The sequence below is a fragment of the Hahella ganghwensis DSM 17046 genome (assembly GCF_000376785.1).
Lineage (GTDB): Bacteria > Pseudomonadota > Gammaproteobacteria > Pseudomonadales > Oleiphilaceae > Hahella > Hahella ganghwensis.
The window spans coordinates 1-57,671 of record NZ_AQXX01000123.1 but is presented as its reverse complement, the minus strand read 5'-3'; the positions used below and the strand labels follow the sequence as shown (position 1 = coordinate 57,671).

The following is a 57,671-nucleotide window of genomic DNA, read 5'->3' as shown; positions in this document are numbered from 1 at the left end:
CACTCTGGACTATGTTGAGCATATCTTTGATGATTTCGACGAGCTCCATGGTGACCGTAAGTATGCTGATGACAAAGCCATTGTTGGCGGGCTGGCCCGACTGGAAGGGCAGTCGGTGATGGTGATCGGACATCAGAAAGGGCGTGAAATCAAAGAGAAGGTTCGCCGGAACTTTGGTATGCCCCGTCCTGAGGGATATCGCAAGGCTCTGCGCCTGATGGAGTTGGCCGAGCGATTTAATGTTCCCATACTGACATTTATCGATACACCGGGAGCTTATCCGGGCATCGGCGCTGAAGAGCGCGGCCAGAGTGAAGCGATCGCATTCAATCTGGCAGTGATGTCCCGTCTGAAAACGCCCATTATTTCCACCGTGATAGGAGAAGGCGGATCGGGTGGTGCTTTGGCTATCGGTGTCTGTGACCGGTTGATGATGCTTCAGTACTCAACCTATTCAGTCATTTCCCCTGAGGGATGCGCCTCGATATTGTGGAAAAGTGCTGACTATGCCTCTGAAGCTGCCAAGGCAATGGGAATTACAGCAAAGCGTCTTAAAGAACTCGGTCTGACGGATTATGTTCTGGAAGAACCATTAGGAGGCGCACATCGTAATCCTGAGTTAATGGCTTCCACCATCAAGAGTGCTTTGCTGGCCAGGTTGGAAGAACTTAATCAACTGAGTAAGGAAGAATTGGTCAAACAACGTTATGAGCGTTTGACTTCATACGAGCGCTTCCTCGATTAAGGTGTCATCTGGATAAAACAGCTATTCAAATTGAACAGCGTTTGCGTGAAACCATCCAATCCCTTCCAAGCGATAGGGATTGGATGGTCGCCTTCAGCGGCGGCCTTGATTCCACTTTGCTGCTGCACGCCTGCCAACGTTATTCCCCCGCGTCTCTGCTATCTCTAAAAGCGGTTCATATACATCATGGTCTCAGTCATAACGCTGATCATTGGGCTCAGCATTGTTTAGAGCAATGCCGGAACCTCGATATTGAGCTGATTGTAGAAAAGGTCAGTGTCCTGTCTGCAGGGAATGGAATTGAAGCTTCAGCGCGCACTGAACGCTATCGGGTGTTCGAGAAGTACCTGCCTCCCCGCGGAATGCTATTACAGGGACATCACCTGGATGACCAGGCTGAAACAATTATTTATCGGATGATTCTGGGGCATGGGGTCCGTGGACTGGGAGGGATTCCCGCTATACGCACTCTTGCCGAAGGAGAAATCCGGCGCCCATTCATGAGTTTTAACCGTCGTGAACTGGAGGTGGTTGCCCGGCATTGGCAGTTAAGCTGGATCGAAGATGAGAGCAATAGTGACGCTGAGTTCTCCCGCAATTACATCCGGCATAATATCTTCCCTCAAATAGTTACCCGCTGGCCAAAAGCGGCAGAGCGTATCGCTAACTCCGGGCATTGGTGTCGTGAAGCGGCAGATATGCTGGCTGATCTTGCGGAGATTGATCTTGCAGCCTGTCGAGTCCAAAAAGACGGGCGGGAGGATGACATCCGCCTCAGTATTTCCGGCCTAAGGCGACTTTCCACTCCTAGGCAATTCAATCTATTACGTTATTGGTTGCAGTGTGCGAATATCGATCTGAACGAGTCCAAAACCCGGTCTCTGGTCGACTTTATTTTTGGTCGGTCATCGGAAGGATTGTTTCAGTTGAATGCCAACAAAAGAGTTGGGATTCATCGGGGTAGTGTCTGTCTTGTGACAATTGTGGATGTTGCAGATTATGACTTGGTCTGGGAATTTCCAAACAAACTGCAAACGCCGTCAGGCTTACTTTACGCAGATTTACTGACGCAAAGTGATGTAGGAGGAGGGATGTTGAAGCCTCCTCTTGAAAGCCAGCGGGTAGTTGTAAGAAATCGTCGCGGTGGAGAGAAATTCCATCCCGAGGGTAGGCAAGGCGGGTGCACTCTGAAGAAATGGTTAAACGAGCAGCGGATACCCGAATGGGAACGTAAATCCATTCCTCTGGTCTTTTACGATGATGTCCTGGTCGCTGTTGGTGATCTGGTGTTGGACAAGAATTTTGCCTCAAAAAAGGATGGATACAAAATAATGTGGAGGAGGTGACGGGATAGTTAGTCAGTTTTCGCTTTAATGTCAGAAACTTGGAACAGGAAAGTAGTTTTATATGGAAAAGGAGGAGCGTACCAAGCGCCTTTAACAATTTGCAAAGCTTTGCAAATTGTCAGCATGGATAGAATGTCTGTTGTGACCATAGCTATTACAATGGCAGCACAAAAATTACATTTGGTTACTTACTGCGTCAGCAGTGCGTCATTTTTCAATGCATGAATAGGTATTTATATGAATAACATCGGAATGATGTTTTTAATTATTGTCAGCTCCATGATGTTGGGCTGCGGCGGCGGCGGCAGCAGTGGATCTGGCGGCTCCAGTCCTGATCTGGGAGGAGCAGTTATAACGCCAATCGACACCGATCTCACCCTGGATGAAGATGATATTGATAATGTGAACAATAGTGGTGGCGCTATTGTTGGCGAGGCGCATGAATGTCTTGATGAAGCCTATGGAGAACTGGGCGGATGCTGGAGTGCTACTACTGGTTCAGAAGGTTGTTCGGTCTCTCAGGGCGAAGGTGATTTCTGGTTGAGTGTCAACATAGACTTTGAGGAATCTACCGCAGAGGAAGAGAAGGTTCTCGATATTGCCGGTTATTTTTACGATAACGACACATGCAGCGGTGATCCAAGAATCGTGAAGCGATTCAGCAATCTTTCATTGTTCTATATAGTTGGCGAAGACTTGGGCGAAGACTTGTCGGGTTTTGGTGCTATCAGTCCAAAATATGGGCTTACAGTCAGGTCTGAACTAAATGACAAACCGTTCAGCGAAGCTGGAAGTGCCTTTGTGGTGGTGTCAAACGGTGGAACGGAAGAAATCTGTTTCTCTCCGAGCTTTAAGATCACTGATACCGGCTTCTCTTTAGCAGCGGAAGACTCCACTGAAATTGATTTTGACAACTGTCTGGTTCGATTCACACACTAGGAAGATCTTTCCAGTAGATTCAGAACCACTGATCAGGCAAGGATGCCTGAAACATTACATCCTCCCGCTAAACTACTCCTTCATGAATATCTGTCATCGACTTCCTTGCAAGTAATTCTCCGTGGTTCCCGGATTTTACCGGGGGACATGCAGTCAATATCAGTTACAACGTATGTATCATGCTTCTTTGATTGAGCTGCTCTCAGGTTTCTGTTATTCTGGCGTCCCATCTTGAGATGAATATCTCCCTCCATATCGACTAACATCTTTACGCCAAACGGGTTCTGCATGACGCGCTATATATTCGTCACAGGTGGGGTTGTTTCTTCCTTAGGGAAGGGCATCGCGTCCGCCTCCTTGGCCGCTATTCTCGAAGCACGCGGGCTAAAAGTCACCATTCTCAAACTTGATCCTTATATCAATGTTGATCCTGGAACCATGAGTCCATTTCAACATGGAGAGGTGTTCGTGACCGAAGACGGTGCGGAGACTGATCTTGATCTTGGGCATTACGAGCGTTTTATTCGTACGCCGATGACCAAACGAAATAATTTCACTACTGGCCGCGTTTATGAAACGGTACTGCGCAAAGAGCGCCGTGGTGATTACCTGGGGGGGACCGTACAGGTAATCCCTCACATCACTGATGAAATCAAACGTCGCATTGTCGAAGGTGCCGGTGAAGCTGATGTGGCGCTGGTGGAAATCGGCGGAACGGTTGGTGATATCGAATCTCTGCCATTTCTTGAAGCAACCCGTCAGTTGAAAGTGGAAGTCGGTTCAAGACGCGCACTGTTCATGCATCTCACACTGGTGCCTTATATTGCCACCGCTGGTGAGGTTAAAACCAAGCCAACGCAGCACTCGGTGAAAGAGATGCGTTCAATTGGTTTGCAACCGGATATTCTGGTGTGCCGTTCTGAGCACAGTATTGATCAGTCATCCCGCCGCAAGATTGCTCTGTTCACCAACGTGGAAGAGAAAGCAGTTATTGCGCTAGAGGATGCTGACAGTATTTACAAGATCCCCCGCATGCTGCATGCACAGGGACTTGATGAGATCATTGTTGAGCGTTTCGGCCTGGAGTGCGGTGCTGCGGATCTCAGTGAGTGGCAGGCCGTGGTGGACGCAGAATCCGGCATGAAAGACGGTGTGACTATCGCGATGGTCGGCAAGTACATGGATCTGCTGGATGCCTACAAGTCATTGAATGAAGCATTGAAGCATGCAGGGATTCGCACTGGTCATAAGGTGAAAATCAAGTACATTGACTCCGAGCAGGTCCATCAAAAAGGGACTGAATTGCTGCAGGGAGTGGATGCGATTCTGGTGCCCGGTGGCTTTGGTGAGCGCGGAGTGGAAGGAAAAATCAAAACGGTGCAGTATGCCCGGGAAAATAAGATTCCCTATTTGGGAATTTGTCTCGGAATGCAGGTTGCCGTGATCGAATATGCACGCCACGTGGCAGGAATGGAAGCGGCTCACAGTACAGAGTTCGATACTCAATCGCCGTTCCCGGTGGTTGGTTTGATAACCGAATGGCAGGATGCCAGTGGCGCGACGGAAACCCGTTCAGAGCAATCGGACCTCGGTGGTACTATGCGCTTGGGTGCACAGGAGTGTCGGCTCGAAGAAGATTCCAAGGCTTACGATGCCTATGGCAAGAAAATTATCGCAGAGCGTCACCGCCATCGGTATGAGGTGAACAACAATCTGCTGCCCAAGCTCCAGGAGGCTGGTCTGAAAGTGTCTGGCTGGTCAGGAGATGGGTCCCTCGTAGAAGTGGTGGAAGTGCCTGAGCACCCTTGGTTTGTGGCTTGTCAGTTCCATCCGGAATTCCGGTCCACACCAAGAGACGGGCATCCGCTGTTTGAAGGATTTGTAAACGCCGCGTTGATCTACGCAGGGAAAAAGTCATAAGTCGCCTATCATTGCTTGTTGACCTCGGCGGATTTGCCTCGCCTGTGGTCGACTAATGTAGAGGACAGTCCGGGGCCACATTTGTTAGAATGTTGGCCCTTTTTATTTTCAGTACTGTTTATTTTTCACAGTGCTGTTTAATTTTTTTCAGTAATAAGGGGTTGCTGTCCTCTGGCTGTATGCGTCCTGGTACAGGGGCGTGTGCGGTAACGGCTGACCGGCAGTGACTCTCACGGGAAACTGATAAGCTCATGGCTCAAAAAACTATCAAAGTTGGCAACATTGAGATTGCCAACGATCGTCCCATGGTACTTTTTGGCGGGATGAATGTCCTGGAATCCAGAGATCTGGCAATGGAAGTTGCCGAAACTTACGTCAAAGTGACGGAAAAGCTGGGAATTCCCTACGTCTTTAAAGCTTCATTTGATAAGGCAAACCGTTCTTCCGTACATTCATTCCGTGGACCGGGAATGGAAGAAGGCCTGAAAATCTTTGAAGAAGTCAAACGCACCTTCAATGTTCCTGTTATCACCGATGTTCACGAACCGCACCAGGCTGCGCCAGTGGCGGAAGTGGCTGATATCATTCAGCTCCCGGCGTTTCTCTCCAGGCAGACCGATCTGGTTGTAGCGATGGCCAAAACCAACCGGGTGATTAACATCAAGAAAGCTCAGTTCCTGGCTCCTCAGGAAATGAAGCACATTCTGACTAAATGCCAGGAAGCCGGAAACGATCAGTTGATCCTTTGTGAGCGTGGCTCATCATTTGGCTACAACAATCTGGTCGTGGATATGTTGGGCTTCGGCATTATGAAGGCGATGGAATACCCGGTGTTCTTCGATGTTACCCATTCCCTGCAGATGCCCGGTGGACTGGCGTCTGCTGCGGGCGGACGCCGGGAACAGGTGACTTCTCTTGCGCGTTCGGGAATTGCCACCGGGATTGCAGGGCTATTTCTGGAGGCTCATCCTGATCCGGACAAGGCAAAGTGTGACGGTCCCTGTGCTTTGAGGCTGTCGCAACTTGAGCCGTTCCTGTCCCAGCTCAAATCACTGGATGATTTGGTGAAAGGGTTTGCGGAACTAGACACTGCCTGAGCAAATATTGAATAGCCTGGTCTTCTATCTAGCGGAAGATCAGGGAGGTTAGAGGGTCAGCCTGGTCGTTAAACAAATATGCGATATAAGCCAATAATGACAGCATCGAGGCTATTTGTAGGCAAGGCGAATAATAACAATTTGTCGACCTGTTTGGTCATTCAGTTACGGTATCTAAATCTTTAGGAGATAAAACATGGCGGAAATCGTCGATATCAAAGGTCGCGAAGTACTTGATTCGCGTGGTAACCCTACTGTCGAAGCTGACGTTATTCTTAAGTCTGGTGTCATTGGCACAGCCTGTGCCCCCTCTGGAGCTTCCACGGGTTCTCGCGAAGCGCTTGAGCTTCGTGACAAGGACCCCAGTCGTTATTTAGGGAAAGGTGTATTGAAAGCTGTTGCCGCTGTTAACGAAGAAATTCGTGCTGCGCTAATCGGTAAAGATGCGGCAGATCAGCGTGCCATTGATCAGGTTATGCTGGAGCTGGATGGCACTGAAAACAAGTCCAAGCTGGGCGCTAATGCGATTCTGGCAGTCTCTCTGGCTGCGGCAAAAGCTGCGGCAGCTGAAAAAGGCATGCCATTGTATGCTCATATTGCTGAGGTGAATGGTACCGCAGGACAGTTCTCTATGCCTGTCCCCATGATGAATATTCTCAACGGCGGTGAGCACGCCGACAACAATGTGGATATTCAGGAATTCATGGTCCAGCCAGTGAGCGCGACCAGCTTCCGCGAAGCGCTGCGTATGGGGGCTGAAATCTTCCATGCTTTGAAAAAAGTATTGCAGGAAAAGGGTCTGAATACCGCTGTGGGTGATGAGGGTGGTTTCGCTCCTAACCTGCCGTCCAATGAAGCGGCGCTGGCAGCAATTGAAGAAGCTGTAAGTAATGCCGGCTACAAGTTAGGAACAGATGTGACTCTGGCTCTGGATTGTGCTTCCTCTGAGTTTTATAAAGATGGTCAGTACAATCTTTCTGGTGAAGGCAAGACTTTCAGCTCTGAGCAGTTTGCCGACTATCTGGCGGACCTGAGTGCTCGCTACCCAATCGTATCTATCGAAGACGGTATGGACGAGAGTGACTGGGATGGTTGGGCTGTATTGACCCAGAAGCTGGGAGATAAGGTGCAACTGGTGGGCGATGATCTGTTTGTGACCAATACCAAAATCCTCAAGCAGGGGATTGAGAAGGGGGTCGGTAACTCCATTCTGATCAAGTTCAATCAGATCGGAAGTCTGACCGAAACTCTGGATGCCATCAAAATGGCGAAGGATGCAGGCTATACCGCTGTCATTTCTCATCGTTCCGGCGAAACCGAAGATACGACCATTGCCGATCTGGCAGTGGCGACCAGTGCCGGTCAGATCAAAACCGGTTCGCTGTGTCGTTCCGACCGCGTAGCCAAGTACAACCAATTGCTGCGGATTGAGGAGCAATTGGGGGATAAGGCGCTATATAGAGGTCTCAAGGAAATTAAAGGCCAGGGCTGAGAAATCAGTTTCCTGAAATGAAAAAGGGCCGTATGGCCCTTTTTTTGTATTACAGGTAATAAAAAATTGATGACCCTTTATGGTCGCATACAAAAAATCTTAATTTTTATGCATTTATAGGCCAAACTTACTGGAAATTATTAACAGTCATCGACTATATATTTAATAAGCTCTAGAATTGTCGGTTCCTTGTTCAAAAATAACGTTTGAACACGTAAGTGGGTAGTTACTCGCTGTAATGGCGATCAGTCGCGGTATTGTTAAGCAGTTAAGCTAAGTAGAAAATGGGTAAGGGTGTGAAAGCGATTTGGGTGCTTATGGCAACTTTAACGGTGTTGCTACAATTTCGCCTCTGGATGGGCGAAGGCTCCTATGCGCAGGCCTATACCCTCTATCAACAGATTCAGGAGCAGGAGTCTGAGAACCAAACTCTGCACGAGCGTAATATGAGGCTGGATGCTGAGGTTATGGAACTCAAGCTGGCGCAGAGTGCAATTGAGGAGCGTGCCAGAAATCAGCTTGGTATGATTTATCCTGACGAACAGTTCTATCTGCTGATTGAGTCAAACTCCGTCAATTGATCTCCTGGCTCAGGCTCTCAGTGCCTGGTCTTTTCTAGAATATCTGATCCCAGTTTTATCCGTTTTTGCCAAAAAAGTCGGGCAAAGGCGTTCGTCAACGGTTACCATACTTTTATTAAATCCATCGTCTGGATTGTTGGCGCCTTTAGCATGACTCTTGCCATTGTCCGCGACCTGAACATTTCAGGCGGGGGACTGAGACGAGTGAAAGGCAAAGTAGTTATAACCACTCCTAGTCAGAGTCTTTCGTACTTTTTCAGAATCAGATGTCATCAGAATTTCCTTCTCAGTCTCAGTCTCAGAATGCCAATGCCAGAATCTGGGTGATTGTACCTGCTGCCGGAATTGGGCGTAGGTTCGGCGGGCTGGTTCCTAAGCAATATCTGACCTTGAACGGAAAATCTGTGCTTGAGCACACTCTGGATCAGTTGTTGCGTGTGCCACAAATTGAGTGCATATGGTTACCGGTCAGTGATTCGGATTCCGTATGGCCGACCATCGCACCGCGATATCAAAATAGAGTGATCTCGGTTGCTGGCGGAGCTGAACGCGCAGACAGTGTACTAAACGCCATGCGGGCGATCAGTGGCGAGGCCAGGGATGATGACTGGGTACTGGTACATGATGTGGCGAGACCTTGTATCAGATTACAGGACATAGAGAAGTTAATTTCCTCGGTCGCTAATAGTGATGTAGGAGGACTGCTTGCTGTGCCAGTCGCCGATACACTGAAAATGGCCGAGAATGATGGAAGGGTTAAGAGCACGATTCCACGGGAAAACCTGTGGCGTGCATATACGCCGCAAATGTTCCGTTTCGGTTTGTTATGGCGTGGTATGCAGGAAGCACTTAATGGCGAAATCTCAGTGACAGACGAGGCGTCAGCTCTTGAGTTGTTGGGTTATAAGCCTTTATTGGTGGAAGGGCATAGTGACAATATCAAGATTACCCATCCACAGGATCTGGCGTTGGCAGAGTTGTTTCTGGATCGCATAAGGCAGGCAGAGCTCTAGCGCCTGATATCAGTTGATTCAGAAGTTCGGTTTTTTGAAAGTTGTAGTAGGAGGATTCAATGGCACCATTTAGAGTCGGGCAGGGCTATGATGTTCACGCATTTGCCGACCACGGTGATCATATCATGATCGGTGGCCAGAAAATTCCCCATAACTTTGGTTTGCTCGCCCATTCGGATGGTGATGTATTGCTTCATGCCATCTGTGATGCATTATTGGGAGCGGCCGCTTTGGGGGATATTGGTCATCACTTCCCGGATACTGATCTGGAATACCAGGGAGCCGACAGTCGTAAACTGTTGCGTGCTGTTACCCGACTGCTGGAAGAAAGCGGTTATCGTATCGGGAATATTGACAGCACCGTGGTCGCGCAGGCGCCCAAAATGGCCCCTCATATTGAAGCGATGAGAGTCGCGGTAGCAGACGACTGTGCCATTGACCTGGACTCTGTAAGCGTCAAAGCCACGACTACTGAAAAGTTGGGGTTTACCGGTAGAAAAGAGGGGATAGCCTGTTACGCTTCCGTCCTGATTTACCATGCGGATGGCGTGGAGGGATTGAAGTAATGGATATTTCAGTACGCCGACTCTGGCCCCAACCTGCCACAGGTAAATGGAAACTATCACCCGAAGACTTTTATGTTGAGGAGCTATGGGAGCCTGTAAACCCCGGTCAGGGGGAGCATGTCTTGCTGCACCTGGAGAAAATCGGTCAGAACAGTGATTGGGTGGCCCGTCAGATAGCCCGGTTCGCAGGTGTCAGAGATTTTGATGTGGGATTGCATGGCCTGAAAGACCGTCATGCTGTAACCCGGCAATGGATGAGTGTTTATCTGGGAAAAAGGCCTGAACCGGACTGGGACAAACTTCAAATTGAAGGTACCCAGTTACTGCAGGTAAGCCGTACGACGAAAAAAATTCGACGTGGTGAGCACAGAGGAAACCGCTTCAGAATTATCGTCAGGGATGTGCAGGGTGACAGGGCTCGTATCGACGAGCAACTGAACGAAATCGCAGCCAACGGATTTCCCAACTATTTCGGTCCACAACGGTTTGGACATGATGGCTATAACCTCGGGCAGGCTGGTCGCTGGTTCCGGGGAGAGGGAAAGCCTAAGAAAAAAGCACAGAGAGGTTTGTTTCTATCGGCCGCCCGATCCCACTTGTTTAATCGGGTATTGGATATTCGCATGGAGCAAGGCACCTGGAACTGTCTAATTGAAGGCGATTTCCCGGTAACCAAAGTTACCTCGAATCCCCTAGTGGAAGATAAGGTGCCCTCGGGACCGATGCTTGGCGGAGCGGAATTCCTGGAAGGCCTGGCCGGTGATATTGAGCAACAGGCAGTCAGTGACTTTGCTGACTGGTTGACTGGACTGCATGCTGAGGGCGTGCGTACTGATCGGCGGGCGATGGTCGCTGAAGCCGACAACCTGGCCTGGAGCTGGGATGACGATAGCCTGGAATTGTCCTTCGATCTCGGGTCGGGATGCTTTGCATCAGTATTGCTGGATCAGTGTTTTGAATTAAACTGAGATACTGGAATGTATTCAGTACCTGATTTGCGGGCCGAATCAGGTAAAGCTGATTCTCTATAGTTAATAGTCGGAACATATCTACAGAAAGGGCCAATAGGGCACTTGGGTAAAGTTCAGGTATGATCCGGCACGGCATAACATTGATAGCTACGGAAATAAAAATTGTGAAGTTGTTACTGTCCAACGATGATGGCGTTCATGCTCCGGGGCTGGCTGCTTTAGCTGATGAACTCCGCATGATTGCTGATATCAAAGTCATTGCTCCTGATCGTGATCACAGTGGGGCCAGTAATTCCCTGACACTGACTCGCCCGCTTTTCCTGCAACCTACATCAGAAGGCTTTTATGCTGTGGATGGTACGCCTACGGACTGTGTTCATCTGGGTTTGAGTGAAAGGTTTGGTTTCGCAGCTGAGCGTGTTGTTTCAGGCATAAACTCTCATGCAAACCTGGGCGACGACGTACTTTATTCCGGTACGGTGGCTGCTGCGATGGAGGGGCGTTTCCTGAATCATCCTGCCATTGCCGTTTCACTGGTCAACCAAGGTAACAATCACTTTGAAACCGCAGCAAAAGTGGTTGGAAGGTTATTACAGAATGACCTGTTACACCCTTTAGCACCACGGACAGTACTGAATATCAATGTGCCTGATATCCCCTATGAAGAGATTAAGGGGGTTAAGGTGACTCGCCTGGGCCACCGGTCCAGAGGTGGAGAGCCTGTGGAGTATGTTGATCCCCGTGGACGCACAAGATACTGGATTGCCGCTGCCGGGGCAGGGGATGATGCCGGAGAAGGGACAGACTTCCATGCAATCGAACAGCACTATGTTTCCATAACGCCGATTCATGTGGACATGACCCGTTACGATGCGATTGAGCATTTGAACCGTTGGGTGGGAGACCTGTCGTGAAATTCGACTTGCAGGGGATCGGTATGACTTCCCGGCGCACTCGTATGCGCCTGATTGAACGCCTCCGTCAGGAGGGAATTGTGAATGAGGAAGTCCTTGGTGTCATGGCTGAAGTGCCAAGACATATCTTTGTCGATGAGGCGCTGGCACACAGGGCATACGAAAACACGGCGTTACCCATTGGTCATAGTCAGACGATTTCCCAGCCTTATATTGTTGCCAGGATGACAGAGCTGCTATGTGGTGGTAATGCTCTGGAATCAGTTTTGGAAGTCGGGACTGGTTCTGGCTACCAGGGAGCCATTCTGGCTCACCTTGCCAAACAGGTATATACCGTTGAACGAATCGATCCATTGCTAGACCGAGCCCGCAAACGATACGCGGCACTTAAGTTGAATAATATCCACACCAAATTAGCTGATGGACATTGGGGATGGCCGGAAAAGGGTCCATTTGATGCCATCATGGTGACAGCAGCACCGGACAAACTGCCAGAGGAGCTGTTGGGGCAGTTAAAGGAAGGTGGGAGACTTGTCATTCCGATTGGCGAAGATGGAAAGCAGTATTTATCTGTTATTACCCGTCGAGGGAATGAGTGTGAGGAGGAACTGGTGGAAGCCGTTCGGTTTGTCCCTCTTTTGGGAGGTGTTGTTCGCTGATGTGGAGTAACTTTTTCAAGGGAATGGCGATGGGGGCTGCTGATATAGTTCCCGGAGTATCTGGCGGTACGATAGCTTTTATCTCAGGTATATATGAACGCCTCATCGGAGCATTGGCACAAATTTCACCGGAGCTATGGTCTGTGTTTCGACAGCAGGGAATTCGGGGAGTATGGGGCCAGATCGATGGAACCTTTCTGGTGGTACTGTTTGCAGGTATATTAACCAGCGTGTTCTCGCTCTCCAAAATGATCAGCTACCTGCTTGTGCATCACTCTGCCTTGCTATGGGCGTTCTTCTTTGGCTTGATTCTTGGCTCGGTCTGGTTTGTTGGAAAGGCAATCAAGCAACGCTCGATCATTACCTCTTTTTTATTGGTGGCCGGAGCGGTTTGCGCCTATATTCTAACCTCGTTCGTTCCAACCAGCCTGGAGCCGACCTACCTTAATATTTTCATTGCCGGGGCCATTGCCATATGTGCCATGATCCTACCCGGGGTGTCTGGTAGCTTCTTGTTGCTGTTGTTAGGGATGTATGGTCCGATCCTGGCGGCAGTGAAAGGTTTTGATGTGGCGATCCTGGCAATATTTGCTTCAGGGTGTCTGCTGGGGCTGATTTCCTTTACCCATTTTCTGAATTGGGTACTGAAACGTTTTCATGATGCGACGATGGCTGTCCTGACTGGGTTCATGATCGGGGCGCTTAACAAGGTCTGGCCGTGGAAATATACCCTGGAATACAGGATAGATTCTCATGGAGATACACAGCCATTGGTACAGATGAATGTCTCGCCTGTTCGATATGAGTCAATTACCGGTGAGCCTTCCCATCTGGTCGGGGTGATTTTGTTGGCCGTCACTGGTGTGGCATTGATATTGGTGATGGAAAAATTGAGAACCAGTTATCAAAAGTAACATTCTGGAAAGTGTTACCGAATTGCCGCGCAAGTGTTACCTGGGGTAGCGGATGTGTCCGGATAGGGAGAATAAGGTTATCTATAACTATTGAGAATAACTTTGTTTTTTAATTAGTTAGCAATGATATCTAGAAATGAATGTAAAAAATAAGAATAAAGTAGATTTATTTAATTCCGAAATGTTTTAAAAATGGCGTAAATGTGCGGCAGCAAAGAGTCAAAAACACAGCCTTATGTAACAGACTGTATACCAAAACTGGCGTCATTTATGCTTTTAAATATGTATGGCTGGCTTTCGCCATTTTTTTGACTTCCTGTACCTCCCCCGACATCTACCAAGACCCTGATTTTAACCCTCCCGTTTACTGGGGAAATCATAAGGTTTCCAAGGGGGATACCTTGTATTCCATAGCTTGGAGGTATGGCCGGGATTACAAGGAGTTGGCAGAGATCAACAATATTCCGCCGCCTTATACCATTCAAATTGGGCAGAGAATCAGTCTGGTTGTCCCGGAAGATTATGTGTTTCGTACTGCCAGAGCGAAAGCCAAACCGCAGAAAAGTTCAAAAAGTACACTAAAGCCTGTCCCCCAGGTTGCCTCCCCAAAGCCCGTTTACAAAAAGAAACAAAAGCCGTCTGCCACTAGTAACAAACCTAAACCTCAATTTAGATCCGGATGGGGGTGGCCTCACCCTGGCCCGATTATTGATACATATTCCATTACCGGTGAAATAAATAAGGGAGTTGATATAGCCGGTAAAATCGGTGATCCGGTGGTAGCCGCAGCCAGTGGCGAAGTGGTTTATGCAGGCAGTGGGTTACTGGGGTACGGAAAGCTGGTGATTGTTAATCACAGTGAAACGTATCTAAGTGCTTACGCTCATAATCGCAAGATACTGGTAAAAGAAGGAGACTACGTAAAACTGGGGCAGCAAATCGCCGAGCTGGGGCAGACAGGGGCAAAAAGGCCAATGTTACATTTTGAGATACGAAGAAACGGAAAGCCTGTAGACCCGCTGACCTATTTACCAAAAAAATAAGCCTAATAAAGCACAAGGCACGAAGAAGAAAAGCCCGCATTTTGCGGGATAACAAATCATCATACTCCCAAGGGAGTCCACGAGAGCAGGGCTTTTATCATGGCAGCAGAACGCGAAGCATATGCAGAAGACATTTCGTTCGAAAATGATATCGATATCTCCGAGATGGAAGAAATCAATGAGCTTGATAATGACGACGAAGTAGTTGTAGCAATAGAGCAAACACGCAGCAGTGGTCGCTTTAGTCTTGGAGAAGGCCAGTCCTACCGGAACCTGGACGCCACACAAATTTACCTCAATGAAATCGGCTTTTCGCCACTATTAACTCCCGAAGAAGAAGTTTATTTCGCACGTCTCGCCCGCAAAGGTGATGAAAAGGGACGTAAGCGGATGATCGAAAGTAATTTGCGTCTGGTGGTTAAAATCGCCCGGCGTTACGTTAATCGCGGACTCTCCCTGCTGGACCTGATCGAAGAAGGTAATTTGGGCTTGATTCGTGCGGTTGAAAAGTTTGATCCTGAACGTGGTTTCCGTTTTTCGACTTATGCCACCTGGTGGATTCGCCAGACGATCGAACGGGCCATTATGAACCAGACCCGTACCATTCGTTTGCCTATCCATGTTGTCAAAGAATTGAATGTGTACCTGCGTGCAGCTCGTGAGCTGACCCAAAAGCTTGATCATGAGCCTAGTGCTGAAGAAATCGCTGAGCTTCTTGAGAAGCCTGTGAAAGACGTCAAGCGTATGCTGGGTCTGAACGAACGCATCACCTCGATTGATTCTCCAATTAGTGGAAATTCTGAAAAATCCCTGTTGGAAACTGTTGCCGACGAAGCAAGCAATGACCCTGCTGAGATGCTGCAGGATTCCGACCTGAAAGGGTGCCTTGATCGTTGGTTGGACCAGTTATCTGATAAACAGCAGGAAGTCATCGCGCGCCGGTTTGGGTTGCGTGGATACCCTATGAGCACACTGGAAGAAGTGGGCCAGGAAATTGGTCTGACTCGTGAACGTGTTCGTCAGATTCAGGTGGAAGCATTGAAGCGCATGCGCGAGCTGCTGGAAAAAGAAGGGTTAACTGGAGAAACTCTGTTCAAGTAATCTTTCGCGCCGTATTTGTCAAAAAAGCCGCTCTTTTCAGAGCGGCTTTTTTGTTTGTTCTGTATTGAAAGTTATTCCTGCTAATCAAAACAGAGTCACCCAGGGATTGCTAACCAGCTCACATTACGAACCAGTTATCCACCAGGCTACTACCTTTGTAAAAGTACTGATGCCTATAATGACGTCGCCAATCATTGATCTCCCGGTGTTGTCCGGGAAGTGACGTGGAAAAGGAAAGCAAACCCTGGTCATTGGTGACATTTCTGGTATTGCATATGCCTGAGCGTTCCCTATTCACAAAAAAATAGCATCACAATAAAAACAAACAGTTGAACACAACCAAGCAATTAGGGATGGAATATGAAAAAGTTACTCACAACCTTAGTACTTTCTCTTGCTCTCTCTCCGCTGGCGAACGCGGCCACTGTGGCGGATATCGAAATTCCTGACACCCTTGAGGCGTCAGGTTCTGACCTTAAGCTAAATGGTGCCGGAGTGCGCTCCAAGTGGTTTATTGATGTCTATGTTGGCGGTTTGTATCTGCCCGAAGCCAGCCAGGATGCAGGCCAGATTGTAGATTCTGACCAACCCATGGCTATCAAGTTACATATGGTTTCAGGTTTAGTCACCAGCGAAAAGATGCAGAAGACGACGATGGAAGGGTTTGAAAACGCCACCGGCGGTAATATGGCTCCCATCCAGTCTCAAGTCGACCAATTCATGTCTGCCTTTGACGAAGAGATTCTGGAAAACGATGTATTCGATCTGGTTTATGTTCCCGGTAAAGGTGTTGAGATATACAAGAACGAAGAATTGGTTGATACCGTTAGTAGTGGGATTGATTTCAAACAGGCCCTTTTCGGAATCTGGTTGTCAGATACGCCAGCTCAGGAAAGTCTGAAGAAGGCGATGCTTGGCGATAGCTGATTGTCTTGTTTTTTGACATTCTGTAGAAAAAGTCAGTGATCAAAAGACCCCGAATACACGGGGTCTTTTGTTTTTCATATATGCTGGGTGGGACTAATATTTTGTGCCGACCAAGTGATGAATGTTCTGATATTGCTGTGCGTGTTGCCGCAGCAGTCTGCTGATTCTTGCCAATAATGGGGTTGGGAAGTCATGCCCCATTCCCTGAATGAGTTCATAACTGGCCCCACGTATGCGTTGGGCGACTTCTCTTCCTTGTGCAGCCCGTATTAATTGATCTTCATCGCCGTGCAGGACCTGGGTAGGGCAGAAAATTTTATTCTGAAATCGATCCAGTCTGCCGGTTACCATCATCGCAGTGGTTTGTCTGCGTGTTCCCGGAGCGTCGTTGTCACATCTCTCAATAACCCTGGATAATCTTGACAGTAGTTCTGCTTCCGGTGCGGGATAGGAGGTGCTGCCAATGGCTCTGATCAATTTGATTTTGTGTTGGTACAGCAGATCCCGGTTCTGGAAGGTTTGTTTGCGGATCAGACTGAGCGCCAGTCTGGGACTAAACGTCGGCATGGCTGAAAAGCCGCTGGAGGTCATGATCAGGGAAAGGCTGATCACCCGTTCAGGATGGTTGGCAGCCAGCACCTGGGCAATCATTCCTCCCATGGAAGCACCTGCAATATGTGCCCGCTTGATATTCAGATGGTCGAGCAGTTCGGCGGCGTCCTGGGCCATGTCTTCCAGATTGTAGGGGGCGGACAAAGCCAGTCCGAACTTTTTGCGAATCAGGTTCAGAGTCAGGTTGGTATTGATTCCGTCGATCTTGGAGGACAGGCCGATATCCCGATTATCAAACCTGACCACATGAAAGCCTTGAGAGGCAAGGTGTCTGCAAAGTGCATCCGGCCATACCAGCATCTGTGCCCCCAGTCCCATAATTAATAGAAGAGTCGGGGCTGCAGGGTCGCCAAAGGTTTCATAGGCAATACGGACCCGGTTCAGGTGGGCGTATTTTACAGAAAGTCTACTGCAGGTAGTGGGTAAGGAGCATAAGGCCACGACGACAAAATTCCATGGTGAAATGAAAGTATCATCAAATTGTAATGGAAGAGGTGTAAAGAGGGCAGTGAGTTGGTGGTGAATTAATCAAAAGTTCATATGGTCTACATGTAAATGAAACAATTATGGGGGTAGGAGATGGTGAGGGGGATGGCGACCATGATGTCGCCATGGGAGTCAATCTATTACTTTCTGCTTGAATTCACACAGATCTTCAATGACGCAGGCTGCACACTTGGGCTTTCTGGCGGTGCAGATATACCGGCCATGCAGTATCAGCCAGTGGTGGGCATCCATCAAGTAGTCTTTTGGGACATGCTTCAGCAGTTTTTTCTCCACCTCCAGCACATTTTTACCCGGTGCAATGCCAGTCCTGTTGGAAACTCTGAATATATGGGTATCCACAGCCATGGTGGGTTGGCGGAATGCTGTATTCAATACCACATTGGCTGTTTTGCGTCCGACCCCCGGAAGGGCTTCCAGGGCTTCCCGGGTCTCAGGAACCTGAGAGTTGTGCTGATCTATCAGGATCTTGCATGCCTTGATGACATTTTCAGCTTTGGCATTATAGAGTCCTATGGTCTTGATATACTCCTTCAGGCCTTCAACGCCCAGCGTATATATTGCTTCTGGCGTGTTGGCAACAGGGTACAGCTTGCGGGTTGCTTTGTTCACGCCCACATCTGTCGACTGTGCCGACAGGATGACGGCAATCAGCAATTCGAAGGCCGAGCCGTATTCAAGCTCAGTCGTAGGGTTTGGATTTTCTGCCTTGAGGCGGGCAAAAATCTCCCGCCGTTTATCTTTGTTCATGTTACTGCCAGGGACTTGTCGTTTAAGGTCAGGAAATACTGCCGGTTACCCGAACGCGTTTGCTTCCGGCGGCGACTTTGTCTTTCTTCATTTCCGCTGAACGCTTCATGCGGTTATCGATAATATTTTTCAGAGCAATAATGAATCCCATACCGACAAAGGCGCCGGGTGGGAGTACTGCAAACAGAAAGTTGGGGTAGTCCTGGATAACATTCAACTGCCAGTTTTTAGCGGTCTCGCCGAACAGAAGGTCCATGCCGGTAAACAGCGTACCCTGTCCGATGAGCTCCCGAATGCCTCCCAGCAGTATCAGTACCAGGGTAAAGCCCAGGCCCATCATGAATCCGTCCAGAGCGGAGGGAAGGATCGGGTTTTTGCTGGCAAAAGCATCAGCACGGCCAAGTATGGCGCAGTTGGTCACAATCAGCGGGATAAAAATACCCAGTATTTCGTAGAGCTCATAAGTGTACGCCTGCATCAGCAGTTCGGCACAGGTAACGAATGAGGCGATGATCATCACGAAAGCTGGTAGACGCACTGACTCGGGAACGAAGTTACGGATCAGCGAGACAGCAATATTCGAGCCTGTTAAAACCAACATGGTGGCCATGCCCAGGCCGAGGGCATTGACGACAGTACCGGTCACCGCCAATAGGGGGCAGAGGCCCAAAAGTTGAACCAGGGCGGGGTTGTTTTTCCAGAGTCCGTCCTGGGTGATTTCCAGATAGGATTTAGCCATGACTGTTTTCCCGTTTGATCCGCCTGTTATCTTAAAATGCTGGTCATAATGAGTCAGCAATTAGGTCCTGGGACCCAGAAGTTTGGTCCGATTCTGCTTAAAGTAGATCAGCGCATTTTTGACGCTTCCCACGATAGCTCTCGGTGTAATGGTGGCACCGGTCAGTTGATCAAAATGTCCGCCATCTTTTTTTACTTTCCACTTATCCTCCGCCGGTGTACCAAGTGCTTTATTGGTAAATCCTTCAATCCAATCGGATTTCCTGATTTCGATTTTATCACCCAGCCCGGGAGTTTCTTTATGTGCCGTTACCCGAACTCCCTGAATGGTGCCGTCCGGACGGATACCCACGATGGCACTGATTTCCCCGGTATAGCCGTCAGCGGCGATGACCGGAAGAATTATGGCAACGGTCTGGCCTTTATTTGTGGCAATAAAGGCTTCTGTTTCTTCCCGAGTGCCCAGTAGAGGGCTTGGAGGTAGCAAAATCGCTGACTCCAGCAGATCGTTGTCGTGTTCATTTTCAGGCACGATTTCCAGTAAAGCTTTGGTTCGTGCCTGCTTCTGAGCCTTGGCGATACGTTCGGCGGTCGAAACTTGGGTTAGTGCAATCAGACCGGCTGTGATAATGGCAAACAGGCCAAGCCCGATACTTCCCCTGAATATGGCAGCGCCCAAACTTGTCATATACTTTGTTGGCCTCTTCTGTTTATCAGTCTGCTTTCTTGATGCCGCGATGGGCTTTACGGTGCCCATAGGTTCTAGGCTTGGTGTAATGGTCTAGAAACGGCGCGGCAAAATTCATCAACAGTACAGCGAAGGCCACAGCATCCGGGTATCCTCCCCAGGTACGAATGATGTACACGAGAATGCCGATTCCTGCACCGTAGTAAAGTTTGCCCAACCGACTGGTAGCAGCCGTGACAGGATCTGTGGCAATAAAAAATGCCCCTAGCATGGTTGCCCCTGATAGAAGATGAATGGAAACGGGCGTGTATTGGTCCGGATCCCATCCAATGATCAGCGAACAGGCTGTCAACGACAACAGCATGCTGACAGGGATATGCCAGGTAATGATTTTGCGCCAGAGCAGCGCCAGGCCTCCGGCTAGAAAGCCAAGATTTACCCATTCCCAACCCAAAGCGACGTGTTGCCCGAAAACCGGGAGTTGGGTGAGTTCTTCTCGGGTCAGAATATCGACTTGATGTTTGTAGGTGTCCAATGGCGTGGCCATAGTGACACCGTCGATGTTGACGCCGCCTCCGGTGAAAATGTAGGTCAGTGTCTGGAGGAAGTCTGGTTGCACTGCCAGTGTGGAGGGCGTGGCCCAGTGTGTTGTCATTTCAACAGGGAAAGACACCAGCAGCAATGCATAGCCGACCATGGCGGGATTGAAAGGATTGCTGCCCAATCCGCCGTAAAGTTGTTTGGAAATGACAATGGCGAATAGTACGCCAACAGCAGTTACCCACCAGGGCGTAAAAGGCGGAAGCGCCAGGCCCAGCAATACCGCAGTAACCAGGGCGCTGTAATCACTCAGGTAAAACATTACGGGGCGTTTTCTCAGGCGAAGGACGGTAGCTTCAGCACCGATAGCCAGTAGGACGGCCCAGGCGACATTTATCAGAACTCCCCACCCGAAGAACCAGATCAGTGCCACAAATCCGGGCAGCGTCGCCAACAACACCCACTGCATGACTGAAGCGGTGCGGTTTGTGCCCCGGAGGTGGGGTGAGGTGATCTGTAACAGTGCCATGAATTCGTTGCTCGAAATAGTATACGTTATTGAATTGAAGACTAATTAACGATGTCCACGCTTTCTCCTCCAGCATTCTGGTAGGCGGTTTCAGCGGCTTTGAGTCTTTCTTGGTTTTTCTCGACGGCTCGGGTCAGTTTGGCGATTTTGGATTCGTCTGTGGGAGATTCAGCCTGCGCTTCTTCCAGCATACCCTGCATCATGACGAGTTTGTCTCGGGCTTTGTCGATATTATTGCGCAGGGCTTCCAACTCTTCTGGAGAGGACTTTGCCTGTCCTGGTATTTGTTGGGCTTGCTGTTTTGCATTTTTCAGACTCTTTTCCGCTGCCGCCAGCCGTTCATGATTCTTTTCGACTGCGCGGGTCAGCTTGCTGACCTTTGCATCATCAACAGGGTCTTCTGCCTGGGCTTCTTCCAGCATGCCTTGCATCATGGCCAGTTTGTCTTTGGCTTTGTCTACCTGGCTTTGCAATTGTTCTAGGTCCGGGCCTGCTTGTTCCTCAGGTGTGTCGGGAGCAGTAGCGCCAAGTGCGGCTTTCAGCTCTGCCAGCCTGGCCAGACTCTTATCGAGAGTAGGTTGCAACTGATTTGCCCGATCTGGATCAGAATTTCGGGTGTCGTTAATTGCGTTCTGCAGCGTGGCGATTTTGTCTTCCTGGCGTTTTATGCTGCGTTGCAGCTGTTCGCTGTCCTGGGCTGGCAGAGAGGCGCTACTTGCTGTAGTAGAAGTATCTGAACTTTGCTTTCTGGCGTCCGCCAATGCCTGCTCGGCAAATGCCAGTCGATCACGGTTCTTGGCCACAGCGTTACGCAGTTTTTCTGCCATATCTGATTGTTCGGCCTCAGCCTGCTGCAGGGAGGCTTCAACCTTGGTCAGCTTGTCTTTTGCTTTCTGGACGTTGGATTCCAGCTCAGCGAGATCGACCTCGGGGGCTGCCTGCTGTTGACGTTTTGCCTGCGCCCGTTTTACGGCCTCAGCAACGGCGGCTTTTTTCGGATCTTCTGCGGCTTGTGCTTCTGCTGCTCGGGCTGCTTGCGCTTTAGCGGCAGCTTCGGCTCTGGCTTTGCGTTTGGCTTCTTTTTCTTCCTGTTCCCGTTGTAATCGTGTTTGCCTGAACTCAAATCGCTCACGAGCCTTGTCAGATTTCTCCTGATCGAGTCTGGCAATACGTATCTGGCTCTTGGAGTACCGGTAATACTGAACCAAGGGAATGCTGCTGGGACAAACATACGAACAGGCGCCGCACTCGATGCAATCGAAAAGGTTGTGCATTTCAGCCTTTTCGAATTCCTGGGCCTTGGCAAACCAGAACAATTGTTGGGGCAATAGTTCAGCGGGGCAGGCTTCAGCACACATTCCGCATCGGATGCAAGGTTGCTCCGGAGGTGGTTCAGGAAATTCTTTCTGAGTTGCCGCCAGCAAGCAGTTGGTGGTTTTCACGACCGGAATATCGGTGGAGGTCAGAGCAAAGCCCATCATTGGCCCCCCCATCAGTACGCGAGAGGCCTTGGCAGCGTTGAAGCCGGCCTGGTTCAGCAGAAAAGATAAGGGGGTTCCAAGCAGCGTTTCGAAGTTGGCTGGTTGTTCGACCGCCTCTCCGGTCACCGTCGTAATTCTGGAAACCAAAGGTTCTCCATGGCGAATGGCACGGTACACGGCGGCTGAAGTACCGACATTCTGGCACATGACACCGATATCTGCGGGGATGTGTCCGTTCGGTACCTCAAGGCCAGTGAGAATCTTGATCAGTTGTTTTTCGCCCCCGGAAGGGTATTTGGTGGGGATCACCACGATTTCAATCTGAGTATCTTTCGCCGCTTCCCGCAAGGCGGCCACGGCCTCCGGTTTATTGTCCTCGATGCCGATCAGGCACTCCTCTGGCTGGAGGATAAATGCCATAATCTCCAACCCGCCAATCACCTCATGGGCTCTTTCCCTCATCAACATGTCATCTGCTGTGATGTAGGGTTCGCATTCTGCGGCATTCAGAATCAGTGAATTGACTTTATCATTGCGGGGAGGGTGCAGCTTGATCGCTGTTGGGAATCCGGCACCGCCAAGTCCTGCAATACCTGCTTGCCTGACCCGCTCGAGGATCTCAGCCGGTTCCAACTCTTCATAATTCTCGCAGGGGATACATTCTTTCCATTCATCCAGGCCGTCTGTTTCTATGACAATGCAGGAATCGGTCAATCCAGAAGGATGAGGAACCTGGTGGTCCTCAATGGCGATAACGGTACCTGAAGTCGGGGCGTGAACTGGCACGCTGACAGGCCCGACAGCTTCGGCAATCATGTCGCCTTTTTTGACCTGTTGCCCAATTGCCACAACAGGAGCTGCCGGCTGACCAATATGCTGGCTCAGAGGCAGATACAGGTATTGTGGAATACCGGCCTTACGAATGCTCTGCTGGGTGGACTGCGTTTTATTTTCCGGCGGATGAATTCCACCATGGAAATCCCAGGTCTGTCTCACGCCGCCTCCTGGTCGTTGGGGTCGGTTCGCTGATCTGTTGTGATAATGCGGGTCGGGTCGATTGGTTCTGAGCCGGGTTTGTGCCACGACCAGTCGCGGATCGTCTGGCCAACCGGAACCATATCGATACAGTCAACGGGGCAGGGCTCGACACATAGGTCGCAACCGGTACATTCATCCACGATAACCGTGTGCATCTGTTTGGCTGCTCCAAGAATGGCATCGACTGGACAAGCCTGTATGCATTTGGTGCATCCGATACATTCGTCTTCCCGTATAAATGCGACCCGCTTACCCTGGGCCACTCCGTGTTCTTCATCCAGTGGAATGGGTTCTACATCCAGAAGATCTGCCAAAGCGGATATGGTGGTTTCACCACCTGGAGGACACTTGTTGATGGCATCACCACCAGCAATAGCTTCAGCGTAAGGGCGGCAACCCGGATAACCACATTGGCCACACTGGGTTTGTGGCAGAAGCCCGTCGATCTGGTCGACCAGCGGATTGCCTTCAACTTTGAAACGGACAGAGGCAAACCCGAGAATCGCCCCGAACGTGACTGCCAGGGCAAGAAGGGCCAATACCGCAACGATCACTATACTCATTCCGGATACCTCAGATATTTACCAGGCCGGTGAAGCCCAGAAACGCCAGAGACATCAGGCCAGCGGTAATCATACCAATTGCGCTGCCTTTGAAAGGCATTGGGACATCCGCTACAGCGATACGTTCCCGCATGGCGGAAAACAGTACCAAAACCAGTGAAAAGCCCACTGCGGCTCCAAATCCGTAGAGAATGGATTCCATAAAACCGTTCTGTTTTTTTATGTTCAGGAGTGCTACACCCAGAACGGCGCAGTTGGTGGTGATTAATGGGAGGAATATTCCCAGAACGCGATACAGTAATGGACTGGTCTTGTGGACGACCATCTCGGTGAACTGTACAACGACAGCGATCACCAGAATAAAAGTGATGGTTTTCAGGTACTCAAGCCCAAGAGGGGCCAGGAGGTATTCGAAAGCCAGATAGCTACAGAGAGATGAGAGTGTCAGTACAAAGGTAGTGGCCAGAGACATTCCCATGGCCGTTTCCAGTTTGTTGGAAACACCCATAAACGGGCATAGTCCAAGGAATTGGACGAGCACAAAGTTGTTTACCAGTATGGTGCTGACGAGAATGAGCAAATACTCAGTCATGGGTAAAATGGCTCTCGTGTTGGACCGCGTTTGTGATTAAGCGCTGCGCCAAAATAGCGCCCCAGTATTAACGGGGCGCGTATTATAGCCTAAATGTATCGGGTCTGTTGATAGGTAATAGAAGGTTTTGACAGGTTATGGGTGATACAGGTCAAATTGTGAGGACGGCCTGTCGCATATAGAGCAATAGGTAACCCTGCATTTAAGGTTTGGCGATTTTCAGTTCTAAGATCTTAGAGGGCCCTTATTTTACCGGGCCCTTAACGTGCGATGATCTTGAATTCTCACGGGAAAAGCTTCCCGTGAGTCGTGCTACATGACTCTCATGCCTGGTTGGGCGCCACTATCTGGCTGCAACAGCCAGATGTCTTTGCCGCCCGGGCCAGCTGCCAGAACCATGCCTTCTGACATGCCGAACTTCATCTTGCGTGGTTTGAGGTTGGCAACCATCACGGTCAGCCTGCCGATCAGATCTTCCGGCGCGTAAGCGGATTTGATTCCGGCGAACACCTGTTTTTCATTCTCACCGAGGCTCAGCGTCAGTTTAAGGAGCTTATCAGCGCCTTCTACATGTTCCGCGTTGACGATCTTGGCAATTCTCAGGTCTACCTTGGCAAAATCATCATATTCGATTTCAGAAGGCGTTTCCGGTTTGGGAGCCACTTTCTTGGCCTTCTCTTTCGTTGCCTTGGGAGCTTCTTTAGAGTCATCAATCATGGCGTTCACGGCCTTGGGATCGATCCGGGTCATCATGGCTTTGAATTTGTTGATGGCATGATCTTTCAATGGCGCCGGAGTCGACTGCCATTGCAGTTGGATGTTGAGAAAGGCTTCTGCTTTTTTGGCCATCTCTGGCACAACCGGCGTCAGATAGGTCATCAGGATGTAGAACATATTGATGCCCGTTGAGCAAACATCCACCACTTCCTGTTCTTTACCTTCCTCTTTGGCCAGTTTCCATGGCTCTTTTTCGGCAATATAGCCGTTGGCAATATCTGCTAGCGCCATGATGTCGCGAATCGCTCGGCCAAACTCGCGTTTCTCGTAAGCTTCGGCAATGGCATCAGACTTTTCAGTAAATTGGGACAGCAGTTCGGGTTCTGCGAGCTTGGCAGACAGCTTGCCGCCAGCTTTGTTAATAAACCCCGCGCAGCGGCTGGCAATGTTGACGAGTTTACCAACCAGATCGGCATTCACTCGCGCGGTAAAATCCTGCAGATTCAGATCCAGGTCGTCCACATTTGCATTCAGTTTGGCCGCATAGTAGTAACGCAGATACTCGGGATCCAAATGTTTCAGGTAGGTGCGTGCCATGATGAAGGTGCCGCGGGACTTGGACATCTTTTTGCCGTCAACGGTCACGTAACCGTGCGCCCAGACCGCTGAAGGTGTTCTGAAGTCAGAAGCACTCAGCATGGATGGCCAGAAAAGGGCGTGGAAGTTGATGATGTCTTTACCAATGAAGTGGTAAAGCTCTGCATCCGAGTTCGGCCTCCAGTATTCATCGAAATCCAGATCGTCACGACGGGCGCACAGATTTTTGAAGCTGGCCATGTAACCGATTGGTGCATCCAGCCAGACATAAAAGTATTTGCCGGGTGCATCCGGAATCTCAAAGCCAAAGTAAGGTGCGTCCCGGGAAATGTCCCATTCCTGTAGTTCAGCATCGAGCCACTCGGCCAGCTTATTGGCAACCTGGGGCTGCAAGGTTCCGCTGCGGGTCCATTCTTTCAGGAAATCCTGGAAATCCGGGAGTTTGAAAAAGAAGTGCTCGGATTCCTTGGTGATCGGGGTCGCGCCTGAGATCGCCGAACGGGGATTGATCAGTTCGGCCGGTGTGTACGTGGCGCTGCAGACTTCGCAGTTATCGCCGTATTGATCTTCGGCTTTACAGTTTGGGCAAGTGCCTTTGATAAAGCGGTCGGCCAGGAATAGTTCCTTCTCAGGATCATAGGCTTGCGTGATTTCACGTGTAGCAATATGGCCCTTATCCCTGAGTGCCTTGTAAATCAGTTCGGATAACTCCCGGTTTTCTTCGGAATGCGTTGAATAATAGTTGTCGAACTCGATCAGAAAATCTGCAAAATCCTTGCGATGGTCTTCATTGACCTGTTCGATCAGTTGCTCAGACGTCATACTCATCTGCTCAGCTTTCAGCATGATCGCGGTGCCGTGCGCGTCGTCGGCACAGACATACGTGCATTTATGCCCCCTGGCTTTCTGGAAACGCACCCAGATATCGGTCTGGATGTACTCCAACAGGTGGCCCAGGTGTATCGGGCCATTAGCGTAGGGAAGCGCGCTGGTGACAAGAATCTTTCTTTGCTGAGCGGACATATTACCTTTCCGTTAATAGAGTGGAATCGAGAAACGATGGTGTGCTGGCTCTCCACCCTTAGAGCCATCTATTTACCAAATTAACTGATTGCCGGGCTATTTGTTACCTGGCCAATTATTTACCAGGCGATTCTGCCAATTGGCAATCTAAATCGAATGGGGCGGTATGATAGCGCTATGAAGGTGAATTTTCATCCGTCTTCGGATTCGGTGGAATAGATTTGCTATCGGTGACAGTCGGTCGGATATGGGCAAGCCTGATCTGGAAATACCATACCGATTTAGTATAGTATTCGCCAAAACTGAGAATGATCATCCCGCCTTAATCATGTGTCCATGTTGCGACTACATGTGTCATGAAGAGGCCAATGTGGAGATACCAATGACTGCGATCAACAAAGCCGAAGTGGAAAATGCCATTCGGGGCTATCAGGATCCTTATTTGAAAGCGGATTTATTTTCGACGGGGGCGGTCAAGTCACTGGAAATCGAAAACAATAAGGTTTCCCTGTCACTGGAATTGGGCTATCCCGCCGCGGGAATTGCCGGGGGGCTCAGGCAGATTGTATCGACAGCGATTGAAAACTGTGACGGCGTTGAATCGGCTGAGGTTGAAGTGAGCTGGGCCATCGCCCCTCATCAGGCCCAGAAAAATCTGCCTGCAGTGGCGAATGTAAAAAATATTATCGCAGTGGCCTCCGGAAAAGGTGGTGTAGGGAAGTCAACGACAGCGGTGAATCTGGCTCTGGCTTTACAGAAAGAAGGTGCAAAAGTCGGAATTCTTGATGCTGATATCTATGGCCCGAGTCAGGGGATGATGTTGGGCGTCGCCGAAGGCACCCGGCCGGAAGTGAAAGATAACCAGTATTTTATTCCTGTTAGGGCGCATGGTATTCAGGTGATGTCCATGGCGTTTCTGGTAACGGACAAAACGCCGATGGTCTGGCGTGGCCCCATGGTCAGTGGTGCCTTGCAGCAATTGCTCACCCAAAGTCAGTGGGATGATCTGGATTACTTGATTGTCGATATGCCTCCTGGAACTGGTGATATTCAATTAACGCTTGCGCAGAAAGTTCCTGTGACCGGGGCGGTCATTGTCACCACGCCGCAGGACATCGCTTTGCTTGACTGCAAAAAAGGTATTGAAATGTTCCGCAAAGTGGAGATTCCGGTGCTGGGGGTTATTGAGAATATGAGTATTCATATCTGTAGTAACTGTGGTCATCACGAACCCCTGTTTGGCGCCGGCGGCGGAGAGAGAGTTTCAGAGGAATACGATACTGACCTGCTGGGACAGTTACCTCTGCACATGACGATTCGCGAACAGACAGACTCTGGTCAGCCCACCGTTGCTGCTGAACCGGACTCAGAGGTCGGTTTAATCTATCGGGATATTGCCCGCAAGTTGGGAGCGGGCCTGTCCTTACGAGCCAAGAATCAGGCGCAGATGTTTCCGGAAATCATTGTGAAAGCAGACTAGTACTGAGGGGATTCATCCCCCTGATTATGCTTGATGCAATTGGGGGGGAATGATTGTGGAAACCTGCACTTGGTCAATTTCCGCTGTTCCAGTATCATGCGCGCATATTGTGGCAGGTTTTCATCTGTCCTGTGATTGACATTATATTAATGTGACGGCCCCTGGGTTAGTTGCATCAAAATACGAGTAGCGACATGACGATAAAAGCAGACAAGTGGATTCGGAAAATGTCTCTGGAGCACGGCATGATAGAGCCGTTCCAGGATGGGCAGGTAAGGGCATCTGAAGAGAAAGGTAAACTGATTTCATACGGCAATTCCAGCTATGGCTATGATGTCCGCTGCAGCAATGAATTCAAGATCTTTACCAACGTACATTCCGCCACTGTTGATCCCAAAGCTTTTGATTCCAAGAGCTTTGTCGATTTTGTCGGCGATGTCTGCATAATTCCTCCCAACTCATTTGCTCTGGCCCGTACCGTGGAATACTTTAGAATTCCGCGTAATGTGCTGACCATTTGTCTGGGTAAATCCACTTATGCCCGATGCGGTATCATCGTCAATGTCACCCCTCTGGAGCCTGAGTGGGAAGGGCATGTCACTCTCGAATTTTCCAATACCACCAATCTGCCGGCTAAGATTTATGCCAATGAAGGGGTTGCCCAGATGCTGTTCTTTGAGTCTGACGAAACTTGTGAAGTCAGTTACAAGGATCGTGGTGGCAAATATCTTGGGCAGACTGGCGTCACATTGCCGAAGGCCTGATCTCAGAAGCTTCGATTATCTAAGATTGTTCAGCCTGACATTGTTGGTCATGGAGTGATCCGATGGAAACTGAAGGTGTCATTAAATTTGTTCTCGATCACCAGTGGCAGGCGTTACCCGATAATATTGATATTGCAGACCTTGAGGCTGCCCGTTCTCAGCTGAAGGAACGGGGATTGATAGGGCAGGATTCTGCCCGCTACGGTGGTCTGGGATTTGGAAACCTCAGTCAGCGCTATCATGACGATCAATTTATTGTTTCCGGAAGTCAGACCGGAGAGCTCCCCGGCCTTCTCAAGCGTGACTATGCGCTGGTTGTGAAGGCGGATCTTGCGACTAACCGGATCTGGTCTCAGGGAGAAATCAAACCCTCTTCTGAATCAACCACACATGCTCTTTTATATCAATTGAGTGGGGATATCGGAGCGGTGATTCATGTGCATTCACCTGAGATCTGGCACAGGTTTGAAGACCTGGACCTGCTTTATACGCCTGAAGATGCGCCTTATGGTAGTCAGCAGTTGGTGAAGTCTGTTACTGCCTTGTGGGAACAGAAGGACCTGAAGTCCCGGGGAGTGTTTGTCATGCGTGGTCATCAGGATGGTGTTATGGCCTTTTCCGGGACGGTAAAAGGTGCTTTGGCCAATATATTGGCACTCCATCAGAAATGTGGTTTCTAGTTCTAATACTTGTCTCGTTATTCAAATAGCTATGTCATAAGGGGGCCTGTGTGGCTTCAATCAAGCACTTTAAACAACTGGAGCAGTTAAAAGGCTGGCGCCAGCAGGTATTTCTTGCAGCGCTTGCCGAACGTGCAATGCCTAATCTGGTGTTTTTTACAGATTTGTTGCAGGTGGATTTGCCTGTTTTCCCTGATCGACTGATTGAAGCTATATGGCATAGCATTGATAGTCGCGAAACAATCAAAGTCCAACCACAGATCGAAGCCCTGGAAACTCTTGATGAGGTATTGGCTGGCCGAGAGGAATACGGAGCATTGCCGGCCAGGGATGCGGTTGAGCAAATACTGAATGCTTTGGAGTCATTGCTGATGCCGGCATCGGAGCTAGCGAGGAAGGCGGCGGAGTCGAGTTTACAAACAGTCGCTTCCTTTGTGGAATTCAGTGAGGGAGAAGGTCTGGAAGAGCATAACTTGGTCATGCTGCTGGAACGGCATCCGCTTACCCGCACAGAACTGGCGTTTCAGCGCGACCTTGTGGGAATGCTGAAGAAAGCGCCGGTGCCTAATGCATCATTATTAAGAGAGTTCCGCACGCTTGCAGCTCAGGATGGCGTTAGCAATATTGGGATTGCGCTGCAGGATGAAGAGGAATAGTTTGGGATTCAAAGGGCCATAAGTCCGAAATAGAGCGCGCGAAAGTGATCCTGATGCGCACATGATAATAAAGCACTGCACGAGTAAGAGAGGTAAATCATGCGACTTTCAGAGTTTGGGACCAAGTTTACCCAGGAAGCGGGAATAAACTCCCTAATGGAAGATCTTGGTAACGCCCTGGCTGATGGTAATATGATTATGATGGGTGGGGGGAATCCCGGCCTGGTGCCTGAAGTCCAGGAAGTGTTTCAGCAGGAGCTGCGTCGAATCACGGATAACCCGGATGAATTCCGCAAACTTACCGGCATTTATGACCCTCCTCAGGGTGAGAAGCAGTTTATTCAATCCCTTGCTGATTTATTTTCGCGGGAATATGGCTGGCCGATAGGTCCTGAGAATATTGCTCTCACCAATGGCAGTCAGTCGGCGTTCTTTATTCTGTTCAACCTGTTTGCTGGTAGGTATGGTGACGGCACCAGCAAAAAAGTACTGTTACCTATGACACCTGAGTACATAGGTTATGCGGACTCGGGGCTGACCCAGGATTTCTTTGTCTCCACTCGTCCCACGATTGAAATGCTGGACGAGCACCGGTTCAAATATCATGTGGACTTCGACAATCTTCAGATCGGAGATGATATTGGAGTCATGTGTGTGTCCAGGCCCACTAATCCTACCGGAAATGTGTTGACCGATGATGAGATGGCTCACCTCATTCAGCTTGCCAGGCAACATGATCTGCCGTTGATTGTCGATGGTGCCTATGGTTTGCCATTTCCTGATCTGGTATTTACCGATGTTAAGCCGGTTTGGGATGATCACCTTGTGCTCTGCCTGAGTCTGTCCAAGCTTGGATTGCCTGCGGTGCGTACCGGAATTGTCATTGCCAAGCCGGAGGTGATCAAGGCTGTCGCTGGAGTCAATGCGATCATTAATCTTGCTCCTGGAAGTTTTGGGGGGATGCTGGCCAATTCGATGGTGAGCAGCGGTGAAATCCTGCGTTTAAGTACGGAAGTGGTAAAACCTTTTTATCAGCAGAAGGCGCAGCGCGCATTTAATGTCCTGAGTCAGCACCTGGATGGCTTGCCGTTTGCGCTGCATGATCCTGAGGGTGCGATGTTTCTCTGGTTGTGGCTCCGGGACCTCCCTATCTCGAGTAAGGCGTTGTATCAGCGACTGAAGCAACGGGGCGTGTTAGTCGTGTCTGGTCATTACTTTTTTCCTGGTCTCGAAGACGACTGGGATCATACTCGACAGTGCCTGAGAATCACCTACTCGCAAGATGATGCTTTGGTGGAAAAAGGTCTGGTATTGATGGCTGATGAAATTCGTAAAGTATACGCGGGTGAGTAAAGTCGAAACCTGATGTCGTTTCAGGCGGGAGTGTTGTCAGGGAGGCAGGTTACTTGATCCTGGGTTCAAATATCTGGTCGCCAACCTGGGCTTTCTGCAACACAATCTGGTACTTTTCTCCATCAGGTTCAACTTGAGACATTTTTACCAATAGGTAGCCTTGTTGTTGGGCAAACCATAGCTTGGTTTGCCTTGAACTGTCCGGTTCGCGAATTTTTTCAACCACGACACAGGGAAAAGAGGAATTTTCTCCCTGAAGCGATTCTTCACCTGTCACCGCAAATACGAACTCCCTGAGTCTGCCTTTGTCTGCCACGGTGTAGTGCATTTCTTCTTTGCCACGTGCTAAATCAAGTCTTAGTTGTAACTGGTACCCTAGTCTGTCAAGTGTCAAAGGAGGGATAGAGATGGTCCTGCTGTCGTTATTGATGTCGTAGCGAACCTGTTTTGACTGCCAGTCAAAGCTGGCGTTGGATTGCTTGGATTTGACCCAGCCACTGCGTTCATAGTTGTATTTTATCGGTAGTAATTGAGAGTCATTCCATTGGAAATGGAGCGTCTCAGATATGTCCACAATGAATGAGCTCACATCAAATCGGTATTGCCAGTCACCATTTTCCAGTTTCTCAAGTGTTCTGATGGCGCTGCCTCGAATCGGTACTCCTTTCTTATAAGATGCCCGGTACTCTGCCCGGGTGGCAAGTAGAATGTGTTGTCCCTCGGAAGGTGGTGAGGGATGTGCACTATCCGTTGTTTCTGCCTGGGTGTGAAGTGACGTCAGGACAAGAGAGAAAAGAGCGGCAGGGAGAAGTCGCCAGCCGGTGAGGGGCGGTGCAGTTGTGCGAATTGAGCGCGATCCCATATAGTTTCTGGGTCTGACCTTTATCGTTATTTTTAATAACCATAGGCCTCCCCGGAGCTGACTGCAAGTCAGGAGGCTCCGGGATATGAGATCGACATTTTATAAAAAACCAGGTTTGAGCGCAGCTTAGGATTCTGCGTTGCTTATGACAATACCGGAAGAGGGTAATTTCTGGCCGTCAAGGAGTGCTGAGTTGTTCTCCATGGTCAGGCGCTCCTCGCAATACCAGCGCACCGCTTCAGGATAGATCAGGTGCTCTTGCAGCTGGACTCTTGTGGCCAGGGTCTCTGGAGTGTCACCGTGAAGCACTGGAACCTCTGCCTGCACGATATTCGGGCCTCCGTCCAGTTCCTCCGTAACGAAATGGACAGTAACACCGTGCTTTGTGTCGCCGGCTTCCAAAGCTCTTTTATGGGTATGCAGGCCCTGGTATTTGGGAAGCAGAGAGGGGTGAATGTTGAGCATTTTACCCTGGTAATGGCGTACGAACTCTGGTGTCAGAATACGCATGAAGCCTGCCAGCACCACCAGATCCGGTCGATAGGCATCAATACCTGCCTGAAGGGCCTGGTCAAAAGATTCTCTTGAATCGTATTCTTTGTGATCCAAGGTTATCGCGTCGATGCCGACCTTTTGGGCGCGCTCCAGGCCGAAGGCTCCCGGTCTGTTGCTGATGACAGCAACAATGTTGCCGGGAAATGTATTGCGGGCCTGGGCATCAATGAGTGCCTGCAGGTTGCTGCCGTTGCCGGATATCAGTACCACAATCCGGCGTGGTGAAGATTGCCTGTCAGTCATTACTGGGGCAGTCCCTTCAGCTCAACAAGTGGTTCATCGGATTGGTGTTCAGCAATGTAACCAATCTCGTAGACCTCTTCCCCGGCATTTTGCAGAATCTCAATGGCGCTGTCTTTACTCTCTGCTGGAACAACCAATGCCATACCGATACCGCAGTTGAAAGTACGGTACATTTCAGTCCAGTCCACATTGCCCTGTTGTTGCAGCCATTCAAAAAGCGGTGGCAGTGTATAGCTGTCAAGGTCGATCACGGCTTTGGCGTTCTTGGGGAGAACCCTTGGGATATTTTCCAGGAAGCCTCCGCCAGTGATGTGAGACAGGGCGTGAACCGGTGTCTGCCTGATCAGTTCCAGCAGTGGTTTGACATATATCCGGGTTGGCTTGAGCAGGGCTTCTCCGAGTGTGCCTCCCTCGAAAGTAGCTGTCAGGTCAGCATTGCTGACTTCTACAATCTTGCGTACCAGAGAATAACCGTTTGAGTGAACACCAGAGGAGCTTAAGCCGAGAATAACATCACCTGGTTTGACCAACTGCCCGTCGATGATTTTTGATTTTTCAACAATGCCGACACAGAATCCTGCCAGGTCATAATCCTCGCCTTCGTACATTCCCGGCATCTCTGCGGTTTCGCCGCCGATGAGTGAGCAACCGGCCTGAAGACAGCCTTGCCCAATGCCCTCGACAACAGTCGTGGCAATATCCACCGAAAGCTTGCCGGTTGCATAATAATCCAGGAAAAATAAAGGTTCAGCGCCTTGTACGATCAAGTCATTGACGCACATGGCAACTAGGTCAACCCCAATGGAATCATGCATGCCGAGTTGCATCGCCAGTCGCAGTTTGGTGCCAACGCCATCAGTACCGGAGACCAGAACAGGTTCCTGATAGCCTTTGGGGATTTCAAACAGGGCTCCAAATCCGCCCAGGCCCGCCAGAACTTCTGGGCGGCGGGTGGCTTGCGCCGCACCTTTAATACGCTCGACCAGTGCATTACCTGCATCAATATCAACGCCGGCATCACGGTAACTGAGGGAAGGTTTGTCTGTCGGTGCGGTCATGAGGATCAGTGCTCTCTGTAGGGGTTAACAAGAAGGTCGCGTATTTTAGCAACTGAAGCAGGGGAGTTCTATTACTGACAGTAACTATTTCCACGGGTTTCTGCCTGGTCCGATGGTCTGTGCCTATCTGTTGGGGATGTAAGAGGTCCGCTCAATCGGATTGCCGGCGGTCGGTCGGTGGCTCCATATCCGAAGATGTCGAAACTAAAACCGCTTTAATAGTGGCCCGGGGGGAAATAGTGTATGCTTCCCGGATTTGCATAGTTTCGGCGAGGAATAACTTTCAAATTCCGCAAGTTATGAAAAGTTGTCTCCTGAGTCGGTCGGCCGTATGAGTTTGTAATGTTGGAAGCAAAAGTGACTACCCTGTTTATTCAAAAGCTATCAACACCATTTTATAGCTGGTTATCCAGAGTAAGTATGTCCACCCGAAAAGCGTGGCGAGGTACCCTGGCGGTGTTATTGGTGGGTTGTCTATTTCAGACACATGCCTTTGCTGTTCCTGTGCGTGGTCTTTATGAAGCCCACATTCCTGTGGCCGATCAGTCTTCAGATGCGAGACAGGAAGCACTGAATGCAGCCCTTGAGCAAGTAGTTGATCGAGTAACCGGGACGCCTTACTGGAGAGATGTATACTCTCCGGCAGATCTGGTGTCGAACAGTCAGCGATTGCTGGAGCAATATAGTTATTCTCGCAATGACCGTCCGTCGGACGGTCTGCCGTGGATTTTTAATGCCAAGTTTTCAGGAAGCGCCCTGGCCCAATTACTCGCGAGACAGGGTTTACCTGTATGGGGGCAGAGCCGTCCACAGACATTGTTCTGGATTGCCTTGGATGAACGAGGTGTGCGTGATGTGGTTGCTGAACCTCAGGAAAGGCCGATGGTTGAATATCTCCAGTCGGCAGCAAGACACTGGGGGCTTCCCATCCTGCTTCCGTTAATGGATCTGGAAGATTCCGCCACATTGAACGTATCAGATTTGTGGGGCTTTTTTGCCGGCCCTGTTGAAGCAGCCTCGACACGATACAGCAGTGATGCTGTGGTCATGGCTCGTGTCTATCAGGATAATGCCGGTCGCTGGACTGGGCGATGGCAATTGCGGGTGAACGGCCAGTCGTTAAGTCAGGGGGAAATTGAAGCGCAGGGACAGGAAGAGTGGGCACAGACGCTCATGGCTGAAGTCGCCTCTGCACAGGCCAAAAAATATGCAATTACGCTGGATGAGAGTGCTGCGAATCTGGTCAAACTTGAAGTGACCAACGTTACCAGTTTCCGGGACTATGTAGACGTTTCCCGGATGTTACAGAAGTTGGCCCCGGTGAAAAGGGTAGAGCCGTTTTTTATGAGCCGCGATGTCGTCCGTTTCGAGCTTTCATTGAACTCTGTACCTGAGCAGCTTGAAGAGCATATTGCATTGCAGGAAAAGTTGCGTCCGGTATTGGGAGATGGGGGACAGGAGGAAATCGGCTATTGGCTCTACTATCAATGGGGTGGCAGCCAGTAGAGCGGTCAATGGAGAGGCAGCCGATAGAGCACTTAACTGGAGGCCGATAAAGAATTTGTGTCGAGCCTCTCTAATGTAGAGCTGAGTTTGTCAGTGATTGCCTGCCTGCTTGGCGCTACAATGCCTGTTGTATCATGATGAATATTGGTGTCACTGACGAACAGCGGCACTGAATTAATGCCGCTGGCCCAATTGCTCACAGGCAGGATTTTGCTTTGAGTCGGGTGGTGGCGTTGAATCGGTGTGCCTGGGGTCGATAAACGGAGCGGGATCTGTTGCATATACCCTGGAGGCAACTCCCTAATGCCATTACGCTACTGCGTATTTTACTGGTAGTGCCGATTGTTTACTGCCTGGCCAGGGAATGGTATCGGGATGCTTTGTGGTTGTTTTTAATTGCTGGTGTTTCGGATGGTTTGGATGGCTTTCTTGCCCGGACTTTCCATTGGAGTAGCCGCTTTGGGGCGATAACGGACCCTCTGGCCGATAAGGCCTTGCTGGTATCCGTGTTTGTAGTGCTGACCTTGAATGGGTTACTTCCGTGGTGGCTCATGGTGCTTGTATTTGTCCGGGATCTGATTATTGTGATCGGTGCTTTGGCGTATCATATGATGTTGGGGAGTTATTCAATACGTCCCAGTATTTGGGGGAAATTGAGTACTTTCACTCAGATCACCTATGTATTGGTAGTTGTTTTTTACTATGCAGGGCTGCCCATGCCGGCCCTCGCGGTGGAGTTGGGGGTCTGGGCAGTGGCTGCTGTGTGCTTGGTCAGCGGAAGTCATTATGTGACTAGTTGGGGGCGAAAATACTGCCTTGAACGCTCCAGGACGACTACCTGAGTTTATTTGGATTCAGTTGATAGACGCATGTCGAATAACTCTAATAATTCATCATTGACTCAGCTTGCGCTGAATCTCTCTTCCAACCCTTCAGCAGAGTTGGAAAATTATGTTGAGCCCGACGGAGGGCAGGTCGTCGCCACGGTCAGGAACTTTCTGGCTTCACCGGCGGAGACGATCTTGTTTATTTCTGGCGAAGGTGCGACCGGAAAAACTCATCTATTGCTGGCGGCAAGTCAGTTATATGAGACGGGAGAGGCGTTTTATCTGCCGTTCACCGAATTGATTTCAATGGATCCGGCCGTTTTGGAAGGGCTGGAGCATTGTCGGTTGTTGTGTCTTGATGATCTGGACAGGGTTGCCGGCCATCCTCAGTGGGAAGAGGCATTGTTCCATTTATTCAATCGTTGCCAGCAGCAACAGTCGCAGTGGATTGCCAGCGCCAACAAAACTCCCGGTAATTTAACCTGGCACCTGCCAGACCTGAAATCCAGGTTGGGCTGGGGGATTACTATCAAGCTCCCTGCTCTGGATGAAGTATTGCGTTTACAGGTGCTGGAGCAGCAGGCGCAACACTTTGGTTTTTTCCTGTCCGACGAGGTCAAACAGTTCATTATTAGAAGAGCACCCAGAGATCTTGGGTCGCTGACCAGCTTATTGAAGAAAATTGACCGGGCATCCCTGGAAGAGAAGAGAGCGATAACAGTCCCATTTGTTAAATCGATTACAGGGTGGTGACTCCGACGGTCAGTAGATGAGTTCTGCGGTACGCCTGGAAATATATCGGAAGATAGAGTACAACTTTTGGCTCATAATATATTTGTCTCATAATAAAGTTGTCTCAAAAAACGATACCACAAATGGCGACCTCCAATTTGCCGGTCGCTGGAGACGTGCCAATCAGGACATCCGGGGGATATATGCGCAGAGTGATATTCAATCAGAAAGGTGGAGTGGGCAAGTCCAGCATCACTTGCAACCTTGCTGCCATCAGTGCTGAACAGGGTTCCAAGACGTTAGTTGTTGATCTTGACCCGCAGGGAAATTCAAGTCTTTACCTATTAGGAAAACCGCCTGCCGAGTTGAAGGATACCGTTGCTGACTTTTTCGAGCAGTCTGTTGCCTTCAATATATTTAATAAGAAAACCGACGATTTTATCCATGCCACCCGTTTTCCGGGGCTTTTTGTGATGCCGGCAAGTCCAGAGCTAGACTATCTGGAACGTAAACTGGAAGCCAAGCATAAGATTTACAAATTGAGAGATGCGTTGATCAAGTTGGGGGAAAGCTTTGATCGTATCTTTATCGATACTGCCCCTGCATTGAATTTTTATACCCGGTCAGCCCTTATCGCGGCGCAACGCTGTTTGATTCCGTTTGACTGTGATGATTTCTCGCGTCAGGCACTTTACACCATTCTGGGAGAAATTCAGGATTTGCAGGAGGATCACAATCCTGATCTGCAGATTGAGGGGATTCTTGCCAATCAGTTTCAGCCAAGAGCGACACTACCCAGAAAAATTATCAATGATATGACCGAAGAAGGGTTGCCGGTATTGCCTGTGCAATTGAATTCTTCGGTCAAAATGAAAGAATCACATCAGGCTCATGAACCATTGATATACATGGCGCCTAAACATCCTTTGACCCTGCAGTTTATAAATCTCTACCAGGCTTTGCAGGGTGAAAACGTTACCGCGGAGGTTAACTGAAGTTGTCGGATAGCAGAGTTTTCCAGGAGCTGGCTGATGTGCTCCTGGATATGGAAGCAGAGTTGCGCAGGTTGGAGCTTTGGCGCAGTGAGCCACCTTCGGCAGAAGCCTTGAGGAGTCAGCAACCGTTCTGTATTGATACTCTGGAATTCCATGAGTGGCTGCAGTTCATTCTGATATCTCGGATGAAGGTGATTCTCGAAGCCGATGCGCCTTTACCTCAGGCCAGTGGTATCGTGCCCATGGCGGAAGAGGCCTATAAAGAGAATATTGAGCAAATGACAGTGTTGCTTGAGGTCATACAGCGCTTTGATGATCTGATTACTGAGTATCACGGAGATCCGTTGGTCTGATTCAGTGATGCCGGAAGGCGCAAAGTCATCCGCTATTAATGTGTTGTCAATTCAGCAATGTTTGCCTGATGAACTCCCGAACCGTGGGTATGACCTCTTCCTCAAACCAGGGGCGCTGTTTCAGCCACAGAGTATTACGGGGAGAGGGGTGCGGCAAGGGAATGTATGTGGGGAACCACTGCTGCCAGTTTCTGACATTGTCTGACAGCAACTTCCCTGCATCGGGCAAGTAGGCGCGCTGGGCATATTGGCCTATTAACAGCGTTGTTTTTACCTCAGGCATTAATTTCAGCGCTCTGTCATGCCAAGCTTCACGGCATTCGGGCCTGGGAGGAAGATCTCCGCTTTTGCCTTTTCCCGGATAGCAATATCCCATTGGCATGATGGCAACGCGGGCTGTGTCATAGAAGACGTCATCGGTTATTCCCAGCCATTTCCGCAATCGTACTCCACTCGGATCATTCCAGGGGATGCCGGTGGCATGAACTCTGGTTCCAGGTGCCTGGCCTATTACCAGTAGCCGGGCTGTTGATGAGAGTCTCAAGACAGGATTCGGTTCCAGGTGTTCTTCACAGATCCTGCACTTGCTGATTTCTGACAGGAGCCGGTCCAGTAGTTCAATTCTTTCGGTCATTTGGGGCATTTCTGTTGCGTTGTCGAAAAAAATAGAGGGCAGATAGTCTCTGAAAATGTCAACGGGGTCGCAAGGGGGACATTGCTGGTTCCTGACAAGTATTGAAAGGGTATTCTGCCTCTACCTCATATCGGGAGCCTTGTTCTGCGGTATGGCTGCTAAAAAGTGCAATTTTGCCAACATTGAACTGTAGGGGCAGTTCCGGAATATGGGCAAAATCTGGCTTCAGTCGATGGTTGATCCTGGCGAGAGTGATATGCGGACGGTATTGTCTGTTCTCCAGTGGGAAACCAATCCTATGTGCCGCTGCTGCGACTTCATCATGCAGTCTGGTCAGCTCACTAGATTCCTGTATTTCCATCGTCAGGCACCTTGGTCGCCGGGAAGAGGGGAATAATCTAATTCCTGCAGTGCTCAGCTTTATATCATCGAATTCTTTGCAGATCTGGCTGATATCTGGTGTCAGAGAGGAAAGTGTGTCGATAGATGTCTCACCCAGAAACAGTAAAGTGATATGAAGCTGCTGACGGGATTGCCAGCGCAGAAGAGAAAGTTTCATGGCATGAGTTTGCTTGAGATATTGAATATGCGCACTAATAAGACTCACAATCTCTGGCTCGGGGGTGATGCCTAGAAAACATCGCATGGCTGAATCAGGCTCCCCGCCTCTGGCGCTGTTTGAGCTCTTCCATGAGCCTCAGTTTCTGTTCATTGGTCAGGGAATGCCAATCCAGGATCTCCTGCAACGTCCGCTTGCAGCCACAACACACATCATATTGGTCCAGGCAGCAATTGCGTATGCAGGGATTCAGAGTCTTGGACGGAGGCTGGTGACGGTCCCGCATCATCAGCTTTCCAGGGGAAGATGTATCTGATTACCCTCAGCAGAGACCTTCCCATGTTTTAAGCCGTCAAAGAAGTTAGGTAGTGTAATGGACGGCATGGGATGTGCGTATAAATGTCCCTGTACCAGTCGAACGCCGTTGTTCCTGAAAAAAGCTTCCTGATCCGTTGTTTCCACACCTTCAATAATCACCTTGATATTCATTTTGTGGGCAATGGCTACGAGTGTTTCAGATATCGCCATATCGATATCCTGTCCGGGAACGTTACGCACCAGTGCTCTGTCTATTTTAAGTGCATCCACCGGTAATCTGGCCAGTGTTGAAACGGAGGATAATCCTGAGCCGAAGCTGTCGACGGTAATCTGAAGCCCCAGCGATTTCAGTTGTTCCAGGCGTTCTTCTGCCTCCTGCTGGTTGTGCAGTAGAACAGATTCGGCGATTTCCAGGCTAATATAAGTGGGATCAACCCTGGTTTCACTCAGCGCTGTTGCCAGCGTGTTTAGCAGTTCCGGGTGGTAGAACTGACGGGGCGAAATATTGACAGCCACTTTAACAGGGTGTTGGCTCATTGCCTGAATTGCGCGACACTGAAGGCAGGCATTGTATATGACCCATTGTCCCAGTGCCGGTAGCAGACCGCACTGTTCGGCGACGTCGATAAACTCAATGGGGGCCAGAATGCCTCGGGTCGGGTGTTTCCAGCGAAGCAAGGCTTCAAGGCCAATAACCCGGGCGCTCTCCAGGTCAATCTGTGGTTGGTAATAAATGTCGAACTGATGCTGCTCTATTGCTGCCCGAAGCTCTTGTTCGGTGTTCAGCAGCAGTTCCAATTCATCATTCATTTCTTTTCGATAGAGCTGAATGTTGTTGCGGCCAGCGCTTTTGGCTCGATACATGGCCATGTCTGCATTTTTGAGCAGGACGGAATAATCCTTACCATCCCTTGGTGCCAGCGTGATACCGATACTGGTAGTGATGACTAATTGCTGGCTGGGAAGGTTGATCGGCTGGATGATGCTCTCCAACAGGTTACGGCCGACACGGAGGCAACCTTCCTCACCATTGACCTTGTTAAGTAAGATGGCAAACTCATCACCTCCTAGGCGGGCAATCGTGTCTTCTTCACGGATACACATTTTAAGCCGGCGGCAAATCTCTTTTAATAATTCGTCACCGGCATCATGGCCCAGAGTGTCATTGATTCGTTTGAAGTGGTCGATATCAAGACTGATCAGACCGACTTCGTTTTGGTGACGAACAGCCTGCTTCAGGGCTTGGGTGCAGCGATCCTCGAAAAGCCTGCGATTAGCGGCTCCGGTGAGTACATCGTAGTGGGCTAGAAAATGGAGTTGGTTCTGAGTTTGTCTGATCGGGGTGATATTCTGGCCTACCAGGACAACTTGTGGGTGTTCGTCCTCCTCATCCACGACTCGGTTGATGTTCCAGAGCATGACGTGTTTGCTGCCGTCCAGGGCGTTTGCTTCGGTTTCAAAGTTCTCGACTGGAATGCCGGTTTCTAACACCTTTTTGATTTTCCACTCTGTTTCATCTCTGAATTCCGAGGGAACAAACCCTTCGATGTAGCTTCTGCCGTAGATATCCTCGCGGTTATATCCAAACAGGCGGGCTGCGGCATCGTTCCATTGCAGGATTCTGAATTCGTTATCCATGACCACGATAGGGCTGCCGGCGGTTTCTATCAATGCCCTGTAGCGGCGTGAACTCTGGCGGAATGACTTCTCTGCCTTTTGTCTAATGGCTACTTCGTTCTGCAGTTCGTAGTTGGTCATTTCAAGATCACGGGTGCGCTGGATGACCATTTCTTCCAGCCGGTTTTCCAGCTCGACGCGATCAGCAGTGAGTGCCCCGAGGTAATAGCTGGAGAATACAAAGACTGCTACCTCCAAATGCAGAAGATTCAGAATGTTCAATTCCATGGCTGGAGGATAGAGATGAAGTGCCGCTAGCACTGTAATGCCGGCAACGGATGCTGCCAGATTACTGTAGTATTGTGTGAATCTGAGGTTGGACCAGATGAGCAATGGTAAAAGGGCGAAAATCAGAAATCCGCCCATTTCAGTAATAAGTTGGCCGACAGTGAGCAGCAGTCCCATCCAGGCAACCACTTCAACAAAACGGTCCTGTAGGAGTCGGGATAGAAGTTCTGACTTGCGTTTTGCTGAGTAAGCCGGAAACCCTATCAGGGTGGGTAAGGCTGTGGACAGGAAAAGCATGGCAAGCAGTGAAAAAAGATCATACTTGCCTGGGAGTAATAGTGTGAAACCAAGTCCGGCCAGGCTTGAACAGGCCGCAGTACTAACCAGCAGGCTGATTAAAAATCTGAGAATAGTGGACTCAGCGCGGTGGTCCGGTTCCTCGGGGGTGAGCCAGGAGTATGCCCTGTAAAAAAGGTAAGACTGAAAGGCAACAAAAGCGGTGGAGAGTCCGGTAATGGAAGCGGCTTCCGACAGCGAGGCGGTCAGGTAAGACTGTCCGGCCGCAATTCCCGAGATCAGGGCCAGAAGGCCACCTGCCCACACAGCCGAATTGTTGTGGTGAAAATACAGTAAGGCTATCACTGCTGAAGCGGGAAACAGCAGTGGAGGGTAACCGGCGTTAAAAGAAAATAAAGCTGTGGTCAGGGCCAAAGCAATACCAGCTGCCAGCAGAACCAGGCTGCTGCCATGAAAAGTTCCCTTTTTGGGTGGCTCTTCCTGAACATGATGAGACGTATTCGGCATAGATTCCTTGGGATAAAAGGGATCACCTTTCACCACTCCTGGCTGAGCCCGCGAGGATGGGCGGGCTAAGTCAATCCTTTGTCTTCTTAGCACTGTTTTTATAAGGTCTGGGATCGGCTGATCCCAGCTAATTTAGTTTAGCAGATGTCTATGTGCAAGGATCACATATCCTGAAATAAATGTCAGGTTCTAATCGTTGTCAGGTCGCGTTTCCGGAGCATTCTGTTGGCCTCAGGGTTGGTGCTCTTCCATGCGCATGGACAGATCAATTGCATGGCAGTGTTTTGTCAGAGCTCCTATGGAAATAAAGTCAACGCCGGTTTCGGCGATAGCAACCAGGGTTTCGTCACTTATCCCGCCGGAGGCTTCCAGTTTTGCTCTGTTGGCAGTTAATGCAACGGCCTTGCTCATGGACTCCAGATCAAAGTTATCAAGCATAATGATATCTGCGCCGGCTGATATCGCCTCTTCAAGCTGTTGAAGTGTTTCCACTTCAACTTCAACAGGTTTGCCGGGGGCAATTTTTTTGGCTTCAGTTACAGCTTTTTGAATGCTGCCGCACGCCATGATGTGATTTTCTTTAATCAGAAAAGCATCCCAGAGACCGATACGATGATTTTGGCACCCTCCACAACGAGTTGCGTACTTTTGAGCAACCCGCAGACCAGGGAGGGTTTTTCTGGTGTCCAGAATACGGGTCTTGGTGTGGGATATCTTGTCGACATAATGACGAGCCGCTGTAGCAGTACCAGACATGGTTTGCAGAAAGTTCAGGGCTGGTCTTTCGGCTGTCAGCAAGGCTCTTGCATTACCCTTCACAGTAAATAGTCGACTATTTGCTGCCACTTGATCGCCGTCTTTGGCGGACCATTCAATAGAAGTGCTACTGTCCACCTGATGAAAAACCTCTTCTACCCAGGACTGGCCACAGAGTACGGCTGGTTCTCTGGTAATGACGTGAGCTGTGGCGGTGGTATCTGCTGCGATAAGCATTGCTGTAATGTCACCATCACCAACATCTTCCCGCAGTGCTTTGGTTGCGTCTTCTTTTATTGCCAGAGGGATTAAATCATCAAGAAGGTTCATATTGGCAGTCTTTCCAGATTTCAGGGATTAGATAAGGTGTATTCAAATACTGATTGCTGAGTTCTTCCAACAGGGCAAAGTTACTCGGAGCGAAGTATTAATTGATTGCCTTGCTGAGTAAACGATAAATATCGCAAAGCACTCATACCCAGTAACACTTCCTGGTCATCCATGCCGGGGAGTATGGTGGCGTGGACTTCGCGCAGGGTAAATGGGCCTAATTGCAACTGATCGATCACTGTTCGCGTTGCTCTGCTCGAGCCGTTGGCGGTCTGTACCCGGGTGGAGCCGAGCTCAGGCAGATTCAGTGAGCTGGCCATGGAGGCGGGAACAGCAACTACTGTCGCTCCTGTGTCTACCAGGAATTCCACTTCCTGGCCATTGATCTTTCCTGTAAACAGGTAATGGCCAAATCGATTCCGCTGTAATACCAGTTCTTCCCGGCCATCTTCTCCGCTCACAATTTCCAGCGTCTGGTTAGGATTGCGCTGGTGGTCTTCCCACATTCCAAACAATTGAGTGAGTAGTAACAGTCCTACGATCCAGGCTGCTGCCATCATCCATTTGCCGGTTTGACTGGGGCTTGGGCTTTCCGGATTCATCACTGGCTCCAAAAATACAACGGCGGCCATTGTACCTGATTGTCTGTAAGGCAGAAATCCTTCGCGAGATGTGTTGATTAATCATGTTTAACGCGTCAAAACCTCACGAAACCCTCATTCCCTGGGAAGTTGGACGGGTGAATTAAAAAAAGAATGTGAATTAGATCGCGCAGCTACATTTTGCAACAAACGTCGACATTATGACGGTATATACTCCATCCTAAGTCGAAATATTGTCGCAACCTGACAAATTTTGTCAGCTAAACTTATATATAGGGATGCTTGATCGGGCATACTGGAGTTCAAAAATGTCGCAGGGTACAAAAGTTGTACAGCTTGACAGCCACCGCGCTGATCAGGGAGCCGGAAAAGGGGTGAAGTTACCTGGCCCCTTGGAAAAGCTCCGTGATCGCTGCGGTGAACATCTGCGTAAATTGATGGTGCGTCTGTTTGACCAGATGGACGATACCTATTTTGATCTGGCCGATCAGGCAACCAGCAATGCTCAGCAATCCAACTATTTTGATGCGATGAGAGAGCTTCGGCTCAAAAAGAATCGTATCACAGCCCTGCTTGTGCAGGGATTTATACGTGACTTTCAGTTCCGCGACAGCAAGGATAAAAGCAAGAACAAAAAAGCACCAGTGGATATGGAGAACCTGTCTCTGGTGCAGGACGATGCTCTTGAAGAACAGGTTGCAGTTGACCACATGATCAACCGGTTTCAGTCGGAATCCGGGAAAGAGCTGGAGCATTTGAGCCTGCGAATAGATGCTTTGATGGCTACAGTTGATGTGGATGATCAGAATAACCCGCTAGGCCCGGCCTGCATCACCCGGAATTTTGCGTCCGCGTGCACAGATCTTGAGATGGATATCAAGGCTAAGCTGGTCTTTTTTAAATTGTTCGAGAAGCATGTACTGGCCCATCTGAAGTCAATGCTTGAAGCTTCCAACAAATACCTTATGGAGCAAGGCGTTATACCGGATATGTCGGTTGTGCGTCCAGTTCCTGCACCGCGTTATCATGGCCCCGTTGGCAGACGTCATGATCAAAGACCGATGGATCAGGACATGTATGTGCCCAATGAAATGGGTGGGCATCTTGTGGATTCATATGACGGCGTTCCTATGAGTGACGGGGTGACAGTCGATCCACTGGAACTGATCAGTCAGACTCAACGTCGCCCGTCGCTAAGCGGTGCAGCCCAATTGCCATTGCTGCAGCAGGGAACCCTGCTGAGCCTGCTTTCCACGGCTCAGCAGCATAACTCAAGGCTTCCAACGGTTTCCAACGGCCTGGTTGATTACACCCGGTTGCTTGAAAGAATGGTCAGGAATGATCAGGGGCAAGCCAGAGCGCGAGTCGGCGATAGCCACCAGGATGTCATGAACCTGGTTAACATGTTGTTTGAGTACATTCTAAGTGACCAGCAACTGCAGTCTTCCGTGAAAGCGCTGATTGCCCGCCTGCAGATTCCAATTGTCAAGGTTGCCTTGCTGGACAAGACTTTCTTTAATCAAGGTGGCCATCCGGCCCGGAAGCTGCTGAACGAGTTGGCAACGGCAGCCATCGGCTGGACCGAAAAGTCTTCCGGTGGCAACGACCCGTTCCTGAATAAGCTGGAAGAAGTGGTCCTCAGGCTTCTCAATGAATTTGAGAGTGATCTGACCATATTCGACGAAATTCTAGATGATTTTCATAAATTTCAGGAAAGCGAGAAAAAACGTCGCCAGTTAGTTGAGCAGAGAACCCGTGACTCAGAAGTTGGTAAGGCGAAATCTGAGGCTGCCAAAAAAGAAGTGCAGGAAGTACTGAATCAGTGTCTGGAGGGTGTTTCAGTGCCTGATCTGGTATTGGAGATTCTGCGCGAAGGCTGGAGCAGCTACATGGTGCTGTTGCATCTGAAATACGGCACTGAGCACGAACAGTGGAATGATTCACTGGCGACAGTCGATTCTCTCATCAATCCGACCAATCTGAATGGTGAAGCTGAACCTCTTGATATGGACGCAGTAGAAAGTGTGCTCGCGAAACTGAAGGAAGGTCTTTCTCAGACGGCCTTTAAACCGTTTGATCTGGACAAGTGTTTGCAGAAACTTGAAGCGGATATTGTCGATATTGCCCAGAAACGTCTTGCTACAGAAGTGGCGTTTGAAGAGGAATGCCACGCTGATTCGGAATCAGATCATGAGGATTTTGAGTCTGCTGTTCTTGGGGCGCTTGATTTGGGTGACCTGGAGGAAGTGGCTCAGAATATAGATGAGATCGAGCAGGAAGATGGTATTGAAGATGCTGCCAGCGTTATATCCGCAGCCTCGGACCAATCATTGATAGAGCCCTCAGAAGTAGAAGCATCACAGAGTACCCCTGTAACCAGGCAGAACCCTGGTACAGAAGAAGTCGTGACGGCTTCAGCGAAGATTGTTCTGGTGGAAGAAGAGTCGGATGCGGAAGTTGAAGAAACTGCTGATGAGAAAACGTTGCAACTTGTTGACCGGCTCAGAATTGGATCCTGGGTTGAAGTCAACGAGGGTGAAGAAAAGAAATACCGTTGCAAGCTGGCTGCAATCATCCAGACCACTGAAAAGTACATCTTTGTGAACCGTATGGGTGTAAAAGTGATGGAGAAAAGTCGTCTTGGATTGGCAATGGCACTGAAGACTCAGACTATGGCAATGCTGGATGACGGCTTACTGTTTGATCGCGCACTGGAATCAGTGATAGGTACCCTGCGCTCCAATAAGCCCAAGAAACAGGAAGCCTGATACGGATTTGCTATTTCTGAAGTCCGGGGAAGTAGAAAAAACGGGAGCTTAAGCTCCCGTTTTTTATGATTTAACTGACGGCAAGCTTTTATCTGCTATCAAATTCACCTATCTTTCAATACCGCAGTCTGATGAATTACCTGTTAAGGTTGTAGGGGTCTCTGTTAAACCTCTTTAGTTATCATTTCTGCGTCAAAAGTTGACTCTACCGACAATTATCAGAAGCACCTTAACATCGGCAGATAATGCTTGTTATTTTTTGACTGTGGGACTGAATTCGGAATAGATAGAAGCAATATGAAGCAGACAACACCAACTGAAACTGAGATTTTATCTGATGGTTGGTTTCGCAGTGTTAGAAGGGTGGAGTCTCCCAATTATAACCGGCGACCTGAAGGCCGTGGGATTGATATGATCGTGGTGCATAATATCAGTCTTCCGCCTGGGCAGTTTGGTGGCCCCCATATCGAACAATTCTTTCAGAACAACCTTGACCGGAATGCCCATCCTTATTTTCGGGACATTGCCGGAATGGAAGTTTCTGCACACTTTCTGATTCGCCGTAATGGTGAATTGGTTCAGTTCGTTTCAGTGAATGATCGAGCCTGGCATGCTGGAAAATCCTGCTGGGAGGGGGAAGAAAATTGCAACGATTTTTCTATAGGTATTGAGCTTGAGGGAACAGACGATACGGCCTATGAAGAGGCGCAGTATCAACAGCTGGCCGGGCTGATCCGTTGCCTTAAGCAACATTTTCCTGCGATCAGCGAATCCAGAATCGTTGGTCATAGTGATATTGCTCCTGGCAGGAAAACAGATCCTGGAAACTGTTTTGAATGGCCTACACTTAAATCCATGTTAAAGAATAACTAGAGCTGACCGCCCATGAAGTTTCTCGTATTACTGCTGACCTTTGTACTGCAACGTAAGTTTAATCTGACATTGAGTCGGCAGCATGACCAGTGGACCCGGCAGTTTCTGATGTTCTTTGAAGCGAAATTCCCTGTGATTCGTCATAACGCGACCCTTTATGTAGTGATAGCCATTGTGCTGCCAGCGCTGGCGTTGCTATTAGTCCTGACAATGATTGATGGCGTGTTGTTCGGAATGGCAACACTGTTTGTTCACATTATTATGCTGTTCCTGTGTCTGGGATGCGGTTATCTGAAACAAGCAGTAGAGCTGTACCGGACACAGTGGGAGGCGGAAAAGTATCAGTCTGCATTCCGGACGCTGGAGAGTGCGGATATCTTTATTGAAGATGCGGAGAAACTGACGCCTGCGGAGATTCATTATCAGGCGACTTCCCAGTATATGTATATGACCTTTCAGAGATACTTCATGGTGATATTCTGGTACATGATTGCAGGACCGGTCGGGGCGCTGGTGGCTCGACTGGCGCATGTGGCCGGGTGCGAGGCAACAGCCTATACTCCCCGGCAGGTGGGAATTGTGTATAAAGTGTTGGAATGGCTCCCGGCACGGTTGTTGGCGTTGAGTTTTGCGCTGGTCGGCAACTTTGCTGATACGATTAAAAGTAGTCTGAATTCGATGATTGACCCGGCTGTCAGTGCGTTGAAGGTTTTGCAGCAGGCGGCGGCCGGTGCCATTGAAAGTCTGCCTGCTGTTCCGACTGCCGGTGAGGCTAATGCACTCAGGGACAGCAGGCAGTTAATTGCATTGAGAGATCTTCTGAACCGCTCCGTGATGGTCTGGTTTTCAGTGATTGCACTACTCACAATTGTCGGATGGATGTCCTGATTCGCGCTGATACGCATAGTTTCCTTGTGGTTTACATTGAGTTTGCGTACCAGGACGAAACCGAATCAGACAGGAGTACACTCCCTGATAAAAGTGGCGAGACTTTCCGCAAGTCTGCGATGGGGGCGTCGACCCGGTATCTCCGCGAAAACTTCACCGGTAGCGTTATCAATCACCAGCACTTCCTCTCCCTGGCCGACCCCGAAGAATAGTGTCAATGGCTGGTGTTTCTTCATTTTCATAAACGCATGCCCGAGCAGGTTCTGCCTCAAAATATCCAGGTCTGCTTCATTCCAGATCTGGAGCAGGTGGATTTCACCGGCTGGGCTCCGGCAGTCAATACCATCGCTCCAGAAACTCCCAAAGTAAGCTTTGAGGTCAGGATGAATACTCGCTTCAAGTCCCTGTTCTAAACCATCCAGAATATGGTTGTTATTTTGAGGAGTGGGGTGCCAGTAGAGTTTTGAATTCTTACCGTCTAACGATGTAACAGCAGGGCCAGTAGCCCAGCCTTCCAGATCATTTTCAAGATCTGAACAAGGAGGATGGCCGGTTAGTGTTTGGTTGTTGGTGACAAAACTCTCCAGTAATGTGGACAAGGCCTGGGTGACTTCAGAGGTCATGATAGCTCTTCTGTTAAATGCAGGTTCATTTGATTTATATCCATAGATTTCAGCATGGCTGATTATAAAATATACATTAGCTTACAAAAAACAGCGGAATTTCAGCTTTGAATTGCTTTATGCTGACTTGCTGCCTATTCCCGTAGTCTACACTTGCAATTGAAGCCCCACAAAATCAGGCATTTAAAGTTGAAGAGTGGGGTTTGTGCGACCAAAAAGTGAAGATGGATTCTTTTTATGGAGGATGAATGCTTTTCTGGATGTCTGTCATAAGGTTTCCAGAGGAATGTCGTTTAATGGGAATTATATCTTAACGGGAGATATTCCCATAAGCCGGAGATGTACCGGGCTAGGGCTATGCTGCATTTATTGTTGGGAGTAACGGACCCCGAAGCAGTCGATAACTTGAGCAGAGTCGAAAACAGATAAGGAAAATAATAATTTCTAGCATCGGAAGCTCAACGAAGATGTCGAGGTAAAATCGTGAAGCAGATTTTATGGCCTGCTATCCAATTAATGAACCAGTTAAAACTGGTCTATAAGTTTCTACTAATCAGTATTCTCTTCCTTCTTCCCATTGCATTCATGGGATATATGCTGGTCAGCCAGTTGTATTCAGATATTCAACGTATTGAAAATGAAGTGTATGGCATCAAAGTCAGCCGTGATGCTGCCCAGTTGTTAAACCTCTCCCAGCAATATCGGGACTATCGGGCGACAGCCAAACTGCGCCAGAACCCAGGCCTGGAGGAGAAGTCGCTTCAGTTGCGAAAAGTCATCGGCGCTCAATTGGAAACCCTTAAAGGTGAAGACTACAGGTTTGACGAGAATGGTGATCTTGTTGCTCAACTGGAAGATCTTCAGCGTTCCTGGCGTAAGTTGGTGTCCGAAGATAATAACGAGTTTTCAATGGCCCCACAGATTGCCTATTACAGCGGTTTTGTGACCAAGGCAGAGAACTTTCTGGCTACTGTCCAACAGGTATCCGGTGTTGCTCAGGATCCTTCCAGGACGATCCAGTTTCTTATGGGGTTGTCCAATGAATACCTGATTAAAGCGACCGGAAAGATTGGTGAAGTCCGTGCCAGTGGTATCTTCTCATTGGTTGAGGGACGAGTCGGGTTTGATGTCAGTGATTACCTGAACAAGCTGTTTGATGAACTCACGGCGGTGAATGCCGGATTTACCAGCCAACTGGAAGTAACCTTGAGTTCAAGTGCTGAGGTGCGCAGTGGTCTGGCAGGTTCGGCTGAAGCCGCCAAGGGATTGGTGCTGGCAGCCAGAGATCAGTTGGATACCGAAATCATTACACCGATGGTGCTGGAGCAACAATGGTCTGACTTTGATAAATCGATCTCTACAAAAATAGCAGGCCTCTACGAGCTTAATACGAATATTTACGATCTGACGGAACAGTTTCTGGGAGCTCGTCTGGATGAACGTCAGACTACTCTGTTTGGTATTTTCGCTGTTCAGGCAGTGTTGCTGCTGATTATTGTGTATATTTCTATGGGTTTCTTTGTATCGGTTAAATCGACGATTGAGCGTTTTGCCCAAGGCGCCCGGCAGGTATCTGCGGGAGACCTGACGGTCAACCTGGATTCTTCCAACAAGGATGAAATGGGTGAGCTGACTCGCGAATTTAACCAGATGACTCAGAAGGTTCACCAATTGATGACACAACTGGTGGATACTGCCGGTGAGGTGGATAACCAGGCCAAGCGGGTGAATGATGTGGCCATTGCCAGCAGTGATGCTTCCAGCCGGCAGACAGAAGAAACCACGCAGATATCTGATGCCATGCACCAGATGGTGGATACAGTGGCGGAAGTGGCCTCCAGCTCGCAGGCTGCTCTACGGCGGCTCACCAGGCCGATGAGGAGGCTCAGAAAGGCAAGGTGGTGGTCGACGACACCATGCAGACCATTAATCGGCTTTCGGATGAGATTTCGTCTTCTGTAGATTCAATTAACCGGGTCTCGCAGGATTCACAGAATATTTCTCAGGTACTGGTAGAAATTCGGGCCATTGCGGAACAGACTAACTTGCTGGCGCTGAATGCTGCCATAGAGGCCGCCCGGGCCGGTGAGCAGGGACGAGGTTTTGCTGTAGTGGCAGATGAGGTTCGTACGTTGTCTCAGCGGACACAGAAGTCCACGGAAGAAATCGAAACGATGATTTCCCAGTTGCAGGCCGGTGTCAAAGAAGCTGTAGGTTCCATGCAGAGCAGTCAGGAAGTGACACAGTCTACAGTAGCACAATCACAGAATGTGGCAGAGGCCTTGGATCATATTGTTGCCTCGATTGCGACCATAGTGGACATGAGTCATCAGATTGCACAGGCAGCAGAGGAGCAGACGGCAGTTGCCAAGAATATCGACGAGAACGTCAGTCACATCTCGAATCTTGGGCGGGAAAGTATGGACAATGCGAGTCAGACACTTGAAAGCAGCCGGTCATTGTCCAAGCTGACGGATACTCTGCACGAGCTGCTTTCTTCCTTTAAGATCTAGAGGGCGTGACAAAATAATTGCCGCGATCATATGACGATTTAAAAAAGACCACCGGTTGGTGGTCTTTTCTTTAGTGCATGCCATTGGGGCTGGAATTCAGAGTCAGGTTTTAGAATTCAGTTTTGGTCCACAGGATTTCTTCATTATTGTTGCGCCGTGCCAGTGTTCGCGCTGCAACGAACATAAAGTCTGAGAGCCGGTTAAGGTATTTCTGAAGTTCCGGGCTGACCGTTTCTGTATTGCTCAGAGTCACTGCAATTCTTTCTGCTCTTCTGCACAGGCTGCGTGTCATGTGGCAGTGAGAGGCGGCTTTGTTACCTCCGGGCAGTATGAAATTCTTCAATGGCGGTAGTTGTTCATTGTACTCAACAATCCAGTTTTCCAGTCTCTCAATATGATTTGGTATGATGAGCTGGTAACCGGGCATGGCAATTTCTCCACCCAGATCGAAAAGATCATTCTGAATTGCCTGGAATATGGGTTTGAGATCATCTTCAGATTCCAGTTCCGAAATCACGATGCCCAGGCTACTGTTTGTTTCGTCCACAGCGCCAATCGCTTCAATTCGAATGGAGTCCTTTGCTACGCGTTGACCGTCTCCCAGTCCAGTAATACCTCCGTCACCTGTGCGAGTCACAATTTTTGAAAGTCTATTCCCCATGTGTGTTTCCTGATGAGTCTATGAGTTTAGAAGATGCTGGCAGGGATAATACCCTCTGTGTCAGTTGCTCGTTAATCTTTGCGTTCAGGCCATGCTCAGCGGCAAACTTGGCGACGAAGCCATTAATGGCCAGGATTTCAGTGGATTTTCCCCGGTAAATATCCTGAAGCATTGACGACACATTGGCAGCGGTGGCTGTTGCAACACTTATGATGCGGGCCTTGATCGTTTCATGATCTTCAGGGTAACCGGCCACCTGTAGTATCAATTCCAGTTCCCGGCTCAGTTCGTCAATGGTGTCCAGAAACAGCGGTTGTTGCAGGATATCTCCATTTCGACATTGGCAGATGGCGGTATAAGGATTGATGCCGCAGTTGATGGCCAGCTTTTTCCACAGTATTGCCCAGATATCTTCACTGATGTTGGAGCGGAACCCCGCCTGATTAAAAAGATCGCAGATGCTGCCGCAGCCAGAATTCTTGGCGATAGCATTCAGGGCTCCGAACCAGGTCTGGCCACGGCCGGCATGTATGATTTCCCCATTTGTCGGACGATTGGCTCCTTCTGTGGTGGAAGCCGCATAGAGAGCAATATTCGGAACACGTGAAGACTTCAGGTAATCAAGAATATCAAAGTGGCTCCCCAAACCATTTTGGAACAGGTAAACCTGTGAAGAGGTGGTCAGTCGGTGAGAAATACTTTGAAGGGCTGTCAGTGTGTCATTGCTTTTGGTTGTAATCAGAAGACGCTCAAGAGGCTGTTGGGAGTCTGGAGGTTCACAAGGGAGTGATACGACAAGCTGATCTTCAGGATTGCCCGTCAGACGGATATTCAGATTGCCTGTGGAATGTCGGGAAATCAATGTTATCGAACAATGCTGACTCAGGCGGGCTGCGAACAGCCCGCCGATAGAACCGGCGCCCAGTATGTGGATCGACGGCGTCATAGGTCGATTAGAGTGCTTCTATTCTGGCAATCTGTTCCTGCAGTTTGGACAAGGCATCTGCTGCTTCTTTCAGCTTGCTTTTCTCTTTTTCGACCACTTCTGCAGGTGCTTTGGCAACAAACTTCTCATTGGACAGTTTGCCATTCAGTCGTTGCTGTTCTTTGGTGAGCTTATCAATTTCCTTCTGCAGTCGTGCCAATTCGGCTGCTTTGTCGATGAGCCCTGCCATTGGTACCAGAACCTCAAGTTGACCGGCAAGCTGCGTCGCAGACGCGGGAGGTTCTTCACCATCCTGCAGGAAGCGGACAGATTCCAGTCTGGCGAGTTTTACCAGGACTGTCTCCTGTTTAGCCAGTTCCTGGCGGTCTTTATCGCTACCATGCGCCAGCAGTATCGGTAGAGGCTTGCCGGGTGCAATATCCATCTCACCACGAATGTTCCTGACAGCCAGCATGACTGACTTGAGCCATTCAATTGACTGTACCGCTTCCTCGTCAGCTTTCGACTCTTCCGGAACCGGGTAGGGCTGCAGCATGATGGTGTCGCCGGATTTGCCAGCGAGACCTTTCACTTTCTGCCAGATTTCCTCGGTAATGAACGGCATGATCGGATGGGCCAGTCGTAAGGCTGTCTCCAACACTCTGACAAGTGTTCTGCGAGTGCCGCGCTTGAGTTCATCTGATGCGTTGTCATCCCACAGTACTGGTTTGGACAACTCCAGATACCAATCACAGTATTCGTTCCAGATGAACTCGTAGATTGCCTGTGAGGCCAGGTCAAACCGGAACTGATCCATATGACGTGCCACTTCTGCCTCGGCATGCTGGAGGCGTGAAATAATCCAGCGATCCGCCAGGCTCAGCTCGACATCTGTGTTTTCCAGGCCGACATCCTGACCCTCGGTATTCATCAATACATAGCGGGCAGCGTTCCAGATCTTGTTACAGAAGTTCCGGAAACCTTCGACACGTCCCATATCGAACTTGATGTCCCGTCCGGTAGAAGCCAGCGAACACATGGTAAAACGCAATGCATCGGTGCCATAGCTGGCGATCCCTTCGGGAAACTCTGCATAGGTCTTTTTCTTGATTTGTTCTGCCATCTTGGGCTGCATCAGACCGGTGGTCCGTTTTTGAACAAGATGCTCCAGTTCGATACCGTCAACAATGTCCAGAGGGTCGAGCACATTTCCTTTGGACTTGGACATTTTCTGGCCTTCACTGTCCCGGACCAAGCCGTGAACGTACACGTACTTGAATGGTACTTGCGGAGTGCCGTCTTCATTTTTTATGAAGTGGGTAGTCATCATGATCATTCGGGCAACCCAAAAGAAAATGATGTCAAAGCCTGTTACCAGAACGTTGGTTGGATGGAAGGTCTTAAGCTCGGGGGTCTCCTCCGGCCAGCCCAGCGTTGAAAACGTCCACAAGGCCGAACTGAACCAGGTGTCCAGTACATCGTCATCCTGACGCAGGGTAATGTCTCCCAGGTCATGTTTTGCGCGGACCTCTGCTTCATCACGTCCGACGTAGAAGTTGCCCTGTTCGTCATACCATGCGGGGATACGGTGGCCCCACCACAGCTGGCGGCTGATGCACCAGTCCTGCAGGTCTCGCATCCAGGCGAAGTACATGTTCTCGTACTGCTTGGGAACAAACTGAATATGTCCCTCTTCAACCACATCGATGCAGGGTTTTGCCATTGCACTGGCTTTTACATACCACTGATCTGTTAACCAGGGTTCAATAATTACGCCGGAGCGGTCGCCGCGGGGAACTTTCAGCGCATGAGGGTCCACTTTTTCCAGCATTCCCTGAGAGTCAAAGTCCTCAATGATCAGTTTACGGGCTTCGAATCGATCCAGGCCGGCAAACTTCTCCGGTAGAGTCGTGTCCAGGTCGTTATTTACTGTGCCGTCAATATTGAAAACCTGTGCCTGTGCCAGAACGGCAGCATCACGGTCGAATATATTAACCAGTGGCAGTTGATGACGCTTGCCGACTTCGTAGTCATTAAAGTCATGGGCGGGTGTGATCTTCACGCAACCTGTACCGAACTCCCGGTCAACATAGTCATCAGCTACAACGGGAATACGGCGATTAACAACCGGCAGGATGACAAACTTGCCGATCAGATTCTGATAACGCTCGTCTTCCGGGTGTACAGCTACAGCGGTATCACCGAGCATGGTTTCGGGACGGGTCGTGGCGACAACCAGATAGTTTGCACCATCAGCGGTAGATGCTCCGTCAGCGAGTGGATAGCGAAAGTGCCACAGGTTGCCTTTCTCGTCGACGTTCTCTACCTCGAGATCGGAAATTGCTGTGTGGAGCTTTGGATCCCAGTTAACCAGGCGCTTCCCTCGGTAAATAAGACCATCTTCGTGTAGTCTGACGAAGGCTTCCTTAACAGCGTTGGAAAGACCTTCATCCATGGTGAAACGTTCTCTGGACCAGTCTACGGAAGAACCCAGGCGCCTGATCTGGCGGGTAATGGTGCCGCCGGATTGTTCCTTCCATTCCCAGACTTTTTCCAGGAACTTGTCTCGACCAAGATCATGGCGGGAGATGCCTTCCTGGGCAAGCTGCCGTTCGACGACCATTTGTGTTGCGATTCCCGCGTGATCTGTGCCGGGTTGCCAGAGGGTGTTGTCACCCTTCATGCGGTGATAACGCGTCAGGGCATCCATAATGGCATTATTGAACCCGTGCCCCATGTGCAGGCTGCCGGTGACATTGGGAGGAGGGATCATGATGCAGAAGGAGTTACTCTGCTCATTGGTGTTGGCCTGGTTGGGCTTAAAGAAGCCTTGCTGCTCCCAGTAGTTATACCACTGACTTTCTATCTGACCTGGTTGGTAGGTTTTTTCCATCATGCTGACTATGTATCTGGCTGAAAGTTATTTCGGTATTCAGGATTCCTGAGGGTTTGGGTAAACACTCATCGGAGTCCCGGTCATTCATATAAGTGCAGGTAAATGATGATACCTGGTTTTCCCGCGGCTGTCTGAGCCGGTCGGGCACCATTACTATCCCACCTGAAGGCAGGCGGTAGCAATGAAAAACAAAGGACCAGCATTATACACAGCGCACCATGTGCTTGATAGAACCATGGTGCGCATAATGTGGGGTCTGGAAGGAGGGGAGATTATGTTCCGGTCAGTCGACCATGTCGGAGCTGCCCAGATTAGGTGACCGGTATCCCAACTGACGAATGACCTCTGCACGAATCCGTTGTTCGATCTGAGGCATATATTCGGCCAGAACTTTCTGGGTTGCCAGATGGACGATGCGGTCCAGGTCCTGAGTGTCTTTCAGCGCGGAGCTGGCAGGACGCAGATTCTGCTGGTTCTCGAAGAACGTTTTGAACTGCTTCTGAAACTCGGCTCGCTCGTGTGCCAGCTTGGCCAGGTTCTCATAAGGAAGAAATGGGTTTTTCGCTTGTGTTTGCTCTGGATTGTTCACTGATTTCATCATATCGGTTCCTTCCAAAGAAGTTGCTGATCCTGTGGTTTGAGATGGAGCAGCCTTGTCCCTTACTTTTTGTTGCTCGAGGACTCGGTCGTCCAATAGTGGAATGATGTCGCTATCATTCCCGGCTATGGAGGCACTCATGATAATCCCTGTTCTCTGTAAGTATTAGGTTGTAGTACTGCTTCTACTGCTAAGGAGAGTCTGAATAACCCCAAGGTTCTGAGGTAATTCAAACTCTCGACGATATATGGCCGAATATTCAGAGTGTTTTTCCGGCCATTTTGGATCTTCCCCCCCTGTGGGGCGTCATCTGGGCTCACTGCCCCTATACCTGCAGCTCTTTCCTTGCCATCA

The 57,671-nt window shown here is 49.6% G+C and carries 55 protein-coding genes (1 of these 55 running past the window's edge); 31 read left to right on the top strand and 24 right to left on the bottom strand.

Annotated elements, in window-relative coordinates:
• From accA to F566_RS0117205, 16 genes are all read left to right on the top strand, one after another.
• On the top strand, positions 1–745 hold the 3' portion of the coding sequence (gene accA / locus F566_RS0117285; protein ID WP_026180091.1) for an acetyl-CoA carboxylase carboxyl transferase subunit alpha. It extends 212 nt beyond the left edge of the window; 745 of the gene's 957 nt are visible here — the last part of the coding sequence; the start codon falls outside the window, past its left edge; it ends in the stop codon at positions 743–745.
• An 83-nt stretch (positions 746–828) separates the two neighbouring features.
• Positions 829–2,091 (top strand): tRNA lysidine(34) synthetase TilS, encoded by a 1,263-nt coding sequence (gene tilS, locus F566_RS0117280; RefSeq protein ID WP_020408273.1) that lies wholly within the window; start codon positions 829–831, stop codon positions 2,089–2,091.
• 237 nt (positions 2,092–2,328) lie between these two features.
• Positions 2,329–3,030, top strand: a complete 702-nt coding sequence (locus F566_RS0117275; RefSeq protein WP_020408272.1) for a hypothetical protein — start codon at positions 2,329–2,331, stop codon at positions 3,028–3,030.
• Between the two features lie 288 nt (positions 3,031–3,318).
• Positions 3,319–4,950: a CTP synthase gene (locus F566_RS0117265; protein ID WP_020408270.1), complete on the top strand. Its 1,632-nt coding sequence runs from the start codon at positions 3,319–3,321 to the stop codon at positions 4,948–4,950.
• Between the two features lie 251 nt (positions 4,951–5,201).
• On the top strand, positions 5,202–6,047 hold the full coding sequence (gene kdsA, locus F566_RS0117260) for a 3-deoxy-8-phosphooctulonate synthase (protein ID WP_020408269.1): 846 nt from the start codon (positions 5,202–5,204) through the stop codon (positions 6,045–6,047).
• A gap of 196 nt (positions 6,048–6,243) precedes the next feature.
• Entirely contained in the window at positions 6,244–7,539 is a 1,296-nt protein-coding gene (gene eno, locus F566_RS0117255) for a phosphopyruvate hydratase (protein WP_020408268.1), read from the top strand.
• Between the two features lie 296 nt (positions 7,540–7,835).
• Positions 7,836–8,120 (top strand): septum formation initiator family protein, encoded by a 285-nt coding sequence (locus F566_RS0117250; RefSeq protein ID WP_026180090.1) that lies wholly within the window; start codon positions 7,836–7,838, stop codon positions 8,118–8,120.
• 266 nt (positions 8,121–8,386) lie between these two features.
• A complete protein-coding gene (gene ispD / locus F566_RS0117245) occupies positions 8,387–9,133 on the top strand; it encodes a 2-C-methyl-D-erythritol 4-phosphate cytidylyltransferase (protein ID WP_020408266.1) in 747 nt (248 codons plus the stop codon).
• A gap of 59 nt (positions 9,134–9,192) precedes the next feature.
• Entirely contained in the window at positions 9,193–9,699 is a 507-nt protein-coding gene (gene ispF, locus F566_RS0117240; RefSeq protein WP_020408265.1) for a 2-C-methyl-D-erythritol 2,4-cyclodiphosphate synthase, read from the top strand.
• Positions 9,699–10,667, top strand: coding sequence for a tRNA pseudouridine(13) synthase TruD (gene truD, locus F566_RS0117235; RefSeq protein ID WP_020408264.1), 969 nt, complete (start codon positions 9,699–9,701; stop codon positions 10,665–10,667). The genes ispF and truD overlap by 1 nt, the downstream gene beginning before the upstream one ends.
• Before the next feature lie 122 nt (positions 10,668–10,789).
• Complete coding sequence (gene surE / locus F566_RS0117230) at positions 10,790–11,584, top strand: 5'/3'-nucleotidase SurE (RefSeq protein ID WP_020408263.1); 795 nt, start codon at positions 10,790–10,792, stop codon at positions 11,582–11,584.
• Between the two features lie 23 nt (positions 11,585–11,607).
• Positions 11,608–12,243: a protein-L-isoaspartate(D-aspartate) O-methyltransferase gene (locus F566_RS0117225; RefSeq protein ID WP_020408262.1), complete on the top strand. Its 636-nt coding sequence runs from the start codon at positions 11,608–11,610 to the stop codon at positions 12,241–12,243.
• On the top strand, positions 12,243–13,157 hold the full coding sequence (locus tag F566_RS0117220; RefSeq protein ID WP_020408261.1) for a polyprenyl-phosphate transporter: 915 nt from the start codon (positions 12,243–12,245) through the stop codon (positions 13,155–13,157). The genes F566_RS0117225 and F566_RS0117220 overlap by 1 nt, the downstream gene beginning before the upstream one ends.
• Before the next feature lie 401 nt (positions 13,158–13,558).
• The gene (locus F566_RS0117215; RefSeq protein WP_245555268.1) at positions 13,559–14,200 is read left to right on the top strand and encodes a peptidoglycan DD-metalloendopeptidase family protein; all 642 of its coding nucleotides are present in this window, start codon (positions 13,559–13,561) and stop codon (positions 14,198–14,200) included.
• 99 nt (positions 14,201–14,299) lie between these two features.
• Positions 14,300–15,301 (top strand): RNA polymerase sigma factor RpoS, encoded by a 1,002-nt coding sequence (rpoS, locus tag F566_RS0117210; protein WP_020408259.1) that lies wholly within the window; start codon positions 14,300–14,302, stop codon positions 15,299–15,301.
• Between the two features lie 360 nt (positions 15,302–15,661).
• Complete coding sequence (locus F566_RS0117205; protein WP_020408258.1) at positions 15,662–16,228, top strand: chalcone isomerase family protein; 567 nt, start codon at positions 15,662–15,664, stop codon at positions 16,226–16,228.
• Between the two features lie 93 nt (positions 16,229–16,321).
• On the opposite strand, the gene F566_RS33240 is transcribed toward F566_RS0117205, so the two are convergent.
• From F566_RS33240 to metG, 9 genes are all read right to left on the bottom strand, one after another.
• Positions 16,322–17,281: an alpha/beta fold hydrolase gene (locus F566_RS33240; RefSeq protein WP_157496844.1), complete on the bottom strand. Its 960-nt coding sequence runs from the start codon at positions 17,279–17,281 to the stop codon at positions 16,322–16,324.
• A 177-nt stretch (positions 17,282–17,458) separates the two neighbouring features.
• On the bottom strand, positions 17,459–18,094 hold the full coding sequence (gene nth, locus F566_RS0117195) for an endonuclease III (protein WP_020408256.1): 636 nt from the start codon (positions 18,092–18,094) through the stop codon (positions 17,459–17,461).
• Between the two features lie 28 nt (positions 18,095–18,122).
• On the bottom strand, positions 18,123–18,833 hold the full coding sequence (locus F566_RS0117190; RefSeq protein ID WP_026180086.1) for an electron transport complex subunit E: 711 nt from the start codon (positions 18,831–18,833) through the stop codon (positions 18,123–18,125).
• 60 nt (positions 18,834–18,893) lie between these two features.
• On the bottom strand, positions 18,894–19,520 hold the full coding sequence (gene rsxG, locus F566_RS0117185) for an electron transport complex subunit RsxG (protein WP_020408254.1): 627 nt from the start codon (positions 19,518–19,520) through the stop codon (positions 18,894–18,896).
• A gap of 25 nt (positions 19,521–19,545) precedes the next feature.
• The gene (rsxD, locus tag F566_RS0117180; RefSeq protein ID WP_020408253.1) at positions 19,546–20,589 is read right to left on the bottom strand and encodes an electron transport complex subunit RsxD; all 1,044 of its coding nucleotides are present in this window, start codon (positions 20,587–20,589) and stop codon (positions 19,546–19,548) included.
• A 41-nt stretch (positions 20,590–20,630) separates the two neighbouring features.
• Positions 20,631–23,066, bottom strand: coding sequence for an electron transport complex subunit RsxC (gene rsxC, locus F566_RS0117175; protein WP_020408252.1), 2,436 nt, complete (start codon positions 23,064–23,066; stop codon positions 20,631–20,633).
• Positions 23,063–23,671 (bottom strand): electron transport complex subunit RsxB, encoded by a 609-nt coding sequence (rsxB, locus tag F566_RS0117170; RefSeq protein WP_020408251.1) that lies wholly within the window; start codon positions 23,669–23,671, stop codon positions 23,063–23,065. Before rsxB ends, rsxC begins: the two co-directional genes overlap by 4 nt.
• Before the next feature lie 10 nt (positions 23,672–23,681).
• Complete coding sequence (gene rsxA / locus F566_RS0117165; protein WP_026180085.1) at positions 23,682–24,263, bottom strand: electron transport complex subunit RsxA; 582 nt, start codon at positions 24,261–24,263, stop codon at positions 23,682–23,684.
• Positions 24,264–24,575: 312 nt separating this feature from the next.
• Entirely contained in the window at positions 24,576–26,600 is a 2,025-nt protein-coding gene (metG, locus tag F566_RS0117160) for a methionine--tRNA ligase (RefSeq protein ID WP_020408249.1), read from the bottom strand.
• Between the two features lie 382 nt (positions 26,601–26,982).
• On the opposite strand from metG, the gene apbC reads away from it, so the two are divergent.
• The 5 genes from apbC to F566_RS0117135 all read left to right on the top strand — a co-directional run bounded on the left by apbC (position 26,983) and on the right by F566_RS0117135 (position 31,533).
• Positions 26,983–28,080, top strand: a complete 1,098-nt coding sequence (apbC, locus tag F566_RS0117155) for an iron-sulfur cluster carrier protein ApbC (protein ID WP_020408248.1) — start codon at positions 26,983–26,985, stop codon at positions 28,078–28,080.
• A 194-nt stretch (positions 28,081–28,274) separates the two neighbouring features.
• Positions 28,275–28,844, top strand: coding sequence for a dCTP deaminase (gene dcd, locus F566_RS0117150; RefSeq protein ID WP_026180084.1), 570 nt, complete (start codon positions 28,275–28,277; stop codon positions 28,842–28,844).
• Positions 28,845–28,906: 62 nt separating this feature from the next.
• Positions 28,907–29,524 carry a class II aldolase/adducin family protein gene (locus F566_RS0117145; RefSeq protein WP_020408246.1) on the top strand — a complete coding sequence of 206 codons (618 nt, stop codon included), beginning with the start codon at positions 28,907–28,909 and terminating at the stop codon, positions 29,522–29,524.
• Between the two features lie 50 nt (positions 29,525–29,574).
• A complete protein-coding gene (locus tag F566_RS0117140; RefSeq protein WP_020408245.1) occupies positions 29,575–30,180 on the top strand; it encodes a DUF416 family protein in 606 nt (201 codons plus the stop codon).
• A gap of 99 nt (positions 30,181–30,279) precedes the next feature.
• Positions 30,280–31,533: a valine--pyruvate transaminase gene (locus F566_RS0117135; RefSeq protein WP_020408244.1), complete on the top strand. Its 1,254-nt coding sequence runs from the start codon at positions 30,280–30,282 to the stop codon at positions 31,531–31,533.
• Positions 31,534–31,582: 49 nt separating this feature from the next.
• Here the strand turns inward: F566_RS0117135 and F566_RS33235 are convergent, their stop codons facing one another.
• The 3 genes from F566_RS33235 to purM all read right to left on the bottom strand — a co-directional run bounded on the left by F566_RS33235 (position 31,583) and on the right by purM (position 34,251).
• Complete coding sequence (locus tag F566_RS33235) at positions 31,583–32,395, bottom strand: DUF3108 domain-containing protein (protein WP_020408243.1); 813 nt, start codon at positions 32,393–32,395, stop codon at positions 31,583–31,585.
• Between the two features lie 126 nt (positions 32,396–32,521).
• The gene (gene purN / locus F566_RS0117125; RefSeq protein ID WP_020408242.1) at positions 32,522–33,193 is read right to left on the bottom strand and encodes a phosphoribosylglycinamide formyltransferase; all 672 of its coding nucleotides are present in this window, start codon (positions 33,191–33,193) and stop codon (positions 32,522–32,524) included.
• A complete protein-coding gene (gene purM, locus F566_RS0117120) occupies positions 33,193–34,251 on the bottom strand; it encodes a phosphoribosylformylglycinamidine cyclo-ligase (protein WP_020408241.1) in 1,059 nt (352 codons plus the stop codon). Before purM ends, purN begins: the two co-directional genes overlap by 1 nt.
• Before the next feature lie 342 nt (positions 34,252–34,593).
• On the opposite strand from purM, the gene F566_RS0117115 reads away from it, so the two are divergent.
• The 5 genes from F566_RS0117115 to F566_RS0117095 all read left to right on the top strand — a co-directional run bounded on the left by F566_RS0117115 (position 34,594) and on the right by F566_RS0117095 (position 38,664).
• Positions 34,594–35,757, top strand: coding sequence for a DUF2066 domain-containing protein (locus F566_RS0117115; protein ID WP_020408240.1), 1,164 nt, complete (start codon positions 34,594–34,596; stop codon positions 35,755–35,757).
• A 275-nt stretch (positions 35,758–36,032) separates the two neighbouring features.
• The gene (locus F566_RS0117110; protein WP_020408239.1) at positions 36,033–36,599 is read left to right on the top strand and encodes a CDP-alcohol phosphatidyltransferase family protein; all 567 of its coding nucleotides are present in this window, start codon (positions 36,033–36,035) and stop codon (positions 36,597–36,599) included.
• Positions 36,600–36,626: 27 nt separating this feature from the next.
• A complete protein-coding gene (gene hda, locus F566_RS0117105; RefSeq protein ID WP_020408238.1) occupies positions 36,627–37,337 on the top strand; it encodes a DnaA regulatory inactivator Hda in 711 nt (236 codons plus the stop codon).
• A gap of 182 nt (positions 37,338–37,519) precedes the next feature.
• Positions 37,520–38,311, top strand: a complete 792-nt coding sequence (locus tag F566_RS0117100) for a ParA family protein (protein ID WP_020408237.1) — start codon at positions 37,520–37,522, stop codon at positions 38,309–38,311.
• Between the two features lie 2 nt (positions 38,312–38,313).
• On the top strand, positions 38,314–38,664 hold the full coding sequence (locus F566_RS0117095; RefSeq protein ID WP_033416456.1) for a YqcC family protein: 351 nt from the start codon (positions 38,314–38,316) through the stop codon (positions 38,662–38,664).
• 46 nt (positions 38,665–38,710) lie between these two features.
• Here the strand turns inward: F566_RS0117095 and F566_RS0117090 are convergent, their stop codons facing one another.
• From F566_RS0117090 to F566_RS0117065, 6 genes are all read right to left on the bottom strand, one after another.
• Positions 38,711–39,298 (bottom strand): uracil-DNA glycosylase family protein, encoded by a 588-nt coding sequence (locus F566_RS0117090; RefSeq protein WP_020408235.1) that lies wholly within the window; start codon positions 39,296–39,298, stop codon positions 38,711–38,713.
• A gap of 58 nt (positions 39,299–39,356) precedes the next feature.
• On the bottom strand, positions 39,357–39,944 hold the full coding sequence (gene thpR, locus F566_RS0117085; protein ID WP_020408234.1) for an RNA 2',3'-cyclic phosphodiesterase: 588 nt from the start codon (positions 39,942–39,944) through the stop codon (positions 39,357–39,359).
• Between the two features lie 7 nt (positions 39,945–39,951).
• Positions 39,952–40,143 carry a DUF1289 domain-containing protein gene (locus tag F566_RS0117080; RefSeq protein ID WP_211210681.1) on the bottom strand — a complete coding sequence of 64 codons (192 nt, stop codon included), beginning with the start codon at positions 40,141–40,143 and terminating at the stop codon, positions 39,952–39,954.
• A 2-nt stretch (positions 40,144–40,145) separates the two neighbouring features.
• Entirely contained in the window at positions 40,146–42,884 is a 2,739-nt protein-coding gene (locus F566_RS0117075) for a bifunctional diguanylate cyclase/phosphodiesterase (protein WP_157496842.1), read from the bottom strand.
• A 231-nt stretch (positions 42,885–43,115) separates the two neighbouring features.
• A complete protein-coding gene (gene nadC, locus F566_RS0117070) occupies positions 43,116–43,970 on the bottom strand; it encodes a carboxylating nicotinate-nucleotide diphosphorylase (RefSeq protein WP_020408231.1) in 855 nt (284 codons plus the stop codon).
• 80 nt (positions 43,971–44,050) lie between these two features.
• Positions 44,051–44,572, bottom strand: coding sequence for a retropepsin-like aspartic protease family protein (locus tag F566_RS0117065; RefSeq protein WP_026180080.1), 522 nt, complete (start codon positions 44,570–44,572; stop codon positions 44,051–44,053).
• Positions 44,573–44,880: 308 nt separating this feature from the next.
• On the opposite strand from F566_RS0117065, the gene F566_RS33230 reads away from it, so the two are divergent.
• From F566_RS33230 to ampE, 3 genes are all read left to right on the top strand, one after another.
• Positions 44,881–47,340 (top strand): DUF1631 domain-containing protein, encoded by a 2,460-nt coding sequence (locus F566_RS33230; RefSeq protein ID WP_020408229.1) that lies wholly within the window; start codon positions 44,881–44,883, stop codon positions 47,338–47,340.
• A 297-nt stretch (positions 47,341–47,637) separates the two neighbouring features.
• A complete protein-coding gene (gene ampD / locus F566_RS0117055; RefSeq protein WP_020408228.1) occupies positions 47,638–48,213 on the top strand; it encodes a 1,6-anhydro-N-acetylmuramyl-L-alanine amidase AmpD in 576 nt (191 codons plus the stop codon).
• Positions 48,214–48,225: 12 nt separating this feature from the next.
• Entirely contained in the window at positions 48,226–49,101 is an 876-nt protein-coding gene (gene ampE / locus F566_RS0117050; protein WP_020408227.1) for a regulatory signaling modulator protein AmpE, read from the top strand.
• A 65-nt stretch (positions 49,102–49,166) separates the two neighbouring features.
• On the opposite strand, the gene F566_RS35560 is transcribed toward ampE, so the two are convergent.
• On the bottom strand, positions 49,167–49,724 hold the full coding sequence (locus F566_RS35560; protein WP_020408226.1) for a SecY-interacting protein Syd: 558 nt from the start codon (positions 49,722–49,724) through the stop codon (positions 49,167–49,169).
• A 483-nt stretch (positions 49,725–50,207) separates the two neighbouring features.
• Between F566_RS35560 and F566_RS34925 the strand changes: the two genes are divergently transcribed.
• Both F566_RS34925 and F566_RS35555 read left to right on the top strand, forming a co-directional pair.
• A complete protein-coding gene (locus F566_RS34925) occupies positions 50,208–51,686 on the top strand; it encodes a methyl-accepting chemotaxis protein (protein WP_051085362.1) in 1,479 nt (492 codons plus the stop codon).
• A complete protein-coding gene (locus F566_RS35555; RefSeq protein WP_051085360.1) occupies positions 51,641–52,237 on the top strand; it encodes a methyl-accepting chemotaxis protein in 597 nt (198 codons plus the stop codon). The genes F566_RS34925 and F566_RS35555 overlap by 46 nt, the downstream gene beginning before the upstream one ends.
• A gap of 109 nt (positions 52,238–52,346) precedes the next feature.
• Here F566_RS35555 and F566_RS0117035 read toward each other — a convergent pair whose 3' ends face one another.
• The 5 genes from F566_RS0117035 to F566_RS37375 all read right to left on the bottom strand — a co-directional run.
• Entirely contained in the window at positions 52,347–52,898 is a 552-nt protein-coding gene (locus F566_RS0117035; protein ID WP_020408225.1) for a cob(I)yrinic acid a,c-diamide adenosyltransferase, read from the bottom strand.
• Entirely contained in the window at positions 52,888–53,844 is a 957-nt protein-coding gene (locus tag F566_RS33215) for a 2-dehydropantoate 2-reductase (RefSeq protein ID WP_020408224.1), read from the bottom strand. The genes F566_RS0117035 and F566_RS33215 overlap by 11 nt, the downstream gene beginning before the upstream one ends.
• Positions 53,845–53,851: 7 nt before the next feature.
• Entirely contained in the window at positions 53,852–56,716 is a 2,865-nt protein-coding gene (locus F566_RS0117025; RefSeq protein ID WP_026180078.1) for a valine--tRNA ligase, read from the bottom strand.
• A 286-nt stretch (positions 56,717–57,002) separates the two neighbouring features.
• On the bottom strand, positions 57,003–57,458 hold the full coding sequence (locus tag F566_RS0117020; RefSeq protein ID WP_020408222.1) for a hypothetical protein: 456 nt from the start codon (positions 57,456–57,458) through the stop codon (positions 57,003–57,005).
• On the bottom strand, positions 57,455–57,671 hold a 217-nt coding region (locus F566_RS37375; protein WP_033416454.1), incomplete at its 5' end, for a hypothetical protein. The genes F566_RS0117020 and F566_RS37375, both read right to left, overlap by 4 nt.

Bases quoted from the DNA above. Each gene is read 5' to 3' on its own strand.
- tilS (WP_020408273.1), top strand. From the start codon at position 829: ATGGTCGCCTTCAGCGGCGGCCTTGATTCCACTTTGCTGCTGCACGCC.
- F566_RS0117275 (WP_020408272.1), top strand. From the start codon at position 2,329: ATGAATAACATCGGAATGATGTTTTTAATTATTGTCAGCTCCATGATG.
- F566_RS0117265 (WP_020408270.1), top strand. From the start codon at position 3,319: ATGACGCGCTATATATTCGTCACAGGTGGGGTTGTTTCTTCCTTAGGG.
- kdsA (WP_020408269.1), top strand. From the start codon at position 5,202: ATGGCTCAAAAAACTATCAAAGTTGGCAACATTGAGATTGCCAACGAT.
- eno (WP_020408268.1), top strand. From the start codon at position 6,244: ATGGCGGAAATCGTCGATATCAAAGGTCGCGAAGTACTTGATTCGCGT.
- ispD (WP_020408266.1), top strand. From the start codon at position 8,387: ATGTCATCAGAATTTCCTTCTCAGTCTCAGTCTCAGAATGCCAATGCC.
- ispF (WP_020408265.1), top strand. From the start codon at position 9,193: ATGGCACCATTTAGAGTCGGGCAGGGCTATGATGTTCACGCATTTGCC.
- truD (WP_020408264.1), top strand. From the start codon at position 9,699: ATGGATATTTCAGTACGCCGACTCTGGCCCCAACCTGCCACAGGTAAA.
- surE (WP_020408263.1), top strand. From the start codon at position 10,790: ATGATCCGGCACGGCATAACATTGATAGCTACGGAAATAAAAATTGTG.
- F566_RS0117225 (WP_020408262.1), top strand. From the start codon at position 11,608: ATGACTTCCCGGCGCACTCGTATGCGCCTGATTGAACGCCTCCGTCAG.
- F566_RS0117220 (WP_020408261.1), top strand. From the start codon at position 12,243: ATGTGGAGTAACTTTTTCAAGGGAATGGCGATGGGGGCTGCTGATATA.
- rpoS (WP_020408259.1), top strand. From the start codon at position 14,300: ATGGCAGCAGAACGCGAAGCATATGCAGAAGACATTTCGTTCGAAAAT.
- F566_RS0117205 (WP_020408258.1), top strand. From the start codon at position 15,662: ATGAAAAAGTTACTCACAACCTTAGTACTTTCTCTTGCTCTCTCTCCG.
- nth (WP_020408256.1), bottom strand. From the start codon at position 18,094: ATGAACAAAGATAAACGGCGGGAGATTTTTGCCCGCCTCAAGGCAGAA.
- F566_RS0117190 (WP_026180086.1), bottom strand. From the start codon at position 18,833: ATGGCTAAATCCTATCTGGAAATCACCCAGGACGGACTCTGGAAAAAC.
- rsxG (WP_020408254.1), bottom strand. From the start codon at position 19,520: ATGACAAGTTTGGGCGCTGCCATATTCAGGGGAAGTATCGGGCTTGGC.
- rsxD (WP_020408253.1), bottom strand. From the start codon at position 20,589: ATGGCACTGTTACAGATCACCTCACCCCACCTCCGGGGCACAAACCGC.
- rsxB (WP_020408251.1), bottom strand. From the start codon at position 23,671: ATGAGTATAGTGATCGTTGCGGTATTGGCCCTTCTTGCCCTGGCAGTC.
- rsxA (WP_026180085.1), bottom strand. From the start codon at position 24,263: ATGACTGAGTATTTGCTCATTCTCGTCAGCACCATACTGGTAAACAAC.
- metG (WP_020408249.1), bottom strand. From the start codon at position 26,600: ATGTCCGCTCAGCAAAGAAAGATTCTTGTCACCAGCGCGCTTCCCTAC.
- apbC (WP_020408248.1), top strand. From the start codon at position 26,983: ATGACTGCGATCAACAAAGCCGAAGTGGAAAATGCCATTCGGGGCTAT.
- dcd (WP_026180084.1), top strand. From the start codon at position 28,275: ATGACGATAAAAGCAGACAAGTGGATTCGGAAAATGTCTCTGGAGCAC.
- F566_RS0117145 (WP_020408246.1), top strand. From the start codon at position 28,907: ATGGAAACTGAAGGTGTCATTAAATTTGTTCTCGATCACCAGTGGCAG.
- F566_RS0117135 (WP_020408244.1), top strand. From the start codon at position 30,280: ATGCGACTTTCAGAGTTTGGGACCAAGTTTACCCAGGAAGCGGGAATA.
- F566_RS33235 (WP_020408243.1), bottom strand. From the start codon at position 32,395: ATGGGATCGCGCTCAATTCGCACAACTGCACCGCCCCTCACCGGCTGG.
- purN (WP_020408242.1), bottom strand. From the start codon at position 33,193: ATGACTGACAGGCAATCTTCACCACGCCGGATTGTGGTACTGATATCC.
- purM (WP_020408241.1), bottom strand. From the start codon at position 34,251: ATGACCGCACCGACAGACAAACCTTCCCTCAGTTACCGTGATGCCGGC.
- F566_RS0117115 (WP_020408240.1), top strand. From the start codon at position 34,594: ATGTTGGAAGCAAAAGTGACTACCCTGTTTATTCAAAAGCTATCAACA.
- hda (WP_020408238.1), top strand. From the start codon at position 36,627: ATGTCGAATAACTCTAATAATTCATCATTGACTCAGCTTGCGCTGAAT.
- F566_RS0117100 (WP_020408237.1), top strand. From the start codon at position 37,520: ATGCGCAGAGTGATATTCAATCAGAAAGGTGGAGTGGGCAAGTCCAGC.
- F566_RS0117090 (WP_020408235.1), bottom strand. From the start codon at position 39,298: ATGACCGAAAGAATTGAACTACTGGACCGGCTCCTGTCAGAAATCAGC.
- thpR (WP_020408234.1), bottom strand. From the start codon at position 39,944: ATGCGATGTTTTCTAGGCATCACCCCCGAGCCAGAGATTGTGAGTCTT.
- F566_RS0117080 (WP_211210681.1), bottom strand. From the start codon at position 40,143: ATGCGGGACCGTCACCAGCCTCCGTCCAAGACTCTGAATCCCTGCATA.
- F566_RS0117075 (WP_157496842.1), bottom strand. From the start codon at position 42,884: ATGCCGAATACGTCTCATCATGTTCAGGAAGAGCCACCCAAAAAGGGA.
- nadC (WP_020408231.1), bottom strand. From the start codon at position 43,970: ATGAACCTTCTTGATGATTTAATCCCTCTGGCAATAAAAGAAGACGCA.
- F566_RS0117065 (WP_026180080.1), bottom strand. From the start codon at position 44,572: ATGAATCCGGAAAGCCCAAGCCCCAGTCAAACCGGCAAATGGATGATG.
- F566_RS33230 (WP_020408229.1), top strand. From the start codon at position 44,881: ATGTCGCAGGGTACAAAAGTTGTACAGCTTGACAGCCACCGCGCTGAT.
- ampD (WP_020408228.1), top strand. From the start codon at position 47,638: ATGAAGCAGACAACACCAACTGAAACTGAGATTTTATCTGATGGTTGG.
- ampE (WP_020408227.1), top strand. From the start codon at position 48,226: ATGAAGTTTCTCGTATTACTGCTGACCTTTGTACTGCAACGTAAGTTT.
- F566_RS35560 (WP_020408226.1), bottom strand. From the start codon at position 49,724: ATGACCTCTGAAGTCACCCAGGCCTTGTCCACATTACTGGAGAGTTTT.
- F566_RS35555 (WP_051085360.1), top strand. From the start codon at position 51,641: ATGCAGACCATTAATCGGCTTTCGGATGAGATTTCGTCTTCTGTAGAT.
- F566_RS0117035 (WP_020408225.1), bottom strand. From the start codon at position 52,898: ATGGGGAATAGACTTTCAAAAATTGTGACTCGCACAGGTGACGGAGGT.
- F566_RS33215 (WP_020408224.1), bottom strand. From the start codon at position 53,844: ATGACGCCGTCGATCCACATACTGGGCGCCGGTTCTATCGGCGGGCTG.
- F566_RS0117025 (WP_026180078.1), bottom strand. From the start codon at position 56,716: ATGGAAAAAACCTACCAACCAGGTCAGATAGAAAGTCAGTGGTATAAC.
- F566_RS0117020 (WP_020408222.1), bottom strand. From the start codon at position 57,458: ATGAGTGCCTCCATAGCCGGGAATGATAGCGACATCATTCCACTATTG.